Source organism: Anaeromyxobacter sp. SG17 (genome assembly GCF_022690695.1).
GTDB lineage: Bacteria > Myxococcota > Myxococcia > Myxococcales > Anaeromyxobacteraceae > Anaeromyxobacter > Anaeromyxobacter soli.
This window is the reverse complement of the sequence record NZ_JALCYX010000024.1, coordinates 1-57,671: the sequence shown is the minus strand read 5'-3', so window position 1 is coordinate 57,671 and position 57,671 is coordinate 1. Positions and strand designations below refer to the sequence as shown.

Here is a 57,671-nt window from a genome sequence, read left to right as displayed (position 1 = left end):
TACGCGGACTTCCGCGTGCAGTCGGCCGGCCCGGCGGTGCTGGACCTCGACCGCGGCCGGGTCGAGGTGCAGGGGCTCGTCCTGCGCGGGACGAACACCGAGCTCGCGCTCTCCGGCGCGCGCGCGGCCTCGGGTCAGCTCGACGTCTCCGCGCGCGGCAACCTCGATCTGCGCCTCCTCGGCGGGCTCACGCCCGCGCTGCGCCGTCCCGCGGGGCGGCTGACGCTCGAGGCGCACGTGGCCGGCACCGCCGAGGAGCCGGTCCTGGTCGGCGCCGGACGCGTCGAGGACGCCGGGTTCGAGCTGCGCGAGATGACGCTCGCCTTCTCGGGCCTGCGCGGCGATCTCGCCTTCTCGCAGAACCGCATCCTGTTCGACGGGCTCGAGGCCGCGGTGAACGGCGGCCGCGCCCGGCTCGAGGGCGAGGTGCAGCTCTCGTCCTTCCGCCCGTCACGCCTCCGGGTCGAGGCGAAGCTCGACGAGATCCCGCTCGCCGTCCCGGCGTACCTCCCGGTCACCCTCTCCGGCCGGCTGGAGGCGACGGGCTCCCCGGACGCGACCACGCTCACCGGGCGCGTCCACGTCCTGCGCGCGCGCTACACCGCCGACGTCGACCTCGAGCGAAGCCTGCTCGAGGTGCGCCGGCGCGCGGTCGCGCCGCCCCGCGCCTACGATCGCGCGGGCGAGTGGCTCCGGTTCGACGTGCAGGTCGCGGTCGACGGCGACGCGCGGATCGACAACGACCTCGTGCGTGGCGCCCTCTCCGGCGAGCTGACCCTCACCGGCTCCCTCGCGGCCCCCGGCCTCGTCGGCACGCTCTCGATGGCCGAGGGGAGCCGCGCGATGTTCCGCGGCAACGAGTTCCAGCTCACGCACGCCATCCTGGAGCTCACCGACCGGAACCGGGTCGCGCTCGCGCTCGACGTGCACGGTGAGTCGCAGGTGCGGGACTACCAGGTCTTCATGCACGTCTTCGGGCCGATGAGCGACCCGCAGATCACGCTCACGAGCGCGCCCGCGCTCGCGCAGCCGGACATCATCACGCTCCTCTCGCTCGGGTTCACCCGGCGCGACGCGGCGGCGGGCGCCGGCGTGGGCGGCGTCGCCACCGCGGCGGCGGCGCAGGCGCTCTTCTCGGCGTCCGGGCTGGACGAGCAGGTGAAGCGCTTCCTGCCGCGCACCGGCGTCATGCGCGATCTGTCGGTCCGGATCACGAGCGCGTACTCGGAGGGGAGCGGCCAGGTCGAGCCGCGCGCGGAGTTCGAGTCGTGGTTCCTGCGCGACAAGCTGCGGCTCCGCTACCAGGCGCCGCTCGCCGGCGCGCGGGGGCAGAAGGCGCAGGCGGAGCTCCGGCTCGGCGATCACACCGCGGTGCAGTACCAGTGGGACAACGACAACCCCGACGTGGCCACCGGCGATCACGGGGTGGACCTGAAGCTGCGCTGGGAATGGACGGATCAGAAGTGACGGTCCGCGTCGATCCCTGCTCGCTGCGCCGCCTCGCGTGCCTGCTCGCGGCCGTGCTCGCCTGCGCGGCGCTCCCCGCCGCGGCCGCGCCCCCTCCAGCGCCGGCGGACGTGTCCTCGCCGCCGCGCGTGGTCGGCGTCGAGCTGCGGGTGCCCGAGACGGAGGACCGCGTCGCGCTCGCCGCGTTCGTGGACGTGCGGCCGGGGGAGGCGCTCTCCACTCGCGCGCTGCGCCGCACCGTGCAGCGCCTCTACCAGACCGGCCGGTTCCGCGACGTGGTGATCCGCGCCACCCCGGCGGCGCCGCCACCGAACCAGCACGGCGAGTGGGTGTCGCTGGTCATCGAGGCCCTCCCGGTCCGGATGCTCGCGACACTCGAGGTGCGGATCGAGGGGCCCGCGGTGCTCGACGCCGCCGGCGTGCGCGCCGCGGCGCGGCTCCCCACCGGCGAGCCGTTCGACGCCTCCGACCTCGACGCGGCCGCCGCGCGGGTCCGAACCCTGCTCGCGCGCCGCGGGTACCCCGAGGCGGCGGTGGAGGCGAGCGCGCTCCGCGACGACGCGGCGCTGCTCCGCGTCGCGGCGGGGGAGCCCGTGCGGATCCGCTCGGTGCGGCTCTCTGGGTCCGGCGAGGCGCCGCGCCTCACCTCCGCGCTCCGCTCGCGCGCCGGGGCGGTGCTGGATCGGGACGTCCTCGAAGCGGACGTCCGCGCCGCGCGCGCCTCCCTGTACGAGGGCGGATACCGGCGCGCTCGCGTCGGCACCCCCGTCGTGCGGGTCGAGGGCCGGCTCGCGGACGTGGAGCTCCCGGTCGACGCCGGGCCCAGGCTCGCCTTCGTCTTCCGCGGCAACCAGGAGATCGCCTCGCAGGTGCTCGCGAGGCAGCTCGCGTTCGAGGACGGCCAGCCGGTGGACGCGCCGGCCATCGCCGCCGCGGCCGACCGCATCCGGGCGTTCTACCGCCAGCGTGGGTTTGCGGGCGCGCGGGTCGAGCCGGAGGAGACCCGCCATGGTCGCCTCGCCGCGGTGGTCTTCCACGTCGAGGAGGGGCGCCGCTACCGGCTCCGGGAGGTCCGGCTCGACGGGGTGGAGCAGCGCGACGCCGCCACGCTGCGCGCGCAGCTCGCCGCGATCCTCGACGAGGAGGGCGGCAAGCGAGACGAGACGGAGGCCGACCGCGGGCGCGCGCTGCTCGTGTCGATCCCGGGCGTGCGGCCGCCGCGCGCCCCGCCCGCCGCGCTCGCGCCGAGCGAGGTGTGGGACGAGGCGTCCTGGGCGCGCGCCGCCGAGCGGATCGTGGACGACTACCGCGCCGACGGGTGGCTCGAGGCGGTCTACCTCGGCGCCTCCGTGTCGCTCGACGCCCGCGAGCGCGTGGCGGACGTGACGGTCCGGCTGCGCGAGGGCCCGCGCACGCACGTCGAGGCGATCTCGTTCGAGGGGAACCGGATCGTGTCGCTCGCCGAGCTCGCGCGCGAATCGCGCCTCGCGCCCGGCGATCCGCTCGTCTTCGAGCGGATCGAGGAGACGCGCGCCGCGATCCTCCGCCGCTACCTCGCGCGCGGTCACCTCTACGCCCGGCTCGACGCGCGCGAGGAGCTCGACCCCGAGCGTCACACGGTGGCGATCCGCTTCGTGGTGGACGAGGGGCCGCAGGTGCGCATCGGGCGCGTGCTGCTCTCGGGGAACCGGCGCACCCGCGACGACGTGGTCCGCGGCGCGCTCGCGTTCGCGGAGGGCGACGTCTACGACCCGGAGCGGATCGCGAAGAGCCAGGCGGCGCTCCTGCGGCTCGGCGTGTTCCGCTCGGTGTCCATCCGCGTGCAGGAGCCGGAGGCGCCGCACGCGACGAAGGACCTCGCCGTCGAGCTCGCCGAGCGGCCGTGGGCGACGCTGTCGCAGGGCGTCGGGTTCTCCATCGCGGACGGGCCGCGCGCGTTCGTGGAGTACGGCGAGCCGAACATCCTCGGCCGCGCGCTCGAGCTGGGCGCGCGCGCGAAGGTGAACTACCCGCTCGAGACGCCCTGGGTCGAGCGGCCGGACCTCGCGGGCAAGGCGCCCTCGGATCGCGTGGAGGGGCGGGCGGAGGTCGGGCTGCGCACCCCGACCCTCGCCTTCCTGCCCATCCCCGCGAGCGTCCGCACGAACGTCATCGGCGAGATGCTGCACCGCAAGGCCTACGCGCTCCGCCGCGCCTCGGCGATCGCCGGCGTGGACGCGGGGCTCACCTCCCGGCTGTCGGCCTCGCTCCAGTACGAGATCGAGGTGGACCGCATCGACCGCACGAACGCGGTCGGCTACCTCACCCAGGCGGACCTCGAGCGGCTGCGGTTCGACGAGGGGATCACCACGCTCCACGCGCTCCGGCCGTCGATCTCGATCGACCACCGCGACAACTCCGCCCACCCGCACTCCGGCTGGGCGGCCTCCGGCGCGCTCGAGTACGCCCGCTCCCTCGGCGCCGAGCGCGAGGGCCCGGACGACCGCGCCCTCTTCGGCCTGCTCCCCGCGAGCGGGATCCACACGAACATGCTGAAGCTCTCTGCGTCCTCGTCCGGCTACCTGCCGGTGGGGCGCGGCAGCGTGGTCGCGCTCTCCCTGCGCGGCGGCCGCGTGTTCCCGCTCGACCGCCGCTCGCAGACCATCATCCCGCGCCGCTTCTTCCTCGGCGGCGCGTCGTCGATGCGCGGCTACGGCGAGGAGGAGATGATCCCCGAGGACGTCCGCAGCGACCTCTCCGCCGAGGCGCGCCACTGCGCGACGAGCCCGACGAAGGTGGGCTGCACGGACCGCGGCAGCCGCATCGCCGCCGGTGACCGGCCGGTGTCCGAGGGCGGCGAGGCCTTCCTGCTCGCCAAGACCGAGCTGCGCATCCCCCTGCGCCGGAGCCTCGAGGCGGGCCTCTTCTTCGACCTCGGCAACCTGTGGCTCGACCCGATGCGCTACCGGCTCGTGGACCTGCGCGCCAACGCCGGCGTGGGCCTGCGGTTCGTGACGCCCATCGGCCCCGCCGCGCTCGACCTCGGGTTCAACCTCGACCCCGACCGCGCCGTGAACGAGCGGATCTTCGCCCCGCACTTCACGATCGGGTTGTTCTGAGCTGCCCGGCCGCCTCGGCGCTGCGCGAGCTCGCCGAAGTCGAAGGACGGAGCGCCTTCGGGGTGAGGCTCCGCGCGAAGCGCGGGGAGAGGCCCCCGGCGACGGCGGTCAGCCGTCGACGGACGGGGGCGCAGCCCCCGCGTGATCTCAGTCAGCGCGGAAACCGCGCCATCACCTCGTCGAACGTCTCGAACACGTCGTGCCGGATCCCGCGCTCCGCGCAGTAGCGCACGAGGCTGGACCCGGCGCGGGCGAAGACGTGATCGGCGGCGTCGGCCGCGTGGCGGTCGCCGGTGCCGTCGCCGCAGAGGACGACCTTGTTGCCCGCGCGCTGCAGCTCGCGGACGACGTCGCCCTTGCAGAACCCGCAGAAGCCGCAGTCCGCGCCGTGGAACTGGACCGAGAGCCCCGCGGGCGAGAGCTCGGCGCGGTTGGCGCGGACCTCCACGTGCGCGCGCAGCGCGGGCGGGAGCCGCTCGAGCACCGGCTCGATGTAGGCGTCGAGGCCCGAGGAGACGACGAGGAAGGGCCGGCCGCTCGCCCGGCAGGCCTCGACGAGGGCCTCGAAGCCGGGCCGCAGCACCGCCCGCTCGCGCGCGAACGCGGCGATCTCGCCGCGGGAGGCCGTGATCGGCGCGAACACCTTCGCGAGCAGCACGCTGAAGGGGAACTCGCCGCGCTGGTAGTCCGCCGCGGCGGCGCGGTAGTTGGCCTCCCCCGCGAACCGGTAGGCGACGAGATCGCCGAGGTCCTCGGTCAGGGCGGTGCCGTCGAAGTCGCAGACGATGGCCCAGGGCGCTCGCATCGGGGCCGACGTTCTACTCCGGCCGCACGGCGATTGCCATCACCCCGAACCCGGAGAGCACCGGCCACGCGCGCGCCTCGGCGAACCCGGCGCGCGCGAGGAGCGCCGGGAGGCTCGCCTCGTCGTAGCGGCGGTGGAGCCGGGACATGCTGCGCCAGAGCGCCATCGCGAGGCCGTTGCGGGGGCTCGCCCGCAGCGCCTCGCGGAGCCGGGCGCGCCCGTCCCGCGGCTCGAGGAACGCGATGTGGCCGCCGGGCCGCACCGCGCGGCGCACCTCCCGGAGCGCCGCGGCCGGATCGTCGAGGAGGTAGAGGAAGCTGTGGCCGGTGGCGGCGTCGAAGGCGCCGTCGCGGACGGGGAGGGCGAGGGCGTCGCCGCGGACGAGCGGCAGCGCCACCCGCGCCGCGCGGGCGTGGCGCGCGGCGCGCCGCAGCATCGGCGCGGAGGTGTCGAGCCCCACGTGCCGGCGCGCGGGATCGGCGCGCGCCATCTCGAGCGCGCTGGTGCCGGGCCCGACGCCGAGGTCGAGGACGCGCGGCCCGCCGACGAGCTCGGCCATCGCGCGGCAGTCGCGGCGCCACGCCTCCTGGTCGGTGAGGAGCTCGTAGATCGCCGCGGCGCGCCCGAACGCGAACGCCGCGTAGACGCGGCCGGCGCGGGCGCGCAGGCGGCTCATGCCGGGCCGACGCGGTCGTGGAGGAGGCCCCAGCGGACCCCGCGGTCCGAGACCGTCAGCCGCTCGAACCCCGCCGCGCGCATCGCCTCGACCACGATGACCGCGCCGGCGAGGATCACGTCGGCCCGCTTCGGCTCCATCCCGGGCAGCGCCGCCCGCGCGCGCACCGTCAGCGCGGCGAGCCGGGCGAGGAGCGCGTCGGCCGCGGCGAGGGTGAGGGTGGCGCCGTGCACGCGCTCCGCGTCGTAGGCGGGCAGCGCCTGCTCGACGGCGGCGAGGGTCGTGACGGTGCCGGCCACGCCGACGAGGCGCGCCGGCCCGAGCCCCGCGATCATCTCCCGGAGGGGGCCGAGCGCCTCCCGCGCCGCGTCCCGCAGCACGGCGAGCTCCGCGCTCGACGGCGGGTCGCCCCGCACGTGCCGCTCCGTGAGCCGCACCGCGCCGACCTGCAGGCTCGTGCGCGCGCGCGGGGCGGGACCTTCGCCCACCGTGAATTCGGTCGACCCGCCGCCCACGTCGAGCACGGCGAGCGGGCCCGCGCCGCCGAAGTCGCGCCACGCGCTCGCGTAGACGAGCCGCGCCTCCTCGTCGCCCGAGATCACCTCCGGCACGAGCCCCGCCGCCGCGCGCGCCGCCGCGAAGAACTCCGCCCCGTTGGACGCGTCGCGCGCCGCGCTCGTCGCCACGCAGGCGACGATCTCGGCGCCGAGCGCGCGGGCCTCGGCGGCGTAGGCGGCGAGCGCCGCGACCGTCTCGCGGATGCCTGCCGCGTCGAGCCGCCCGCTCGCGTCCACGCCGCGCCCGAGCCGCGTGATCTCCGCGCGCTCGACGACCGGCGCGAGCGTCGCGCCGCGCCGCTCGGCCACGGTGAGGAGCACCGTGTTCGTCCCGACGTCGATCGCCGCGAACCGCTCGGTCAAGGCGTCCCCCCTGGACGACGGCTCGCGCCTCCGCGGTCGTCCCCGCGGGCTTGCGGGGCCGGGCTACTCGGCGAGCGGGCCCCAGGCCGGCGCGGAGAGCTCCCCGCCGCCGCCGGCGGAGATCACGGTCTGCTTCTCGCCGCGCGCGTCGGACACGACGAGCTGGAACCCGGCGCCGGCGCGATCGGTCTTGATCGCCAGCAGCCGCCCGTTGGGCGCCCAGGTCGGCTCCTCGTTCGTGCGCCCCTGGTCCTGCGTCACGCGCTGGATCTTGCCGTTGTCGGGCGAGACGACGAACACGTCGAACACCTTGCGCTCGTCGCGCGCGGTGAACGCGATGGCGTCACCGCGCGGGCTCCAGGCCGGCGTCTGGTTGTAGTTTCCCTGGAAGGTGAGCCGCTTCGGGCTCGAGCCGTCCGCGCCCATCAGGTAGATCTGCGGCGTGCCGCTCCGGTCGGAGACGAACGCGAGCCGCTTGCCGTCCGGGGACCAGGAGGGCGAGAGGTCGAGGGCGGCCTCGCGCGTGAGCCGCCGCGCGCCGGAGCCGTCCGCGTTCATCACCCACACGTCGCTGTTCGCGCGATCCGTGATGGTGAAGGCGATCTGCCTGCCGTCCGGCGAGTAGACCCCGCCGTAGGCGTTCGGGATGGCGGCGAGGCGCCGGAAGCCCTTGTCGGCGAGCGTGTAGAGCCACAGCTCGGGGCGGCCGTTGCGGTAGCTCGTGAGGAGCACCGCGCCGCCGTCCGGGCGCCACGCGGGCGCGAGGAGGATGGTGCGCTCGGAGAGGAGGACGCGCGGGTTCTTGCCGTCCGCGTCGAGCATCACGAGCTCGTAGGCCCCGCGGATCTTGCGGATCGCCACGAGCTTCGTCGAGAAGACCCCCGGCTCGCGCGTGTAGTAGCGGACGATCTCGTCGGAGATGCGGTGAGCGAGCCCGCGCGGATCGGACGCCTGCGCGCTGACGCGCTTCACCAGCACCTCGCGCCCGGCGCGCACCTCGTACAGGTGGAGCTCGCCCTCGAGCGTGCCCGCCACCTGACGCATGCGCGCCTTCACGAGCCCCTCCGCGCCGACGTCCGTCCAGCGCGCGAAGCGGATCGTCGGGGCGGCCCAGCCCTCCGAGGGATCGGCGAGGAAGCCGCGCGGGTCGAGCACGTCGAAGAGGCCGGAGAGGGTGAGGTCGCCCCGGACCACCTCCGTCACCTCGCCGGCGCGGGCGTCGCCGCCCTCGCCCTGGAACTGCGCCACGGCGATGGGGAGCGGCTGGAAGTTGGGCGAGCCGATGGTGAGGGTCGGGCGCTCCTGGGCGAGCGCGGGCAGCGCGGCCGCGAGGGCGGCGAGCGCGAGGGTGCGTGTGAGGGTCATGGGGGCAGTCATCACAAGGTGAACTTCACCGGCTGGCCGGAGCGGCGATAGGACTCACGCGATGCGGCGGGGGGCGGAGGGAAGCGCGTCTTGCGGAGCGTCCGCTCGAGGGCGGCGTCGAAGGCGGAGTTGCCGGACGGCGTCTGGACCTGCCATCGGCCGATTCGTCCGTCGGGCTCGATGAAGATGACGACGATCGCGAAGAGGTGCATCCGCTCGCGCTCGGAGATCGTCGACGGCACGTCGTAGTTCGCGTGCAGCTCGCGGACGATCGACGCGAGGTACAGGTCGCCCTCCTCTCCCTCCTCGGAGTCGCCGAGGGGATCCCCGTCGGGATCGCCGTACTGCGGCTCCGCCTTCGCCGCGGACGCGCGCACCTTCGAGAGCACCGACGCGAGCGAGTTGCTGGTCGCCTTGCCCGGGTTCGGGCTCTGCGCCTTCGGCGGCGCGGGCTTCGGCTCGGCCTTCGCGATGGCGACGGAGGGGGCGGCGGGCGCCGGCGGCGCGGGGGCGGCGACCGGCGTCGGGGCGGCCTCTGCGGGCGCGGGAGGCGGCGGGGCCTCCTTGCGCGGGAGGTACTCCTGCGGCTTCTTCGGGCCCATCCGGACGAGCTTCGCGACGATCGGCTTCTGCTGGAGGTCGATCGTGGGCGGCGGTACGCGCACGACCACCCAGACGATGAGCGCCGCGTGCACGGCCACGGAGAAGGTCGTCGCGGGCCAGAGCCGGTCCTTCCGGCGGAGCGCGGTCGTGACCGGGATCGCCGCCATCTACCGCCGGCCCTCCTGCCTCGCCTCGCGCACCTTGTCCGCGGCGGGGTTGGTGATCATGCCGACGTTGGTGATGCCCGCGCGCTGGACGGTGGCCATGACGTCGACGACGAAGCCGTAGGGCAGCGTCTTGTCGGCCATGAGGTAGAGCTCGCGGTCCTTCATGGCGCGGGCGTTCGCGCGCAGCTTGTCCTCGAGCGACTCGAACGGGATGCGCGCCGCGTCCTCGCTCGAGCCGAGGTACAGCGAGTGATCGGACTTGATCGAGAGGACGAGCTTCTGGTCCTCCGCCTCGACGGCCTTGGCGCGCGCCTCGGGGAGGCTCACCTCGACGCCCTGCTGGATGAGGGGCGCGGTGACCATGAAGATGATGAGGAGCACGAGCATCACGTCGACGAGCGGCGTGACGTTGATCTCGGTGAGGGTCTGGCGGCCGGAGCCGCCGCTCGACGCAGCCACGGGCGTTGGCTCCTAGCTGAAGAAGTGACGCCGGACGATGTTGAGGAAGTCGTTCGAGAAGTTCGTCATCTCGCTGTCGAGGACGCGGATCTTCGACACGAAGTAGTTGTACGCCACGACCGCGGGGATGGCCGCGAAGAGGCCCACCGCCGTGGCGATGAGCGCCTCGGAGATCGGCTTCGCGACGGTGGCGAGGTTTGCGTTCCCGGCCTGGTAGATGTCGTGGAAGGCGCGCATGATCCCCCACACCGTGCCGAACAGGCCGACGAACGGCGCCGCGCTCGCCGTGGTGCCGAGGAACGGGACCTGCGCCTCGAGGTGGGTCACCTCGGACGCGGCGGCGCGCTTCAGCGCGCGCTCGACGTTCTCGATCCCGCCGAGCTCGTCGCTCATGTTCACCTCGCCGCCGGCCTCCTTCTTCTGCGCCGTGACCTTCGAGAGCTCGACGTAGCCGGCGCGGAACACCTGGCTGATCGGGGAGGCGGAGAGGGACTCGGCCGCCTGGTAGATCGCGTCGAGGCGCTTCGACTGCCAGAAGGTCTCGAGGAACTTCACGGACTCGTCCTGCGCGCGCCGGATCTGGAGCCACTTCTTGACGATGATGGCCCAGGACACGGCGGACGCGCCGAGCAGCAGGAGGAGCACTCCGATCCCGATGGGGCCGGAGTTCTTGGCGATCTCGAAGTAGTCGAGACCGTCGCCGCCGGCGGCGGCGAGAGGGGCGGGCAGGGGCAGGATGAGGTTCGTCATGAGCACCGATAGAGTGGTCGCTTGTTTAGCACGGGCGAGCCCCGCAAGAAGGAAACGCCCCAGCGAGCGAATTCTGCCCCGTTCGTGCGCCTACATGTCGGGTCAGGGGAGTGTGAGGACCTGTCACGGCGTCGCCCCCTGGCAACCCGTCCGCGGGGGGCACGATTGCATGAAATCGCGCCCCCGCGCGTCCGCATCGCGTGGCACATCGGTTGCTCGGTCTCTCGCTCGACTGCCTCGCGCGACCTCGCCCGGAGAATGACATGAGACGCCTCGCCCTGATCCTCGCCACCGCCGTCGTCGCCTCCGGCTGCATCGTCGGCGACGACAACCACCGCACCCTCCCCCCCAGCGGAGTGGGGTCCGCGATCGTCTACTGGGACTTCCTGAGGAACACGCAGGGGGGCACCGTGCTGTACGACGACGCGACCCTCACGCACACCGGGACCGGCGCGTGCGCGCAGTCGGCGGTCGAGGTCGTCACCATCGACGCCGCCGGGCTCCCGCAGTTCGTCGTCGACTGCGTGTACCAGGGCGTGCAGGGTGCGACGCTGGACGGGCTGCCCGCCGGCTCGCCGTCCGCCCGCATCCGGGGCTGGCGCGGCAACTACGCCGTCTACGAGACCACGGTCGCGCTGCACGTGATCGCGGGCGCGGAGACGGATCAGGGCATCGTCGACCTGGACGCGGTGCGCGCGCCGATGGACCTCTTCGCGTACCTCGCGCTGGGTCCCGCGCAGGCGCCGACGGACTACCGCAGCTGCGCCGAGGCCGGGTGGCCGAACGTCTCGTACGAGGTGCGCGACTCGTACGGCACGCGCGTCGACGCGAACGTGGTGGGCTGCTCCGATCCGCTCCCGACCACGGTCTTCGCCGGTGATCTGGACCTCGACAACTACACCGTCCGGATGCAGGGCATCGCCACGCAGGGGCCGAGCAGCGGCCAGGTGGTGCTCGACTCCTGCACCGTCCCGTTCGATCACTTCGCCGCGCAGATCGGCGACGCGGGCTTCGCGCCGACGCTCGTGACGCCGCCGCCGAGCTGCCCGTAGCTCGCGCGCACGCCTTCCGCGAGGCGCGGGCCCCCGAGGCCCGCGCTTCGCATTTTTCGGGGAACGAGTAGACTCCGCGCCGTGTCACGCATCGGCATCTTCGACTCGGGGGTCGGCGGCCTCACCGTCCAGCGCGCCATCCTCGAGGCGCTCCCCTCGGTGGACACCGTGTACCTGGGCGACACCGCCCGCGTGCCCTACGGCACGAAGTCCGCCGACACGGTCACGCAGTACTCGCTCAGGAACGCCCGCGTGCTCGCCCGCCGCGGGATCGATCTGCTCGTGGTCGCCTGCAACACCGCCTCGGCCGTCGCGCTCCCCGCGCTGCGCGCGGAGCTCGCCGTCCCCGTGCTCGGGGTGGTGGAGCCCGGCGTCCGCGCCGCGATCCGCGCCTCGCGCGGCGGCCGCATCGGCGTGATCGGGACACAGGGCACCGTCTCGAGCGGCGCGTACCAGGCGGCGCTCCGCGCGGCGCGGCCCGACGCGGAGGTCGTCGCCCGGGCCTGCCCGCTCTTCGTGCCGCTCGCGGAGGAGGGCTGGACCGATCCCGACGATCCGGTCGTGCGCGGCGTCGTCGCCCGGTACCTCGCGCCGCTCCGCGACGAGCGCGTCGACACGCTCGTCCTCGGCTGCACGCACTACCCGCTGCTCCGCGCGGCGATCGCCCGCGAGCTCCCCGAGCTCGCGCTCGTCGACAGCGCCGACGCCATCGCAGCGGAGGTCCGGGCGCGCCTCGGAGACGAGAGCGGTCGCGAGGGCGCGCACGCGTTCCTCGTCACCGACGCGCCGGAGAAGTTCCTCGCGGTGGCGGGGCGGTTCCTGGGCCGGACCGTCACGTCGGCGGAGCACGTGGATGTCTAGCGGGGACCCCGCCCCAGCCGCGGAGCTGCCGGGGCCCACCCCTGCTCGCCGGGGCGAGTACCCCGCGCGTTCGCATTCGCGGGATCGCGCGTACCCTGAGTTTTGACGCGGGTTTCCGCCCGGCCGTCGGCTTGATGGCGCGTGCGCGCGGCGGTAGTCTCGGAGCCTCGAATGGCCGGCGACGCGAAGAAGATGGTGGTTGGCTTCAACCACAACATCAAGCACAAGGGGAAGCCGTACCACATCCAGACCGAGGACTCCGGCCTCGACAACCCGCACATCATCACGCACCTGTTCGTGGGCGGGAACATCCTCGCCTCGAAGAAGACCTCCTACGCGGACATCGTCGGGGCGGACAACCTCGCCCAGGTGGTGCGCGAGCTCATGGAGGAGCAGCACAAGGAGATGCTGCGGAACCTCGTGAACGGCGTGTACGACGACATCGACGCCGTCTACAGCGCGCAGGCGCAGGCGTTCCAGCCCGGCCAGATCCAGGCGGAGCGCGCGCCCGCGGTGAAGCTCCGCGACGGCGTCGCGCTGCCGCGCCCGCCCGCTGCGCGGTCGCTCCCTCCCGAGGTGGTCGCCGCCCGCGATGCGCCCGTCCCGGCGCTCCGTGGCGCCGGCGCCGAGACGCTCTTCGGCGAGGACCTCGTCAGCGAGAAGAGCCTCGACGAGGTCATCCTCTCGTACCTCGCCGACGACCTCGGCGATCGCAAGTGATCCGGCCCCCGCAAGCTCCCCCGTGATCCAGCTCTTTCACGTCACCAAGGAGTACCCGGGCGACGGCCCGGCGCTCCAGGACGTGTCGCTCGAGATCGACAAGGGGGAGTTCGTCTTCCTCACCGGCGCCTCGGGCGCCGGCAAGTCGACGCTCCTCAAGCTCATCTTCTGCGACGAGCCCGCCACCGCCGGGCAGCTCCTCCTCTTCGGCAAGAACGTGGCGAAGATCTCCGCCTCCGCGATCCCCTTCGTGCGGCGCAACATCGGGGTGGTCTTCCAGGACTTCAAGCTCCTCGCGAACCGCACCGTCGCCGAGAACGTGGCGCTGCCGCTCGAGGTGCGGGGGCTCGCGCAGAAGGAGATCCGCCGCAAGGTGCGCGGGCTCCTGCGCTCGGTCGGCCTCGAGCACCGCGCCGACAAGTTCCCGCCCTCGCTCTCCGGCGGCGAGCAGCAGCGGGTCGCGGTGGCGCGCGCGCTCGCGCCGGACCCGGCGCTCCTCCTCGCGGACGAGCCGACGGGCAACCTCGATCCGGAGCGCACGCTCGAGGTGATGGACCTGCTCTACGGCGCGAACGCGCGCGGCACCACCGTGGTGGTGGCCACCCACGACCGCTCGCTGCTCGAGCGCTACAAGAAGCGCGTCGTGGTGCTCCAGGCGGGCCGCCTCCTCTCCGACGGCGACTCCGTCCGCCGCGCCGTCTCCTGACATGGCCCTCCGCCCGCTCCGCGCCGCGCGCCGCGCGCTCGAGTCCATGGCCCGCGGGCCGTACGTCGCGCTGGTGGGGGCGGCCACCGTCTTCGTGGCGGTGTTCGCGACCGGGCTGTTCGCCGGCGCGCTCGGCGGCGCCGAGCGGCTCCTCGCCGCGTGGGCGGGCGAGGTGCGCGTCTCGGTGTACCTCGCGCCGGGCGCGGATCTCGAGCGCGCCCGGGCGGCCGCCGCCGCGCTCGCGCCGGGGCGGCGGGTCGAGGCGGTGCCCTCCGAGGTCGCGCTCTCGCGGCTCGCGGACTCGCTCGGCGAGCAGGCGCACGTGCTCGAGGGCGTCGGCCCTGGCGCGCTGCCGGACGCGGTGGAGATCGAGGCGCCCGGGCTGTCGCTCGACGGCGCCCGCGAGCTCGCGGCGCGGCTCCGCTCGGTGCCCGGCGCCGACGACGTGGACTACGGCACCGCCTGGCTCGAGGGCGTCGAGCGCTTCGTCGCGCGCGCGCGGACCGCGGCCGTCTTCCTGTTCGGCGCGCTGGCGCTCGCCACCGCGATCCTGGTCTCGAACACGCTCCGGCTCGCGGTGTTCGCCCGCCGCGAGGAGATCGAGATCATGAAGCTCGTCGGCGCCACGGACGCGTTCGTCGCCACGCCGTTCCTCCTCGAGGGCTTGCTGCAGGGGCTCCTCGGCGCGGGGGCGGCGGTGCTCGCGCTCGCGGGGGTCCACGGGCTGCTCGTGCCGCGCCTCGCCGCCGCCGTGTCGGCGGCGCGCGCGCTCACGCTCGCCGACACGCTGCCGCCGGCGCTCGTCGTCGCCCTCGTCGGCGGCGGGGCGGGGATCGGCCTCCTCGGGAGCGCCCTCTCCGTCGCCCGCGCCCTGCGGCGGACCTGACCCGTGCCCGCCGCGCTCGCCCTCGCGCTCGCGCTCGCGCTCGCCGCCGCGGATCCCCGGGCCCAGCTCTCCGCGCTCGAGGCCCGGCGGCGCGCGGAGGAGACCGCGGCGCGCCTCCTCGCGCAGCAGGAGCGCTCGGTCCTCGACACCCTGGGGGAGGCGGAGACGGCGCTCACCACCGCCCGCGCGGAGCTCCGCCGGGTCGAGGCGGAGCGCGCGGAGGCGTCGGCCGGGCTCGCCCACGCGCGCGAGGTGGAGGCGGGCGCGCGGGCGAGGCTCCGCGCCCGCCTGGCGGAGCTCCGGCCGCGGCTCGCCGCGCGCGCGCGCATGGGGCCGGCCGGCGAGCTGCGGCTGCTCCTCGCCAGCGCCTCGCTCGCCGACCTCGTGAAGCGCAGCTACCTCATGGACCGGATCCTCTCGCGGGACGCCGCGCTCCTCGCCGACGCGCAGGCGGCCGCGCGGGAGGGCGAGGCGGCCCGGGCCGAGCGCGCCCGAGAGGCGGCCCGGCTCGACGCGCTCGCCGGCGAGGCGGTGGAGCGGCGCACGCAGGCGGAGGCGCGCCGCGAGGAGCGCGAGACGCTGCTCACGGCGCTCCGCAGCGCGCGCGGGTTCCACGAGCGCGCGGCGCGGGAGGCGGCCACGCAGGCGAGGCGGCTCGCGGACTTCGTGGCCACCCTCCCGCCGCCGCGGGTGGGGAGCGCGCTGCCGGGCGGGTTCGCCGCGCGCAGGGGGCGGCTGCCGGCGCCCACCGTCGGGGCCATCGCGGTGGGCTTCGGCCGCATCGTGAACCCCAAGTTCAACACCGTCACGGTGCAGAACGGGCTCGACATCGCCGCCCGCGCCGGCGCCCCGGTCCGCTCGGTCGCGCCAGGCCGGGTGGTGCACGCCGGCTGGTTCAAGGGGTATGGCAACCTCGTCATCGTGGAGCACGGGGAGGGCTACCACACGCTCTTCGCGCACCTCGGCGCGATGCAGACCGCCATGGGCGAGGTCGTGGACGCGGGCGCGGTGCTCGGCACGGTCGGGGACTCGGGCTCGCTCAAGGGGCCCTACCTGTACTTCGAGCTGCGCGAGCGCGGGCGCCCAGTGGATCCGCGCCCCTGGCTCGCGCCGTGACCGGCCCCGGATCGCTCAAAGACGCCCGGCGGCGGCGCTCCAACCGGTCGCGCGCCTCGGGTATGATCGCCCCATGACGCGCCGGCCCTTCCTCCCCCGCATCGCGCTCGTCGGCGCGCTCGCGGTCGCCTTCCTCGCCGGGCTCGGCGTGGAGCACGTGGCCTCGGCCGCGCGGCGCGGGGCCGCCGCGCCGTACCGCCCGCTCGACGTGTTCGCCGAGGTGCTCGAGAAGGTCGAGAACGACTACGTCGAGGACGTGAAGGAGCAGGAGCTCGTCTACGGCGCGATCGACGGGATCGTCGGGCGGCTCGACCCGCACTCTTCGTTCATGCGGCCCGACGTGTACCGGCAGCTGCGGGAGGACACGACCGGCGAGTTCGACGGGCTCGGCGTGGAGGTCGCGATCTCGGGCGGCGCGCTCACCGTGGTCGCGCCCCTCGCGGACTCGCCCGGCGAGCGCGCGGGCCTGCGCCCCGGCGACCGGATCCTCGCCATCGACGGGACGCCCACGAAGGACCTGCCGCTCGCCGAGTCCATCCGGCGCATGAAGGGCCCGGCGGGGACGCGGGCGGTGCTCGAGGTGATGCGCGACGGGTTCTCCGCGCCGCAGGCGCTCACGCTCGTGCGCGACCACGTACGGGCCCAGAGCGTCGAGCTCAGGATCCTCGACCCGGAGCGGCGCTACGCGTACGTGCGCGTGAAGGCGTTCCAGGAGCGGACCGATCGCGGCGTGAAGAAGGCGCTCGACGACGCGCGGGCTCGGCTCGGCGGCGAGCTGCGCGGCCTCGTGCTCGACCTCCGCGGCAACCCCGGCGGCCTCCTCGATCAGGCCGTGCGGGTGGCGGACCTCTTCCTCGCCTCCGGGATCATCGTGACGACCGAGGGGCGTGGGCGCCGCGACGTCCAGGTCGAGAAGGCGCGCGAGAAGGACACCGAGCCGCCGTACCCGATCATCGTGCTCGTGAACAAGGGGACCGCGAGCGCGAGCGAGATCGTCGCGGGGGCGCTGCAGGACCACGGGCGCGCCGTGATCATGGGCACCCCCACCTTCGGGAAGGGCTCGGTCCAGACCATCGTGGAGCTCGAGGACGGCTCGGGGCTGAAGCTCACCGTGGCCCGCTACTTCACCCCGAAGCACCGCTCCATCCAGGAGCGGGGCATCACGCCGGACGTGGTCGTCGGCGAGGGTGTCCCCCCCGCGGTCGCGGACGCCTCCCCCGGCGAGAAGGACCTGAAGGGTCACCTCCGCAACGAGTCGATCTCATCGGACGCTACTTCCGGGGCGGGTGCAGGGACACCGGGGAGCGAAGACCACCCGCTGCACACCGCCCTCGACTACCTGCGCGCCGTCGACATTCTGAAGGCCTCCGCGCCGCCTTCTCCAGGCCTCGCGGTGAAGCGCGAATGACGTTTGAGGCGGACCGCGCGGGGGCCGTCTCCGAGGTCGCACCTGCCGCGCGGGAGGGCGCCCGGGTGCGAGGAGGTAACCTGCGCGGAACAATCCCGTTTTCGCCTGTCGGGGCGCAGGTTTTGGCTTGATTGACTTCGCGGACGGGGAGGCTATAGTCCGCCCGGTTTTGCAGGTCCCCGCCAGGGGAGCGGTCGCCCTGCCGCATCCCGAAAAAACGGACAGATGAGCGCCATCGAGCTATCGGTCGTCGTCGCGTACGCCCTCCTGCTGCTCCTCCTCTCGGTGTACGGCTCGCACCGGTACGCGATGGCGTACCTGTACTACCGGCACAAGTACCGGCTGCCGTCGCCGAAGGGCCGCTTCGAGCAGCTCCCGCGCGTCACCATCCAGCTGCCGATCTTCAACGAGATGTACGTGACGGAGCGGCTCATCGACGCCGTCGCGAAGATGGACTACCCGCGCGATCTCCTCGAGATCCAGGTGCTCGACGACTCGACCGACGAGACGCAGGGCATCGCGCGCGCGTGCGTCGACCGGCACCGGAAGACCGGGCTCGACATCGCCTACGTGCACCGCACGAACCGCAAGGGCTTCAAGGCGGGGGCGCTCGAGCACGGGCTCACGCTCGCGAAGGGCGAGTTCGTCGCGGTGTTCGACGCGGACTTCATCCCCGAGGCGGACTTCCTCCGCCGCACCCTCGACTTCTTCACCGACCCGCAGGTCGGGATGGTCCAGACGCGCTGGGGCCACCTGAACCGCTCGTACTCGCTCCTCACCGAGGCGCAGGCGATCCTGCTCGACGGCCACTTCGTCATCGAGCACACCGCGCGCAACCGGTCCGGCCTGTTCTTCAACTTCAACGGCACCGCCGGGATCTGGCGCCGCGACGCCATCGCGAGCGGCGGCGGCTGGCAGCACGACACGCTCACCGAGGACCTCGATCTCTCGTACCGCACGCAGATGAAGGGCTGGAAGTTCGTCTACCTCCCGCACGTCGTGACCTCGGCCGAGGTCCCGGTCGAGATGAACGCGTTCAAGAGCCAGCAGCACCGCTGGGCGAAGGGCTCCATCCAGACGGCCCTGAAGCTCCTCCCGCTCATCCGCCGCGCGGACGTGCCGAGGGCGGTCAAGCGGGAGGCGTTCATGCACCTCACCGCGAACCTCGGGTATCTCATGATGATCCCGCTCGCCATCCTCCTGCCGATCACGGTGGTGGTGCGGGTCTCGCACGGCGCGCTCGAGGTGCTCTTCCTCGACCTGCCGTTCTTCGCGGCCGCGACCTTCAGCGTCGTCTTCTTCTACATGGCGAGCCAGCGCGAGCAGGGGAAGACGCGCTGGGAGCGGGTGAAGTACCTGCCGTTCGTGATGGCGCTCGGCATCGGCCTCGCGGTGAACCAGGCGCGCGCCGTCGTCGAGGCGCTCATGGGCTACGAGACCGCCTTCACCCGCACGCCGAAGCACGGGGTGAAGTCGGCGGGCGACTCGGTCGTGAAGAAGCGCTACAAGGCGGCGGTGACCTTCCAGCCGATCGTCGAGCTCGCCCTTGCCGCGTACATGACGTACGGCGTGCTCTACCTCGTCGAGCGCGGCGTCTACTACTCGCTGCCGTTCCTCGTGCTGTTCCAGGTCGGCTTCGGCTACGTCGGTCTCGCGAGCCTCTACGAGGGCGTGCGCGGGTACCTCGCCCGGTCCGCCCGGCAGATGGCGCCGCAGCCCTCCGCGGAGTAGCCGTCGCCGAGCACCGTGCTGAACCGAGCGCGGCCTCCGGGCCGCGCTCGCCGTTTGGGGGCGCTGCCGCGCGAAGCGCGCCCGGGGGCGGGTCAGCTCACCTCGACGAACGGCCGCTCGTACACGGCGACGCCGCCGTCGAGGCGCCCGATCTCGCCGAACCCGATCCGCTCCCAGAACGCCTGCGCTCCGGGGTTCTCGTCGCCGACCGAGCAGCGGAGCGCGGTGAAGCCGGCGCGCTGCAGGGCGTGCTCCAGGGCCGCGACGGTCTCCTTCCCGTAGCCGATGCCCTGGCACGACTCGCGGAACAGCAGGAGCCCCACGTGCGCGACGCCGGGCTCGGGGTGGTGGAGGTACAGGTCGAGCACCCCGACCGCCGCGCCGCCGCTGTGCGGCACGAGGCAGTACACGCGCCTGGCGTCGTCCGCCTCCGCCTCCTCGACGAGCCGCAGCGCCGCGTCCGGCTCGGGCAGGCGGCCCTCGGTGCGCTGGAAGTAGTCGGTGGCGCCCTCCAGGCAGGCCTGCAGCTCCGCGACGTGCGAGCGATCGACGGGGACGGCGCGGAGGCGCGGACCGTCGATCGGCGGGAGGAGCTGTCGCGTGGGAGCGGCGGGGGACGTGCGCCTCGCCATTGGGGGTCCCTCTCTCGAACCGGCCATACCCCGGGCCGCGCGGGCCGGTCAAGGCGCGGCCCCGCCCGGCGCCGGCTCACCCGAGCAGCAGCCGGAGCGCGGCGGGATCCTCGAGCGTGGCCGACACGTGGTCCGCGCCGCACGCCGCGAGCTCCCCGGCGGCATAGCGCCCGGTCGCCACCGCGAGCACCGGGCAGCCGACGTGCCGCGCCGCCGCCACGTCGCGGGGCGTGTCACCGACGACGAGCGCCTCGCGCGCGTGCACGGCGCGACCGAGGCGTGCCGAGGCCCGGGCGAGCGCCGCAGCCACCACCCGCTCGCGCGCCTCGCCGTCATGGGCGAAGCCGCCGATCGCCCCGGGGCCCCACTCGAAGTGGTGGTCGAGCGCGCCGCGGGCGAGCTTCACGCGGGCGCCGTCCACGAGGTTCCCCGTGCAGAGGCCGAACGGGAGCGCCCGCGCGCGCAGCGCCTCGAGCAGCGACGCGACCCCGGGGAGCACCTCGTAGCGCGGGTCGGCGATCTCCTCGCGCAGGTGGGACAGGTAGCGTTCGAGGACGCCGTCGCACGCCGCGTCCGAGAACCCGTGGCCGAGGAGGCCGAGCGCCTCGCGCACGATGAGCCGGTCGGTCATCCCGTCGAGGCGGAGGCCCGCGAGGCGACCGGCGAGCGGACCGCAGCGCTCCTCGAGCGCGCGCTCCAGGGCGCGGCGTCCCGCCCCGCCCGCGGAGACGAGCGTGCCGTCGATGTCGAAGAGGATGACCGCGAAGGGCTGCATGAGCATCTCCGACGAGCTTGGCCTGGTCAGTGCTCAGCGAGCGAGCCGCCGCCCCGTTCTAATCAAACAGCGCCTCGACGAACTCGCCGGGCAGGAAGGGCCGCAGGTCCGCGACGCTCTCGCCGACGCCCACGTAGCGTACCGGGATCCCGAGCTCGTCGCAGATGCCGATGACGACGCCGCCCTTGGCGGTGCCGTCGAGCTTCGTGAGCACGATGCCGGTGACGCCGAGCGCCTCGTGGAACTGGCGCGCCTGCGCGATGGCGTTCTGGCCGTTCGTGGAGTCGAGCACGAGCAGCACCTCGTGCGGCGCGCCCTCGGCGGCCTTGCCGATGACGCGCTTCACCTTCTTCAGCTCCTCCATGAGCGGCGCCTTCGTGTGGAGGCGCCCGGCGGTGTCGCACAGCACGACGTCCATGCCGTCCTGCGCGCCGCGCTGCACCGCCTCGAAGCAGACGCTCGCCGGATCGGCGCCTTCCTTGCCGCGCACGATGGGCGCGCCCACGCGCTCCGCCCAGATCTCGAGCTGCTCGCCTGCCGCGGCGCGGAACGTGTCGCCCGCGCCGAGGAGGACCCGCTTCCCGTCCCCCTGGAGCTTCGAGGCGAGCTTGCCGATGGTGGTCGTCTTCCCCGAGCCGTTCACGCCCACGACCATCACCACCCACGGGCGCGCCGCCCCGAGCTCGAGCGGGCGCGCCGCGGAGGGATCGCCGCCCAGCGCCAGGATGCGCGCGATCTCCTCGCGCAGCGCGTCCTTCAGCCGCTCGGGATCCGAGAGCTCGCGCCGCCGGACCTTCTCGCGGGCGGACTCGAGGAGCTTCGTCGCGGTCTTCACGCCGATGTCGGCGGTGAACAGCACCTCCTCGAGATCGGCGAGGACGGAGTCGTCGACGAGCCGCCCGCCCGAGAACAGGGCGTTGAGCCGCGCCATGAAGCCGCCGCGCGTCTTCTCGAGCCCGGCGGCGAGCGTCTTGCCCGCCTCGGCCTCCGCGCGCCGCCGGCGCTCCTCCTCCTCGCGGCGCTTCGCCTCCTCGGCCTCGCGCGCGGCGCGCGCCGCCTCCTCTCGCGCCCTCGCCTCGGCCTCCTCGCGCTCGCGCTGCCTGCGCTCACGCTCGAGCCGCTCCGTCTCCTTCTTGCGGCGGTAGTCCTCCTTCTTGCGCGCCTCCTCCGCCTCGCGGGGCAGGCCGGGCTCGCCGCGCGGCGCGGGCACCTGCGGCGGCGGGGCGACGGGCGGCGGCAGCTTCGCCGACAGGGGCGGGAGCGCCTCCGGGCCGGTGAGCTCGCGCTCGATCTCGTCGGCCGGGACGGGCGGCCCCGGCGGCGGCCGGCGGCGGCGCGCGATCCGGATCGCGGCGACCACGACGAGGAGGGCGAGGAGGACGACGATCGCGATGGCGATCCAGTCGTTCGGGGTCAGCGTCTCGAGGAAGGACGGGGGACGCGGCGGCACGCGGGGCTCCGTTCGAGCTTTGGGGGCGGAAGCCTCCGGCCCCCGGACTCCGCGCGCCCCGGGGCGGCTCGTCCGCCGGACCCGGCGCGCGCCAGGAAAGTCGGCACTCTATAGAGGCCGGCGGAACGGCGTGTCAACGCGCAGCCCTCCGGCGGAGCTTTCCCGACGCCGCGAAATCGGTTCGCGCCTCCCCCGGTAAGGCAAGGCCGGAGGTCCCCGGGAGCGTGCGACCGCCCAGCGCAGACGGCGGCGCAGTCGTGACATGAAATCAACTCGGAGCGCGGTCGCTCGCCGCAGTGGCCGCGCGGCGGCGCGCGGGCGCGGCGGTCTGTCGCGAAATCACGAGCCAGACGCATCGTTTACGCAGGGCGTTAACCCTTCCCTCGAAGGTCAGCGCGATCTCCCCGGGCCGGCGCGGGGTTACGGATTCTTCAGCGAAATCATTGACTTAACGCCGGGGCCGTCCGGTACGGTCGCGAACGGCGTGTCGACTGATCCCGCCGCTGCCATCAAAGACCGCGCGAGGCGCGGCACGCCGGACTCAACTCGCAGTCATCGAAGGAGCTCATCGTGACCAAGGAACTCTCCCGTAGAAACCTGCTGGGTCGCGCCGGCCTCGCGCTCGGCGGCGCCGTGACGCTCGGCGTCCTTCAGGCCTGCGGCTCGGACTCGGACCCGGCCCCGCAGCAGACGCCGCAGGAGCCGGCGGGACCGCAGGTCGCCGACTTCCCGTACGAGCAGCACCTTCCTGCCGGGTACCGGCTCGATCCGACGCCGATCCGCGAGGCCGCGTACCAGGGGTACTACGCCGGAGGCTGCTGCCACGGCGCGTACAGCGCTCTCCTGGGCCACCTCGCCCAGACCGCCGGCGCGCCGTTCACGCTGCTCCCGCTCGACTTCGGCAAGTTCGGCGGAGGCGGGATCGCCAGCTACGGCAGCATCTGCGGCGCCCTCCTCGGCAGCGTGCTCGTGACGAACATGGTGGTCGCCGACGCGACCGCGCGCGCGGCGATCATGACCGACCTCATGCGCTGGTACGAGGGCGCGAGCTTCCCGCAGTACACCCCGCAGGCCGTGAACGCGGGCGAGACCGGGCTCGTGAAGGACTTCAGCGCGGGGAACCTCGTGAACCTGCAGCAGGTCCCCGGCGCGCACCTGTGCCACGCGTCGGTGTCCGGCTGGTGCGCCGCGAACGGCGTCTCCGCGACGGGCGCGGACAAGAAGGCGCGCTGCGCCCGCCTCACGGCGGACGTCGCCGGGAAGGTGGCCGAGCTGCTCAACACCTACCTCGAGACGAAGGCGTTCACGGCGGCGCCCATCGACGACGCGTCGAAGACGTGCCTCGTGTGCCACCCGGGCACCAGCACGACGGAGCCCGTGGCGAGCGGCATGACCTGCACGACCTGCCACTCCGACAAGGCGACGGGGCACCCGATGTAGACACGGGGGCTGCGCCCCCGCCCCGCCGACGGCTGGCCGCCGTCGTCGGGGTCCCCCCCCCTGCTCGGCGGGTCCCGTGAACGGTCGCGCCCGCGTTCGCGGGCTCGCGACCGTTCCCCGCCGGAGGGGCTTCGCCCCTCCCGCGCGTTGCGCGGGGCCCTCCCGCGAACGCCGGCCGCCGTCGTCGGGGTCCCCACCCCTGCTCGGCGGGTCCCGTGAACGGTCGCGCCCGCGTTCGCGGGCTCGCGACCGTTCCCCGCCTGAGGGGCTTCGCCCCTCCCGCGCGCTGCGCGGGGCCCTCCCGCGAACGCCGGCCGCCGTCGCCGGGGGCCCTGGCAGCTGCGCGGCTGCGCGACGGTGACGTTCAGGCCGCGGCGGCTTCCTTGGTGCGCTCGGAGAGCCGGACGGAGACGAGCTTCGAGACGCCCGGCTCCTGCATGGTGACCCCGTAGAGCGTGTCCACCATCTCCATCGTGCGCTTGTTGTGCGTGATGAGGATGAACTGCGAGGTCTTCGACATCTCCTTCACCATCTCGTTGTAGCGGCCGACGTTCGCGTCGTCGAGCGGCGCGTCGACCTCGTCGAGGAGGCAGAACGGCGTCGGCTTGATGAGGAAGATGGCGAAGATGAGCGACACGGCGGTGAGCGCCTTCTCGCCGCCGGAGAGCAGGTTCACGCTCTGCAGCTTCTTGCCCGGCGGCTGCGAGAAGATCTCGACGCCCGCCTCCCCGTCGCCGTCCGCCTGCGTGAGCACGAGCCCGGCGCGGCCGCCGTTGAACAGGCGCGGGAAGACCGCCTGGAACTTCTCGTTCACGAGGTCGAACGTCTCCTGGAAGCGCTCGCGCGAGGCGCGGTTGATCTTCACGATGGCGGCCTTGAGATCGGCGAGCGAGCGCTCGAGGTCCGCCTTCTGGGTGCTCATGAACTCGTGGCGGCGGGCGAGGTCGTCGTACTCCTCGATCGCGGTCAGGTTGATGGCGCCCATCCGCTCGGACTGCGCCTTCAGCTCGTCGAGCCGCTCGCGCTCTGCCTCGCCCGGCGGCCGCTCCAGGTGGAAGCGCGCCACCTCCCACTTGAGCTCCGCCTGGCACCGCTCGCGCGTCTGCTCCTCGAGGTGGGTGAGCTCGAGGGCGTGCTCGCGCGCCGTGAGCGCCGCCTCGCCCATCGCGCTCCGGGCCGTCTCGGCACGGGTGCGGAGCTCGCGGGCCTCGGCCTCGCGGGCGCGCGAGGCGGCGGCGCGCCCCTCGTGCTCGGCGCGGGCCCGGGAGAGCTCCTCCCGGACGCCGGCGAGGTCCTGCGACAGGCGGTCGAGATCGACGCGCGTGCCGTCCAGCCGGCTGCGCAGCTCGGCCGCGCGCGCGTTCGCCTCGGACAGCGCCGCGAAGAGGCGCGCCCGCCGCTCGTCCACCTCGCGGCGCGCGTCGTCGATGCGCTTCAGCGCGGCGCCGATCCCCTCGCGGCGCTCGGCGTCGGCGGCGACCTTCACCTTGAGGTTCATCAGCTCGGCGGTGAGGACGTCGCCGCGCTGGCGGGTCTGCTCGAGCCGGAGGACGGCGTCGCGGGCGCGCTCCTCGGCGCGCGAGACCTCCGCCTCGGCGGTCGCGGCGGCGACGCGGTGCTCCTCCTCCTCGCGCGAGAACGCCGCGAGCGTCTCCTCGAGCTGCGAGCGCTCGATCTCGAGGGCGCCCATCCGCTCGCCCACGCGCTCGAGCTCCTCGCCGACGCGGGCGAGATCCTTCTCCTGGTCGAGGAGCGCGAGCTCCTTCTCGCGGCCGTCCTTGTCGAGGCTCTTCAGCGCCGCCTCGAGCTGGAGGAGGCGCGCCTGCAGGGTGCGGTGCCGCTCCTGCGCCAGCGAGAAGTCCGCTTCGAAGCCGCGGACGACGTCCTCGAGCTCCTGCGCCTCGCGCCGCCGCTGCAGCGCGCCGTGCCCCTCGCCCTCCAGCGGGCCGCCGGTGACGACGCCGTAGGGGTCCAGCACCTCGCCGTCGAGCGTCACGAGCGTCCGCTTGTCGCCGCTCTGCTGCCAGAGCTCGAGCGCGGCGGGGAGGTCGCGCACGATGAGCGCGTCGCCGAGCAGGAAGCGGACGACCTTCTCGTACGAGGACTCGAAGCGGATGACGTCGAGGCAGCTCGCGACGACCCCGGGGTGGCCGCCGAGGTCCGGCGCGGGGCCGGCCGTGGCCGCGTCGCGCAGGCGCGCCATCGGGATGAGGGAGGCGCGCCCCTCGGCGGCGGACTTCAGGTAGTCGATCGCCTCGACGCCCTGGGAGTGACTCTCGACGATGACGTACTGGAGCCGCTCGCCCAGCACCGCCTCGATGGCGTTCTCGTACTCGGCCGGCGCGGACACGACGTCGGCGACGAGGCCGAAGACGCCGCGGTCGCGCGCCTCCGCCTGGCCGGCGCGGGTCATGAGGCTCCGCACCCCGCGGCCGTAGCCCTCGTAGTTGCGGACGATCTCGAGGAGGCTGTTGAGGCGCGAGCGCTTGTCGGCGAGCTCCTCGCGGATCGTGATGAGCCGCGCCTCGTTCTGGATGAACTCGGCCCGCGTCCGCTCGAGCATCTCCTCCTGCGCGCCGCGCTGCTCGTCGAGCCGGAGCTTGAGCTGGCGGGTCTGGCCGAGCTTCTCGACGAAGCGCGAGCGCGAGCCGTCGAGCTGGGAGGCGCGCTGGGCGAGGTCGTCGGCCTCGCCGCGGTTCTTCTGGATGCGGCCGCGGAGGTCGAGCCGCTGCCGCTCGAGCTGCGCGAGCTGGCTCTTGTGGCTGGTCGCCTCGGAGAGCGCGGCCCCGGCCGCGGCGCGCGCCCGATCCGCCTCGCCCTGCAGCGCGCCCTGCTCGCGGCCCGCGTCGCGGAGCGCGGCCTCGGCGTCCACGAGCCGGGTCTCGTCGGTGGTGACGAGCGACTGGAGATCGTCGCGCTGCTGGAGGAGCGCCTCGCGCTCCTGCGCGAGCGCCTCCGCCTGCGCCTTCAGCGCCTCGACCTCGGCGGCCTGCGCGCGCGTTCGCTCCGCGATCTGCTCGAGCTCGCGCGCGGCGGCCTCGACCGAGACCTCGGAGACCCGCGCCTGGCTCTCGAGCGCGTGCTCCTTGGCGCCGAGCTCGGCGAGGCGCCCCTCGCTCTCGGCGAGCAGCGCACGATCGCCGTCGATCCCGCCGTCGAGCTCGGCGAGGCGCGCCACGACCTCGGCCTCCTCGGCCTTGAGCGTCGCGTGGCGATCCTCGGCGGCGCGGCGGGTCGCGGTGAGCTCGAGGTAGCGCGCAGCCGCCGACCGGAGCTCGAGCTCCCGGATCTGCGCGCGCAGGGCCTTGTACTTCTCCGCCTTGCGCGCCTGGCGGTTCAGGCTCTCGAGCTGCTTGCCGAGCTCCTGCACGATGTCCGCGACGCGCAGCATGTTCTGCTGCGTCGCCTCCATCTTCCGCTCCGCCGCCTCGCGCCGCTTCTTGTACTTCGTGATGCCGGCGGCCTCCTCGATGATCGCCCGCCGGTCCTCGGGGCGGGCGGACACGATCTGGCCGATGCGGCCCTGCTCGATGATCGAGTACGCGGTCCGGCCGACGCCCGAGCCGAAGAAGATGTCGTTCACGTCGAGCAGCCGCGACTGCACGCCGTTCACGAGGTACTCGGACTCGCCGCTGCGGAACAGGCGGCGCCCGACGGTGATCTCGGAGTACCCCTGGTACTGGGTCGGCAGCTCGCTCGGGCGGTCGTTCTCGAAGGTGAGCAGTACCTCCGCCATGGAGAGGGGCGGCTTCGTCTCCGAGCCGTTGAAGATCACGTCCTCCATCGAGCGGCCGCGCAGGTGCCGGGCGGACTGCTCGCCGAGCACCCAGCGGATCGCGTCCGCGACGTTGGACTTCCCGCACCCATTTGGGCCGACAACGCCGGTGACGCCCTCGTCGAAGGCGACCACGGTCTTGTCCATGAACGACTTGAAGCCGACGATGTCGAGCCGCCGGATGCGCATGGCGAACCCGATATCACGACCCCATGGGCGGCTTCAAGGGAAGCCCTTGATCAGAGGGAGGTTTTCCCCCAGTCCGGCCCGGACCAGGTGGGGCCCGGGTCCGATTTCGCCCATGAGAACGCGGCGTTGCGTGACGAGGCATGTATCGCCACGCCGCCAGGCGCTCGAAGGCTGGCTACTGGCCCCCCTGGACGGGCCGGAGCTGCGGCCTCGAGACGCTCCCGGCGATCTGGAAGTTCCAGGCGCCGTCGCGACCGCGCGAGGAGGCGAGGGCCGCCTCGGCGACCCCCTTGAACGCCTGCGTCTCGCGGCGCGCCCAGAAGGCGTCCTTCACCTTGAGCTTCGCCTTGCCGGAGATGGGGGCGTACTCGATGCGCGGCTGCAGCACGGCGTAGAGCCCGTCGGCCGTGAAGTCCGCGTCGCCGCCTCTCGCCTCGAGCTTCTCGAAGGTGGCCTTCCCCTGGTCGAGCTTCACCGCCGCGACGAGCTCGCCGAGCCCGAGCTTCGGGAGGGCGAGGCCGCTCGTCATCCCGGGGACCGGGAGCTGCCCGCCGTTCACGCCGGCCTCCGTCACCGTCACGTCGATCCGGCCCTTCGGCTGTCCGTTCGGCGCGGCGGGCACCGTCAGCGCCACCTTGCCCGAGAGCTTCCCGGTGAGGTCGAGGCCCGAGGCCTTGCGGAGCGGCAGCGCGCGCGAGAGGTCCACGCCCCGGGCCGCGAGGGCGATCTCCCGCTCGTCGCCGGACAGGTCTGCCGTCCCCTCCACCTCGCCGTCGTAGAGCCGCGCGTCGAACGCGACGCTGCGCCTGCCCGTGAGGAGCGGCAGGAGCCTGAGCGACGCGGTGAGCTCGTCGAGCGGGACCTTGAGGCCGGAGGCGGCCTCGACGGTCACGCCCTCCGCGTGGATCCCGGCGATCCCGCCCGGCCCCACGTCGGCCATGTCGACCTGCCAGCCGCGCGCCGCGGCCTCGAGGACGATGCGCTGCTTCACCGCGTCGGCGGGGAAGGTGAGGCGGAGGGCGAGGAGGAAGGCGGCGAAGGTGAACGCGCCGTAGAGGAGGCGCGGGCGCCAGCGGTTCCAGTCGATCGTCATGGCGCTCAGGTCCGGAGCTGGTACGTGGAGACGACGAGGGTGGCGTCGACGAGGGCCGGATCGTCCGAGCGGGTGGAGACCCGGATCCGCCGGACCTTGACCACGCCGGCGCCGCGCTCGAGCGACTGGAGGAGGCGCGCGAGCCGGGGGAGATCGATGCGGGCGAGGTTCACCTCCACCGACTCCTCGCGGATCCCCTCGAGGTCGGCCGGCGCGCCCGTCGGCCGCAGGTCGTTCACCTCGATCCCGAGCGCCGCGCCCGCCTGGGAGATGTGGCTCATGAGCTGGATGGGCTGGCCCTTGAGGCGCGCCTCCAGGGCGCTGCGCTCCGCCTGGTTGCGGCGGTAGCCCTCGGCCAGCTTGCCGAACTGCGACATCACCTTGGTCTTCTGGTCGATGCGCTCCTCGCGGGCCGCCATGCCCGAGGAGATCTGGAACGAGACGAGCCAGACGACGAACGCGACCACCGCCACCGCCGCGGCGGTCACCATCACGCGCTCGCGCTGAGACAGCTTGGCGAGCCACGCCTCCGCGTCGGCGCGGAGCTTCCGGAGCCGCTCCAGCATCTATCCCCTCCCGCCCGGCGCCGCCGGGCCCGACTCGAGGCAGGTGATCCCCGCGTCGATGGAGAACTCGAACTTCCCGTCGGACCCGCGCCGGCGCGCGCCGCCGGAGCGCGCGTCGCCGAAGCACCGCGAGGCCTGCAGCGCCGAGACGATCTTGTCGACGTTCTCGGCGGCGTCGGTCGTGCCCTGGAGGTGGAGCTTGTCCTTCGTGACCTCCATGCGGTCGAGGCGGAGCGGCACGTCCGGCACGCGCTGCGCGAGCTCGGCGAACACCTCGACCGCGGAGACCCGCGGGATGGCCGCGCCGGGCGTCCCGCGGCCGCGCAGGATGGCCTGCGCCTCCTCGAAGCTCGCGTAGCACTTGCCGAGGATGCGCTGCTCCGACGCGCACAGCGCGTCGTCGAGCGCCTTCTCCTGCCGGGCGAGCGCGAAGAGCCGCACGCCCGAGCTCATCACGGCGAGCAGGACGAGCAGCGCCGCGAACACGCCGAGGCGCGTGACCTTCCCCTTCACGTGCTCGAAGTCGCGCGTGTAGGCGAGCGCGCCCCGGCGCAGGTTGAGGCGCGGCGCGCGCGCGCCCTGGTGGCCGCGCAGCGCGAGGGCCAGGGCGAGCGCGAGGCCGGGCGCGTCCTCGGGCGCGACCCGCTCGGCGGCGGGGCCGGCGAGCTCGAGCGGCCCGATCGCCCCCTCCGCCTCCGGCGCGACCGCCTCCGCGAGCGCGGGGAGGCGGGCGAGCTCGCCGCAGAGGACGAACCGCCGGACCGGGCGCGCGCCGGCGCGCGCGCGCCACGCCCGGAGCGTCGCGCGCAGCTCGCGCACGAGGGGGGCGAGCGCGCGGGGCAGCGCCTCGTCGACGCGGGGGTCGCGGGCGTCGCGGGAGACGACCGCCGCGAGGGCGTCGGCCTCGGAGAGCCCGAGGTCGCGGCTCACGACGCGGGCGAGGTGGGCCGCGCCGAACGGGAACGTGCGCGCCGCCTCGGCCAGGCCGCCCGCGACGACGCACACGCTCGTCCGCTCGTGCCCGACGTCGAGGATCAGGTCCGCGGGGACGAGCGCGCCGGGCTCGGCGGGCGGCGCCTCCTCGCCGGCCACCGCGCCCGTCGCGAAGAGCGCCGCGTACGCCGGGCCGGCCGGCACGACGGCGCGCGGGTCGACGCCTGCGTCCCCGAGCGCGGCCACGAGCGCGGCGAGCTCCTCCTTGCGGACGACTGCGACGTGGAGGTCGGTCTTGCCGTCGTGCGCGTGGAGCGGCTGCCAGTCCCACGCGACGTCCTCGAGATCGAACGGGATCTGCCCCTCCACCTCGAACCCCACGGTCTGCTCGATCCGGCGCGGGTCCGTGAAGGGGAGGGTGAGCACGTGCGAGGAGGCGGCCGCGCCCGGGAACGCGGTGATCACCGCGTCGGGCCGCCAGCCGCGCTCCGCGAGCAGCGCGCGCACGGCCTCCGCCTGCCGCGCCACGAGGGGCGGGCCGCCCTCCGTCGCCGCCTGCACCGGCACGCGCGCCGTGTCCACCACGGCGTAGCCGCGGTAGGTGCTGTCGAGCAGCACCCCCTTCACCGCGTGGGCCCCGAGATCGAGGCCGAGGTTCCTCTGCGCCATCCGTCACTCCTCGCGCCAGCGCAGGAACCGGCTCGGCTTCACGCCGGTGGCGGCCGTCTGGAGCTGTTGCGCCTGGGTCTGCAGCTGCGCCAGCGCCTGGGCCTGAGCGGGGTCCTGGCCCTGGAGCGGCGCCTGCGTCTGCGTCTGCGTATCGCGGTTCTGGCTCGGATCGAAGCTCACGACCGCGTCGACGCTCTTCGTCACCGCGCCGGCGGTGCCGGCCGAGCGGATGCGGAACACGTACGAACGGTCCGTGAGGAACTGCTTGCCGCTCGACGGGGAGAGGGCGGCGGTGTTGACGCTCACCTGGAGCCCCCTCACGATCTCGGCGAACTGGAGCGGCGTGATCGTCATGAGGCCGTTCTGGGTCAGGTCGGCGATGGCCTTCTGGAGCTTCGCGCCGAACTCCGGGTCGAGCAGGAACGGCTGGGAGGGCGGATCGGCGATGAGCCGCGCCAGCTCGACGAGGTCGCGCCGGTCGAGGGTGTTCACGTTCCGCGGGGCCTCCACGGGGAGGTACACCGTGAGACGGTCGCCGAACGCCGCCATGAACACGTCGGAGACGCCCGCGACGAGGTACAGCTCCTCGATGGAGTCGAGCCGCGCGTTCTTCGCCCGGTAGCGATCCTCGCCCTTGTCGTAGGGGAAGTTCTCGTCGCCGAAGCCCGGCTCGAACGGCGGGTCCCCGGCCTCCATGAGGCAGGCCGCGCCGGGGAAGCCCGCGACGAGCGACGACGAGACCTTGTCGTCGTCGATCCAGTCGCGCAGGTGGACGATGAGGTCCTGGCGGCTCGTGCGGACCCCGTTCGCGTCCTCGCGCTCGAAGATCCGATCGAAGCGCGGATCGCAGATGAGCTGGTAGAGCCCCTGCACCTGCATGCGCGCCGGGCCGCTGATCTCGCGCGCGTCGAGCTGGGCGTTCACCTTGCGCCCCTCGTCCTCGATCTTGGCCTCGAACGCTCCCTCGAACTCGCCGAACGCCGCCGGCGGCCGCACGCCGCCCGCCGCCCCGGCCGGCGAGGCTCCCGCCGCCGGAGCCTCCGGGCCGGCTCCGCCGAACAGCGACTGCACGAGCGTCGAGCTCACCGGCACCGCGCTCCAGATCTGCGGTCGCGGGCAGGCGGCGGCCGGCGGGTTCGCGCCGCCGGGCCGCTGCTGCTGGCCCGCCGGCGTGCGCGCGCCGGGCAGCCCCTGCCCGAGGAGCCCGCACGCGGCGCCCGCCGCGTCGTCGAGCTGCTGCTGGAAGCCGAGCACCATCCGCGACAGCGCGACGCCGCTCTTCGCGAGGTAGGTGGCGCGCAGCTCGTCGCGCGCGTTCGCGGCGATCTCGAGCGAGACGCGGCTCTCGTAGGCGAGGTTCGCCGCGAGCGCGGTGAGGATCGCGACCGAGACGATCACGACGAGGAGCGCCGCCCCTCGCTCCCCGCCGCCGGGCCGCCCGCGGCCCGCTGTCGTGCGCGCGCGCATCAGAAGTCGAGCGGCCGCGAGATCGCGATCCGCGCCTCCGTCGAGAGCTTCTCGGTCCGTCCGTCGGGCAGCTTCGTCTCGAGCTCGATCCGCACGCGCTCGGGCAGCTCGCTCTCGTGCTCCGTGGCGCGCGTCGACCACTCGCGCACCCACTCCTTGCGCTTCGGGTCCCAGTAGCCCAGCCGGAAGGCGGTGATCCGGTCCGCCACGACGTCCTTGCGGCCGCCGCGCTCCGGGTCGGCGTCGACGCGCGGCTTGGAGCGCCGGAACAGCGCCTCCTCGCCGGCGTGGTCCGGGTCCGCCTCCAGCACGTACTCGACCACCGCCTCGTCCGACTCCTTCACGTCGGGCGACACCCGCTCGTGCGCGAGCGTCGCGAAGAGCACCTGGTCCTCGCGGCCGCGGAACAGGGTGGGGCGCTCCCGGTACTCGTTCCGGTCGTAGTGATCGGACAGGTACGCCATGGTGAGCTCTCGCGAGAGCCGCGTCAGCGCGACGCGCACGGCGGCGTAGCGCTCGGCCTGGCCGCGGACGATCTCCGAGGCGCGGTCCACCTGGCGGAAGCTGCCCACCGTCATGGCGCCGATGATGGCGGTGATCGCGATGGCGATCATCACCTCGACGAGCGTGAAGCCCGCGTTCCTCACGCGCCGGGCTCCCGGGGCGCGAGCACCACCATGTGCGTCACCACCGTGAAGGACTCGTCGCGCTTGCCGTCCTTCCACGCCACCTTGAGCCGCACCTCGCGCACGCCCTTCTTGATCTGCTCGCCGAGCTGGGTGATCGGCGCCTGGAGCCCCTGCGCCAGGGCGCCCGCGCCCGGGCCGACGGTCTTCGGCCCGCCCTTGCCGGCCTGCGGCGCGGCGGCGGCGAGGAGGTCCTCGAGCGCGCCCTCGCCGCCGGTGAGCATCTGCAGGATCCGCTCGGCGGAGAGCTCCACCTGCGGCTTCACCACCTCGGTCGACCAGCGCACCTCGGGGTGGCCGGCGTCCTCGAACGTCCCCTCCGCGCTCTCGTCGAAGTCGCGGAAGCCCTTCCGCTCGTACTCCGACTCGAGCTCCACCATCTTGCCGCGCGCGAGCAGCGTCGCGACCTCGAGCTGGCGCGCGCGCACGTGGTTGCGCAGCGAGCCGCCGACGATCTCGGAGACGGTGAGCAGCGCCGCGGCGAGGATCGCGAGCGCGATCATCACCTCGAGCAGCGTGAAGCCGCGCCTCGCGGCCCGGCGGGTCACTCCTTCACCTCCACGTCGCCGGGCACGACACGCGCGCGGCCGGTGAACGGCTCGAGCACGATCGTGTAGCGGTTCGAGCCGTCGACGATCGGCACGTAGGCGCGCTGCGCCTGCCCGCCCGCGAAGAACTTGACGTAGGCCTTCCCCTCCTCGATCGCGCCGCGCCGCCCCTCGACCCTCACCGGGCCGAACCGGGCGCTCCCGGGCAGCGCGTGCTTCTTCACGACCCGGTCCGGGAGCCCGCCGAGCTCGGTCCGCGCGAGGAGGCGCCGCATCTCCTCGTCGCGCTCGTCCGGGAAGCGCTCCTCGAGCGACTCGGCCCCCTCGCCCTCTCCGGCGGCCGCCGCCGCGCGCGCGCTCCCGGCCCGCCCCGTGCCGCAGTCCGCCCACCACGCCGCGCCGTCGAGGTCGAGCGTGAGGGCGCACCGCGCGTGCCGCAGCGCGGCCATGTCGAAGAGCGCGCGCATCGACCCGGCGAGCTCGCCCGCGGCCTTCCGGGCGTTCGCGCCGGAGACGGACTGGAGGGCGGGCACCACGAAGGTGGTCGCGAGCGCGATCACCCCGAGGACGATGAGCAGCTCGACGAGCGTGAACCCCCGCTGCGCTCGCGCGCGCGCCGCCATGCCGCGAGCGCAGGCGCAGCCGGACGAGGCTGCGCCGGAGCGAGCCGGCGGTCCGAGGGGCGCGTCGCGTGCGCCCACCAGCCAGAAGACCGGCTTCGCCGCCATCGCATCGGCGCCCCGGAGGGCGCGCTTCGCGCGTGAGGTGCTCACGAGGTCGGGGAGACGTCCTCAGTAGTTGACGATGTCGTCCTCGGTGCCGGGCTGGCCGTCCGGCCCGTTCGACTTCACGTCGAAGCCGTCCGGGTTCTTCTGGCCGGGGTAGAGGTAGACGTAGTCGTGCTTCCACGGATCCTTGATGGAGCCGTCCGGCTGGTTCGCCTTGAGGAACCCCTCCTGGATGAGGATGCGCAGGCCCTCCTCCGTGGTGGGGTAGCGGCCGCGCATCACGCGGAACGCGTCGACCCCCTGGTTGGCGATGTTCTGCACGTCGGTCGTGGCCTTCTTGATCTCGGCCTCCTTCTGCCGGCCGATGACGTTCACGGCGACGGCGGAGGCGATGAGGCCGATGATCACGAGGACCACCATGATCTCGATGAGGGTCATGCCACGCGCGGCGGCGCGGGCGAGCTTCGCGGACTTCACGGTCAGCCTCCTACGAGGTTGTTGATCTGGAGGATCGGCATGAGGACGGAGAAGACGATGAAGGCGACGACGCCGCCCATCGCGACGATCATCACCGGCTCGAGCAGCGACGTGAGCGCGGCGATGGTCGTCTCGACCTGGTCTTCGTAGGCGTCGGCGACGTTCGCGAGCATCTCCTCCAGCGCGCCGGAGCGCTCGCCGATCGCGACCATGTGGTGCACGAGCGGCGGGAACTCGCCGGAGCGCTTGAGGGGCGCGGCGATGGACTCACCCTCGCGGATGGCGTCGCGGGCCTGCTCGATGACCTCCGCGAGGCGCGTGTTCCCGAGGATGTTCTTCACGATGTCCATGGCGGTGAGGAGCGGGACGCCGCTCTTGAGCAGCGTCGAGAGCGTCCGCGCGAACCGGCCGATGGCGATCTGCCGGATGATGGGGCCGAAGATGGGCGCCCGGAGCGCGGCGCGATCCCAGGCGGCGCGCCCGGCCGGCGTCCGCCGCCAGCGCGCCAGGCCGTAGACCGCCGCCACGCCGGCGAGCAGGATCGCCCACCACCAGCGCGACGCGAACGACGAGATGCCGATGGTCACCTGGGTGTACCAGGGGAGGGTCGCGCTGGTGTTCTCGAAGATCGAGGTGATCTTCGGGATCACGACGGTGAAGAGGATGCCCATGATCCCGGTCCCGATGACCATCATCGCGATCGGGTAGGCCATCGTGCCCGCGATCTTGGAGCGGAGCCGCGCCTGGCTCTCGGTGAACTCGGCGAGCCGCACGAGGACGATCTCGAGCGCGCCCGAGCTCTCCCCGGCGCGGATCATGTTCACGTAGAGCGTGGAGAAGACGCGCGGGTGGACGGCCAGCGCGTCGGCGAGGGAGCTGCCCTCGTTGACCCGCTGCTTCACGTCGCCGAGCACCCGCTTCAGCCGCTCGTGCTCGACCTGGTCGACGAGGGCGGTGAGGGCCTCGACGAGCGGGATGCCGGCGTGCGCGAGCACGGCGAGCTGCCGGGTCGCGACGGCGAGGTCGCGCGCGCCGACGCGCCCGAGCACCCAGCGGCGGACGTTCACCTCGCGCTTCGCCTGCTCCTTCGCCTGCGCCTCGCCGAGCACCTCGGTGAGGAACACGCCCTCGCGGCGGAGGTTCGCGCGGAGCGTCTTCGGCGAGTCCGCCTCCTTGAGCCCCTGCACCGCCTTGCCGGCGGCGTTGAGCGCCTTGTACTGGAAGACCGGCATGGCCTAGTGGAGGTCCTCGGCGGTCACGGAGAGCACCTCGGCCGCCGTGGTGATGCCGCGGGCGACCTTGTAGGCGCCGTGCTCGAGCAGGGTGACCATGCCGTGGTGGACGGCGGCCTTCTTGATGGTGGTGGAGTCGACGTTCTTGAGGACGAGCTGGCGGACGTCGTCGTCCACGAGCATGAGCTCGTAGATCCCGGTGCGGCCCTGGTAGCCGGTGTTCTGGCAGGCCGGGCAGCCCCGCGCCTTGAACACGGCCTGCGGGCTCCCCGCCTTGCGCCAGATGGCGTCGGTGAGGCCCACCTGCGCGCGCTCCTCCTGCGTGGGGACGTACGGGACGCGGCACTCCGGGCAGAGCACGCGCACGAGCCGCTGCGCGAGGACGCCCACGAGCGACGACGCCACGAGGAACGGCTGCACGCCCATGTCGACGAGGCGGGTGATCGCGCCGGCGGCGTCGTTCGTGTGGACGGTCGAGAGGACGAGGTGGCCGGTGAGCGACGCCTGGATCGCGATCTCCGCGGTCTCCAGGTCGCGGATCTCGCCGACCATGATGACGTCGGGATCCTGGCGGAGGAACGAGCGGAGCCCGCCGGCGAAGGTGAGCTCGATCTTCGGGTTCACCTGCACCTGACCGACGCCCTTGAGCGGGATCTCGACGGGGTCCTCGATGGTGAGGATGTTCAGGTCGGGCGAGTTGATCTGGGCGAGCGCGGCGTAGAGCGTCGTGGTCTTGCCGCTGCCCGTGGGGCCCGTCACGAGCACGATCCCGTGCGACCGCGTGATGAGCCCGTCCATGATCTTGCGCTGCCAGTCCTCGAACCCGAGCTGGCCGAGGTCGAGCACCACGTTCGACTTGTCGAGGAGGCGCATCACGATCCGCTCGCCGTTCGCGGTGGGCACGGTCGAGAGGCGGATGTCGACGTCCTTGCCCGCGATCTTGATGCGGATGCGGCCGTCCTGCGGGAGGCGCTTCTCGGCGATGTTGAGCCCGCCCATGATCTTGATGCGGCTCGAGATGGACGCCTGGAAGCGCTTCGGGGGGCGGATCACCTCGCGCAGCACGCCGTCGATGCGGTAGCGGACGGAGATGTCCTTCTCCTCCGGGTTGATGTGGATGTCGCTCGCGCGCTCCTTCACCGCGCGGAAGAGGAGCGAGTTGACGAGGCGGATGATGGGCGCCTCGTCGTCCGCGTCGAGGAGGTCGGTCGGCTCCTCCAGCTCGTGCGCGACCGACTCGAGGTCCTCGGTCTCGAGGTCCTCCATGAGCCGCTCGTGCTCGTCGGCGGCGCGGTCGTAGACCGCGTTGATGGCGTCGACGACCACCGCGCCCGGCACGACCTCCGGCGCGATCGCCGCGCCGAGGAGCATCGCGAGCGAGTCCTGCGCGGCCGTGTCGAGCGGGTCCGCCACCGCGACGCGCACCGCGTCGCCGTCGTGGCCCACCGGCAGCACCCGCGCCTGCTTCGCGAAGTTGATGGGCACCTTCTTCAGCAGCTCGGGCGGGATCCGCTCCGGGTCGATCCGCTCCAGGAACGGGAGGTCGAGCTGCGCCGCGAGCGCGCGGAGCACCGCCTCCTCGCTCACCGCGTGGGCGCGGACGAGGATCTCGCCGAGGCGCATCCCCGCGTGCTCGCCGCGCTGCGCGAGGAGCGCCTCCTCGAGCCGCTCCGGCGCGATCACGCCGGTGACGACCAGGATCTCCCCGAGCGGCCTCCCGCAGAGCCGAGCGGGCGCGGCGCCGGGGAGCGGCGGCGGGACGGGGAGGCGGACTGCGTCGATGCGGGCTTCGTCGGACATGGCAGATCTCGTGCAACGGGCGCGGCGCGTCCGATCATTCCTCCGGCGGCTGCGGCTGCGGTTGCGGCTGCTGGGGCTGACCCGCCGGCGGCCCACCGCCGTACGGCGGTGCGGGGGGCGCGGCCTCGCCCGGCGCGGGCGCCTCGGGCTGGACCTCGAGCCGCTCCCCGGCGCTGGGCTCCCCGCCGCCGGGCGCGACGCCGGACTCGGGCTCGGTCGGCGCGCCGTCCTGCTCACCGGGCGTCGCGGGTGCCCGCTCGGGACGGGGCGCTCCGGTCGGCGGCGCGATGAGCCGCTCGCCCGGCGCGCCCGTGCCACCGTTCTCGAGCTTCAGGGACTCCTCCGAGACGCCCGCCCGGATCTTCGAGTACGGCCCGGCCTTGCGCGTGAAGTCCACCGCGACCTGGTAGCTCGGCTGCCGTCCGTAGAACTGCTCGATGAAGTCCTGCTGCTCCTTGCGCTTCCGCTCGTAGATGCGCCGGTAGTCCGTCTCGTCCCGGATGATGTACGGCGTGAGGAAGAGGAGCAGGTTCGTCTTCTGCTTCGTGGTGGTCGTGTCGCGGAAGAGCCAGCCGAAGATCGGCAGGCTGCCGAGGACCGGGATCTTCTTGACGCTGCGGACGTTCCGCTCCTGGATGAGGCCGCCGATGACGATGGTGCTCTGGTCCTTCGCCACGATGAGCGTCTTCGCGCTGCGCTTCGCGGTCGTGGGGCCGAGCTGCGTGTCCCGGTCGACGATCTCCTCGGTCTGCTCCTCGATCGCCAGCCGGACGTTGCCGCCCTCGTTGATCTGCGGCTTGATCTTGAGCCGGAGCTCCACGTTCTGCCGCTGGATCGGCGCGTAGAGCGAGGAGAGCCCGCCGATGCCGAGCGTCGAGCCGAGCGCCGACGTCCCGCCGGTGGTCCCGGACAGCAGGTTGGAGAGCCCCTGCGGCGCGAAGCCCGCCTGGAACGGCACGTTCTGTCCGACCGTGATCTCCGACTCCTCGTTGTCCGAGGCGAGGATGTGAGGGGTCGACAGCACGTTCACGTCCGAGCTCGACTGCAGCGCCTGGACGAGGATCCCGAGCGACGGGAGCTTCACGCCGAGGAGATCCTCGACGACCCCGGAGGAGGGGCCGTTGAAGCCGGTCAGGAACCCGCCGAGCGAGATGACGTTGTTGAGGTTGAAGGAGGAGACGCGCCCCGGCTCCGACGCGAGCGGGATGAAGCCCTTCTCGCCCTTGTAGTCCACCGGGACGACGCCGTGCGCCCCCACGCCGAACTGGGTCGAGTCGTTGAGGTTCACCTCCATGATCACGGCCTCGACGAACACCTGCCGGCGCGGCCGGTCGAGCTTCTCCACGAGCCGCTGGATGGCCTGGAAGTCGGCGCCGCTCGCCTGCACGAGGAGGGCGTTCTGCGCCTTGTCCGCGGTGACCTTCACGTCGCCGCTGAAGAGCGACGCGGTCACGTCCGAGGCGCCGCCCGGGCGCGCGGACGGCGGCGCCCCGGGCTGCGTGCCCATGGCGGTGGGGACGGGCGTCGGCGAGAGCCCGCCGGGCGCGCCGGGAGCGCCGGGCGCGGTGGTGCCGGTGCGCTTCCCGGCCGCCGTGCCCTGGGCGAGGTTCGACAGCGTCTGCGCGAGCTCCTCCGCGTTCGCGTTCTTGAGGAACACGACGTGGATGCCGCCCTCCGCGCTCGTCGGCACGTCGAGCTGCTCGATGAGCTCCATGAGCCGCTGGAAGCTCTTCTCGTCCGCGATCACGATGAGCTTGTTCGTCCGCTCGTCGGGGAGGACCTTGGAGACCGACACCTCCACGGAGCCGGACACGTCCGGGGCCGCCTGCGGCGGGCGCGGCGGGATCGCGCCCGGCCGGGCCGGCGAGGTCGGCGAGGAGAGCACGGTGCGGCTCCGCCCCGCGCCGCGCGCGCCGCCCTGCTGCGCCTGGAAGATCTGGTTCACCTTGTCGGCGATGTCCTTCGCCGACGCGAAGCGGATCTGCACGATGCGCACGAGCTCGCCCGCGCCGGCGCGGTCGATCGCCTCGATGAGCCGCTCGATGCGCCGGATGTTGAGGCCGATGTCCGTGACGATCAGCATGTTGGGCGGGATCGCCTGGATGTCCGCGCCCTGGGGCGAGATGAAGTTCCCCATGATCCCGCGGAGCTGATCGGCGTCCGCGAAGTTCAGGCGGATCACCTTCGTGATCGGCTGCTCGCTGTACGGCGTCGCCTGATCGCCCACGTAGGTGGGGATCGGGTTCTTCTTCGCGTCGGCGGTCCGGACGAGCTTGAAGTACTTGCCCGTCGGGTACACGCTGATGTTGTTCGAGTTGAGCGCCGCGATGAACGCCGCGTACGCCTCCTCCGCGGTCACCGGCGTCTTCGAGAGGAGCGTGATCTTCCCGCGCGCCACGTCCTCCGTGAACATGAAGTTCCGGCAGGTCCAGCGGCTCGCCTGCTCGAGCACGTCGGCGATGTCGGCCTTGTTGAACTGCAGCATGAAGCGCCCCTGCATCGGGACGCAGCGCTCCGCGGGGCGGAACGTCTGCGGCTGCTGGGGCTGCTGCGCCGCCGGGCGGGCCGGGCGCCCGTTCTGGCCCTGCGCCGCGGGGGGCGTCACGGGGGGCGTCACGGGGCGTGGCGCGCCGGGCGTGGCCGTCGCGGGCGGGCGGGGGGGCGCGGGGCGCGGGCCGGCGGTGTCGCCGCCGGGGGGAGGACGGATCGGCACCTGCGCGGAGACGAGGGCCGGGACGAGGACGAGCAGCGTGGCGAGGCGGTTGCGCATGGAAGGCTTTCGACCCTGCGTCACGGGCCGCTGATGGAGTACTCCTTGCGGATGACCTGTCCCCCGCGCTCCAGCTCGATCGTCACGCGCTGTGACTCGCGCAGCTTCTGATAGAGCTCGAGCGCCTTCTCGGGGGAGTTGATCTCGTATCCGTTCACCCGCTGGATGACGTCGCCGTTCTCGATGCCGATCGAGGCGTAGAGCGAGTTGGGCTGGATGGAGAAGAGCTTGAACCCGTTCGCGGCGCCGTTCTTGAAGGACGGCACGATGCGCGCCTGGGTCGCGATGGTGTTGAGGTTGCCGAGCGTCGAGTCGATGACGCCGCGCTCGATCTCGTACTTGTTCTGGCCGACCTCGCGCACGCCCTCCATGGGCGCGCGGCCGCCCGGCGCGGGCCCCCCGCGCGTCGGCGGCGGCACCGGCGCGAAGCCGAGGTTGCCGGAGGCCTCGCCGCCCGAGGCGAACGCCGAGCCGCCCTCGAAGTCGAGGTACTCCTTCGTCCCCTTGTTGCAGACGATGGCGACGAGGCGGAACCCGTTCCCGGTGGCGTCCGCGTCGTCCCGCACGCGCTCGAGCCCGAGGAGCCTCGCTCCGCCGACCTCGTCGCCCACGCCGACGACCTTCGCCTCGCGCGTGTTGAGGTCGAGGATCGTCGCGAGGGACTGGCGCGCCCGCTCGGCGATGACGCCGACCACGAGCTGCAGGCGGAGGTCGCTCTTCGTCGGCGCGGCGTGCGGATCGTCGCAGTTCTGGGGGGCGAGCGGCGCCTGCGCGACGTCGGCCTCCACCTCGCGCGGCGGCTCCTGTCCGATGAGCTTGAAGAGCTTGTCGACGTCGAGCGTGGCGGGGAGGGTGGGGCGCGGCGGCGCGGTGGGGAGGCTCGCGACGTCCGCCCGGGGCTCCGGACGGATCGCGGCGCCCGCGAGCGTGTTCACCGTCTTGGCTGCGAGCCACGCCGCCACGAACAGCAGCGCGAGGTTCGCCGTCCAGGCGTACTTGCGGAAGAAGAGGTCGAGCATGGGAGCGCCGCGCGGGGAGGGAGCAACGGCCATGCCACGCCCTCGTGCCGGATACCCTGGTCAACCCCTGGATGCCACAGGGAAATCCCGGCTGCTCGCCCACCGCACCGGCGGCGTGGCGGCGCTGGATGCCAATTTGGCAAACGCGACCCGCGGGAGCTGGAGTCGCTGCCAGTTTGTCAGCGCTCGGCGTCCGGCTCGTCGCCCCCCGGAACGGGCTCGACGAGGCGCCCCTCCTCGTCCCGATCGAGCTTCCGGTAGATCGTCCGGGCGGCGATGCCGAGGAGCTGGGCGGCGAGGTTCTTGTCGCCGCGGGTGTGCTCGAGCGTGCGGCGGATCACCAGCCGCTCGATCTCGTCGAGCGTCGTCCCGAGGGGCACGGCGAGCGTGGCCGGGGCGGCCGCCGGCGCGCCGGCCGGGCCCGCCGCGGCCCGCACCGCCTCGGGCAGATCGCCGAGCTCCACCGCCTCGCCGCGCGTGAGGATCACCCCGCGCTCGACGGCGTGCAGGAGCTCGCGGACGTTGCCCGGCCAGGCGTACCGCTCGATCGCCGCGACCGCCGCGGGCGAGAACCCCGAGATGGGCTTCGCGTTCGCCTCGGCGAAGCGACGCAGGAACGCGCCCGCGAGCAGCATCACGTCCTCCCGCCGCTCGCGGAGCGAGGGCAGGCGCACCGACACCACGTCGAGCCGGTAGAACAGGTCCTCGCGGAAGCGCCCCGCCTTCACCTCCGCCGCGAGGTCCTTGTTCGTCGCGGCGACGACGCGCACGTCCACCCGGAGGGGCTCGGTGCCGCCGACGCGCTCGAGCACCCCGTCCTGCAGGAAGCGGAGGAGCTTCACCTGCACCGACGGCGACATCTCTCCGACCTCGTCGAGGAACAGGGTCCCGCCGTGGGCGCGCTCGAAGCGCCCCTCCTTGCGGGCCGCGGCGCCGGTGAACGCGCCCTTCTCGTGCCCGAAGAGCTCGGACTCGAGCAGGCTCTCCGGGATCGCCGCGCAGTTGATGGGGACGAACGGGCCCGCGGCGCGCGGGGAGAGGTCGTGCACGAGCCGCGCGGCGAGCTCCTTGCCCGTGCCGCTCTCGCCCGCGAGGAGCACGGTCGCGGAGGTCGGGGCCGCCTGGCGGAGCGTGTCGAGCACGGCGCGGAACGCGGGCGCGTTGCCGAGGAGCCCGCCCACCGCGCCCGAGGAGAGCTCGGCGAGCTGCGCGCGCAGCGCGCGGTTCTCCGCGACGAGCGAGGCGCGCTCGATCGCCTGCCGGACCGACTTCACGATCGCGTGCCGCTTCACGGGCTTCGTGATGAAGTCGTAGGCGCCCTCCTTCATCGCGGCGACCGCGGTCTCGACCGTCCCGTAGGCGGTCATGAGCACGACCTCGGTCTCGGGCGAGAGCGCCTTCACCGCCCGGAGCAGCTCCTCGCCGCTCATGCCGGGCATCATGAGATCGGTCACCACCGCGGAGACGCGCTCGCGCCGCAGCACCTCGAGCGCGGCGGCCCCGCTCTCCGCGAGCGCGACGCGCCAGCCCTCGCGCTGGAAGATCCGCGCGAGAGAGTCGAGGTTGGGCTTCTCGTCGTCGACGATGAGGACGAGCGGGGTCACCGGGCGAGGATAGCAGCGCGGAGGGCCTGGGGCCCACGTGCGCGCGGCGCTTCGGTCGTCAGGGCGCGGGCGGCGCCGCGGCGGGGGGCTGGGCGGGGCGGGCCGTGGCGGGCTGCGGACGCACGCCGAGCGTCACGCGCAGCTCGTCGCCGTAGAGCGCGATCGCCCCGGCGGCGAGCGCGACGAGCGCCCCGGTGATGACCGCGTACTCGACGAGTCCCTGCCGCACGACGGCGACCTGTAGACCGTCCCCCCGTGCGCGTTCAAGGTGCGGGGTGTGCCCACCCCTGAAATGCGAGAGGCGGCGCCCGGGGGGACGCCGCCTCGTCGCTGCACCGGAGCTCTCGAGGGCTACTCGCCCTTCGCCTCGGCGGCCGGCTCGGCGGGCGCCGCCTCGGCCTTGGGCTTCGCCGACTTGCCCGCCTTGGCGCGCTTCGCCGCGCGGTTCTCCTTCGGCGCCTCGGCCTTCTTGGCCGGCTCCGCCTTGACGGGCTCGGCCTTCTTCGCCGCCTCGGCCTTCGCGGGCGTCGCCGCGTAGCGGGTCTTGAACTTCTCGATGCGGCCCGCCGTGTCCATGATCTTCTGCTTGCCCGTGAAGAACGGGTGGCACTGGGCGCAGATCTCGATGTGGAAGTCGCCGCGCGTCGAGCGGGTCTCGATGACGTTCCCGCACGCGCAGGTGACCTTCGCGGGCTTGTAGTCGGGGTGGAGCGCTTCCTTCATGGTGACCTCGGGGCCGCTTGCATCGGGCAGGTCTGCCGATGGTCCGGGCCCGGTGATGATGATGTGGAACTGGGCGATCTAGTCGGATCGGGGGGTTGCGTCAACCCCGGCGTGCGCGCGCCGCCTCGGGCGCCTACTTGCCCCCGCCCACCATCATCTTGAAGAACTCCTCGTGGTTCTTCACCTGGCGGAACTTGTCGAGGATGAACTTCATCGCCTCGACGTTGTCGAGGCCGTTCAGGATGGTCTGGCGCAGGATGTAGATCTTCGAGAGCCAGTCGGCCGGCAGGAGCAGCTCCTCCTTGCGCGTGCCGCTCTTCCCGATGTCCATGGTGGGGAAGATCCGCTTCTCCATCATCTTGCGGTCGAGCACGATCTCGGAGTTCCCGGTGCCCTTGAACTCCTCGAAGATCACCTCGTCCATGCGGCTGCCGGTGTCGACGAGCGCGGTGCCGATGATCGTGAGCGAGCCGCCCTCCTCGATGTTGCGGGCCGCGCCGAAGAAGCGCTTGGGCTTGTGGAGCGCGTTCGAGTCGACGCCGCCGGAGAGGATCTTGCCGGAGGGGGGGACGACCGAGTTGTAGGCGCGGGCGAGGCGGGTGATCGAGTCGAGCAGGATCACCACGTCCTTCTTGTGCTCGACCAGCCGCCGCGCCTTCTCGATCACCATCTCGGCGACCTGCACGTGCCGCGTGGCGGGCTCGTCGAAGGTCGAGGCGACGACCTCGCCCTTCACGGTCCGCTCCATGTCGGTCACCTCCTCGGGCCGCTCGTCGATGAGCAGCACGATGAGGGTGCACTCGGGGTGGTTCGTGGTGACCGCGTGCGCGATGTTCTGGAGGAGGACCGTCTTGCCGGCGCGCGGCGGCGAGACGATGAGGCAGCGCTGGCCCTTGCCGATCGGCGAGAACAGGTCGACGACCCGGGTCGTCATCTCGTTCGGATCGTGCTCGAGCGCGAGGCGCTCGGTCGGGTAGAGCGGCGTCAGGTTGTCGAAGAGGACCTTCGACTGGTTCTCCTCGGGCTGCTCGCCGTTGATCGAGTCCACCCGGAGGAGCGCGAAATACCGCTCCCCGTCCTTCGGCTGGCGCACCGTCCCGCGCACGGTGTCGCCGGTGCGCAGGTTGAAGCGGCGGATCTGGGAGGGCGAGACGTAGATGTCGTCCGGACCGGGCAGGTAGCTGAAGTCGGGGCTGCGCAGGAAGCCGAAGCCGTCGGGGAGCACCTCGAGCGTGCCCTCGCCGCCGACCTCCATGTCCTCCTTCTTCTCCTCGGCGACCTTCGACTGGGCCTGGAGGATCGCGAAGATGAGGTCCTGCTTCTTCATCGCCCCCGCCGCCTCGATCTCCAGGCTGCGGGCGAGCTTCGCGAGCTCCGCAACCTTCATGTGCTTGAGATCGGTGAGGCTCGACGGGGGAGACGCGGCGGGCTGAACGGCGGCGGGCATGTCTGTCTCGGGGAGGCGGGGCGCCCGGTCGGGAGGCGCGCGGCGCGACTGCGTGCGGTCTCGTGAGGAAACCGGAGGAGAGGCAGGAAACCTATGCGGCCCGTCCCGAGGTGTCAACGGCGCGGCCGGCCGCCGCCCGCTCCGGTCGAGGGCGCCCCGCGCGGCGCCCCGGGGCGCCCCGGCAGGCTCGGGAGTCCCGCGGGCGTCGCGGTTCACCTCGAGCGCGCCTTCGCGAGGCGCGCGCGCCAAGAAGCGATTGAAAGAGGGGCCCGTCGGTCGTAATCCTGGCGCCATGCCGGCCGATGCCGACAGGGACGCCGCCGCCGTCCGCGCCGCGGAGCTCCGCGCGCGGATCCTCTCCGCCGATCACGCCTACTACGTCCTCGATCGACCGGTCCTCTCCGACGCCGAGTACGACAGGCTCGTGCGCGAGCTCGCCGAGCTCGAGGCGGCTCACCCCGAGCTCGCCACCTCCGACTCGCCGACCCAGCGGGTGTCGGGCACGCCGAGCGAGCGGTTCGAGCGGGTCGTCCACCGCGAGCCCATGCTCTCGCTCGGGAACATCCAGGCCGACGAGGAGCTCGACGAGTTCGACGCGCGCGTGCGCCGCCTGCTCGGGCTCGGCGAGGAGGTCCGGGTGGGCTACGTCGCCGAGCCGAAGCTCGACGGGCTCGCGGTCGAGCTCGTGTACGAGCGCGGCCGCCTCGTCCAGGGCTCGACCCGCGGCGACGGCGTGAACGGCGAGGACGTCACGGCGAACCTGCGCACGGTCGGCCGCACGGGCGCGAACCGGGGGATCCCGGAGCGGCTCCTCGGCGAGGTCCCGCCGCGCGTCGAGGTGCGCGGCGAGGTGCTCCTCTTCAAGGAGCACTTCGAGGCGATGAACCGGCAGATCCTCCGCGCGGGCGGCGAGCCGTTCGCGAACCCCCGCAACGCGGCGGCGGGGTCGCTCCGCCAGCTCGACTGGCGCGTGACCTCGCGCCGTCCGCTCTCCTTCATCGCCTACGAGGCGCTCGTGCCCGGCGCGGAGCCCGGCGGCGCGCGCGCCGCGCCCGGCGCGTGGCGCACGCACATGGAGAAGATCGAGGCGCTCGGGCGCTTTGGCTTCGAGACGAACCCGGCGAACGCGCGCTGCGACGGCATCGCGGAGGTGAAGGCCTACCGCGATCGCATGGCGCAGGGGCGCTTCGCGCTCCCGTACGACACGGACGGCGTCGTGGTGAAGGTGGACGACCTCGACTGGCGGCGCCGGCTCGGCGCGGCGTCCAAGTTCCCGCGCTGGGCGGTGGCCTACAAGTACCCGCCGCAGGAGGAGGCGACGCGCATCCGGCGCATCTGGGCCTCGGTGGGGCGCACCGGGATCCTCACGCCGGTCGTGGACTTCGAGCCCGTCCGGCTCTCCGGCGCGATGGTGTCCCGCGCGACGCTGCACAACGAGGACGAGATGCGGCGCAAGGACGTCCTCGAGGGAGACTGGATCCTCGTGCGCCGCGCGGGCGAGGTCATCCCCGAGGTCGTCATGCCGCTCAAGGAGCGGCGCACCGGGGAGGAGCGCCCGTTCACGTTCCCGACCGCGTGCCCGGTCTGCGGCGCGAAGGTGGTCCGCGAGGAGGGGGAGAAGGTCTACCGCTGCACCGGCGCGGCCTGCCCCGCCCAGCTCGTCGGGCGGCTCACCCACTTCGCCCAGCGCCGCGCCATGGACGTGGACGGGCTCGGGGACAAGCTCGCCGCCGGGCTCGTCGAGCGCGGCCTCGTCCGCGACTTCGCGGATCTGTACGGCGTCCCCTTCCGCGCCTTCCAGGAGCTGTTCAGCCGGCCGCGCAAGGAGGAGCGGGACGCGAAGGCCGAGCTCCCGGAGAAGAGCGCCCAGAACATGCTCGACGCCCTCGAGCGCTCGAAGGACACGACGCTCCGCCGCCTGCTCTTCGCGCTCGGGATCCCGCAGGTGGGCGAGGCGACGGCGGCCACGCTCGCGCGCCACTTCGGCGACCTCGCGCGCTTCATGGACGCGAGCGAGGAGGAGCTCCTCGCGGTGCGCGACGTCGGCCCGGAGACCGCGCGCGAGATCCGCGCCTGGACCGCCGAGCCGCAGAACCGGCGCGTGGTGGAGCGGCTCCTCGAGGCGGGCGTGAGGCCCGCGCAGGAGGCGATCGAGGCCCGCGGCCCGTTCGCGGGGAGATCGGTGGTCCTCACCGGCGGGCTCGCCGCCATGAGCCGCGACGACGCGAAGGCCGAGATCGAGCGGCGCGGCGGCAAGGTGTCGGGCAGCGTCTCGCGCAAGACCGATCTCGTCGTCGCCGGCGAGGACGCCGGCTCGAAGCTCGAGAAGGCGCAGTCGCTCGGGGTCAAGGTGGTGGGCGAGGCGGAGTTCCTGCGGATGCTGGAGGAGTGATGGCCGAGCTCGTTCGCGCGCACATCCTCGTGAGCGGGGACGTGCAGGGGGTCTCGTTCCGGCAGGCGACCGTGGACGAGGCGCGCCGGCTGGGGATCCACGGCTGGGTGAGGAACGTGGCGGACGGGCGCGTCGAGGCGGAGGCGGAGGGCGAGCGCGCGAAGGTGGAGGCGCTCGTCCGCTGGTGCGGGCGGGGGCCGCCGGCGGCGCGGGTCGAAGGGGTCCAGGTCTCCTTTAGGCCGCACGCGGGCGACCTCGGGCCGTTCGCCGTCCGCCGCTGAGAGCGTCGAGGCGCCGGGAGGGGATCGGTTCACGGCCTCTCGAGGCGCCGTCGGGGCGGGCGCGTCCCCGGTCGGACCTTCGCCTCGAGCGTTGCCGCCGGCGGCGCGGGTGTGCTACGAACGCCAGCCCTGCCGGATTCGTCAGTCGGATCCGGGAGTTCCACACGACGTTGGGCGAGGCGCGGTTCGAACCCGCGGCCCGGCGAACCATGACGACCCCCTACGCGAACCTCCCGTCCGCGCTCGACGAGCTCGTGCTCGCCGCGCAGAAGCCGTCCCGCTACGTCGGCGGCGAGTTCGGCAGCGTCACCAAGGACCTGTCCGCCGCGCGCGTGCGCTTCGCGCTCGCGTTCCCGGACACCTACGAGGTCGGCATGTCCAACCTCGGGTTCCGGCTCCTCTACCACCTGTTGAACGACCGGCCCGAGATCGCCTGCGAGCGGGTGTTCCTGCCCTGGCCCGACATGGAGGGCATGCTCCGCGCCCGCGGCGTGCCGCTCTTCACGCTCGAGTCGCGCGCGCCCGTCCGCGCGTTCGACCTGCTCGGCGTCACGCTGCAGTTCGAGCTCGCCTACACGAGCGTGCTCGCGATGCTGGACCTCGCCGGCATCCCGCTCCACGCCCGCGAGCGCGGCGACGGGGATCCCATCGTGGTGGGCGGCGGCCCCTGCGCCTTCAACCCGGAGCCCGTGGCCGACTTCTTCGACTGCTTCGCCGTGGGCGAGGGCGAGGAGGTCGCGCTCGAGATCGCCGACGCGGTCGCGGACAGCGGGTTCCGGCGCGGCGGCGCCTCGCGCGCGGAGCTGCTCCGCAGGCTCGCGCGCATCCCCGGCGTGTACGTCCCGTCGCTGTTCCGCCCCCGCTACGACCCCGCGACGCGCACGCTCGTCGAGCTCGAGCCCCTCGTGCCGGGCTACGAGAAGATCGAGCGGCGGGTGATGCCGGACCTGAACGCGCTCCCGACGACCGCGTACACGCGGCCGCTCGTGCCGTTCATGCAGACGATCCACGACCGGCTCCCCATCGAGCTGCAGCGGGGCTGCACCCGCGGCTGTCGCTTCTGCCAGGTCGGCATGATCACGCGCCCGACCCGGCAGCGCGACCCGAAGCAGGTCCTGCGGCTCGCCGAGACGGGGCTCGACGCCTCCGGCTACGAGGAGGTGGGGCTCCTGTCGCTCTCGTCGGGCGACTACGCGCCGCTCAACGGGATGCTCGACGACTTCCTCGCCCGCTGGGAGGGCGAGAAGATCGCGATGAGCCTGCCGTCCCTGCGCACCGAGACGATGAACGACTCGCTCGCGAAGAAGATCGCGCGGATCCGGAAGACCGGCTTCACGCTCGCGCCCGAGGCCGCGACGGAGCGGATGCGCGCCGTCATCAACAAGGGCAACCGCGAGGAGGACCTGCTCCGCGCCGTCGAGTCGGTGTTCCAGAACGGCTGGTCGCTCCTCAAGCTCTACTTCATGATCGGGCTCCCCGAGGAGCGGGACGAGGACGTCGTCGCGATCGCGGAGCTCGCGAGGAGGTGCCTCGCCACGGCGCGCCGGGCGCTGCCGAAGGGGCAGGGCTCGGCGGCGATCCACCTCGGCGCCTCCACCTTCGTGCCGAAGCCCTTCACGCCGTTCCAGTGGGAGCCGATGATCCCGCCCGAGGAGACCCGGCGGCGCCAGGCCCTCATCACCGCCGCGCTCGGCGGCCGGAACGGCGCGATCCAGTTCAAGCCGCACGACTCGCGCCAGTCGTCCATCGAGGGGGCCCTCGCCCTGGGCGACCGGCGCGTGGCGACGGCGGTGCTCGCCGCCTACCGCAGCGGCCAGCGGCTCGACGGGTGGTCGGAATGGTTCGACGAGGGACGCTGGCTCGCCGCGTTCGAGGCGTGCGAGCGCGAGCACGGCGTCGGCCTCGACTGGTTCGCGCACCGCCGCCGCCGGCTCGACGAGGTCCTGCCGTGGGACCGGATCGACTGCGGCGTGACGAAGCCCTACCTCGCGAAGCAGCTCGCCGCGGCGCGGAACCTCGCCGAGGTGGAGGACTGCGTGCTCGCCCCGTGCAGCGTGTGCGGCGCGTGCGACTACGAGGTCGTGAAGAACCGGACCTACGAGGCGAGCGAGTACGTCCCCGAGCCGCCCCGGCCGCCGCGCCCGCCCGAGCCGGCGCTCCGCACGCGGGTGCGCGTCCGCTGGGCGAAGCTCGGCCGGCTCGTGGCGCTCTCGCACCTCGAGACGATGCACACCCTCCTGCGCGCCATCCGCCGCGCGGGGCTCCCGGTCGTCTACTCGCAGGGCTTCCACCCGAAGCCGCGCGTCTCGTTCGGCCCGGCGCTCGCCGTGGGCGTCGAGAGCCAGGCGGAGTTCATGGATCTCGAGCTGGCCGGCGAGCTCGACCCCGCCGAGGTCGCCGCCCGGCTCGCTCCGGAGCTGCCGAAGGGGCTCGAGGTGCTCGACGCCCAGCGGGTGGAGGCGAGCGCGCCGTCGATTTCCGAATCACTCCGCGCCGTCCATTATCGCGTGGAGTTCGAGGGGGATGGCTGGGATGAGGTGACCCTTTCGGATCGCGTGGCGGGGTTCGGGGAGGCCGACCAGGCGGTCGTCACCCGGGCGCCCCCCCCCAAGAGCCGGGGGCGTCGGCGACAGAAGGTCGCGGAGACGAAGGGAAGAGAGATAGACTTGAAAGAAATTGTGACCCACCTGGCCGTCGAAGGCCCGGGGACGGTCGCGTTCAGTTTGCGGGCGGATCCCTCCGGGAGCGCGAAGCCAGCCGAGGTGCTGGCGGCGATCTTCGGCGACGGGGAGCCGCCCAGGGGAGTGAAGGTTTTGAAGGAAGGCGTCAGCTTCGCGAGGGCGGGCGAGGGTCAGGATTCTGGCCGTCAGCCGCGCGCGCCTCGCTACCTGGACGCCTGAACTACAGCGCGCCCCGCAGCGCCGCGACGAACCGCGGCCGCCGGGCGCGAGGAGCGCGACGCTTTGAGCGGAAGCTCGACAGCCGATCCGAGACGCCCGGCACCGCCCGGACGCTCGCGGTCGCGGCCCATCGTGATGACGGGCCTCGCTCTCCCCGCGCCTTCCCGGGGCGAGAGAGGACCATCGCCATGGCGGGCAACAGCATCCTCGTGATCAACGCGGCCGGCGCGGAGACTCGCGTCGCCCTCGTCGAGAACAACACCATCCACGAGTACTACCTCGAGCGAAAGCGCGAGAAGGGGATCGTCGGCAACATCTACAAGGGCAGGGTGGTTCGCGTGCTCCCGGGCATGCAGGCCGCCTTCGTCGACATCGGGCTCGACAAGGCCGCGTTCCTGTACGTCGGGGACGTCTACGGCGACCCCGAGTTCTCGGAGGAGTTCGAGCTCACCGAGGGCGAGCACCGCGTCGAGGTGCCGGAGGTGCCCACCGAGCAGGAGGCGGAGGCGGAGGAGGCGCGCGCGCGCGCCGTGTCCTCCGAGCCGCCGGCCGCCACGCCGGTGCCCATCGCCGAGGAGGCGCCGCTCGCCATCGGCGAGCCGGCCGCCGGGACCGACGAGGCGGCGCGCGCCTCCGCGGAGGCGGTCGCCGCTCCGCTCACGCCGGAGCCCACCGAGGCGGCCCCGGCGGCCGCGGAGGTCCCCGACGTCGCGAGCAGCGCCATCGACGCGCCGCCGGCGCCGCTCACGCCCATCCCGCTCACGCAGGAGATCGGCATGGCGGCGGTGCCGCAGCCGCCGCCCCTGCCCGTGCCGCCCCTCGCGGACGTGCCCGCCGAGACCCCGGCGGCCGAGCTCGCGGCGCCCACCCCGCCGCCCGTCGTGGCCGCGCCCGAGGGCGCCGCCCCGCTCGCCGACCGGATCCAGGCGCCGCGCGAGAAGGCCGACGCGCGCGAGGCCAAGTCCGACCGCGAGCCGCGGGAAGGCAGGGGCGACCGCGACCGGGAGCGCCGCCGCGATCGCGACGATCGCGGGCGCCGCGAGGGCCGCGAGGGTCGGGATCGGGAGAACCGCGAGGGCCGCGAGGGCCGCGAAGGCCGCGGCCGCAACGGCCACGACCGCGAGAAGCGCTCCAAGGAGCCGAAGAACATCCAGGACCTCCTGAAGGAGGGCCAGGAGGTGATCGTCCAGGTCGCGAAGGATCCGATCGGGACGAAGGGCGCGCGCATCACGAGCCACATCTCGCTGCCCGGGCGTCACCTCGTGTTCATGCCCACGGTCGATCACATCGGCATCTCGCGCCGCATCGAGAAGGACTCCGAGCGGCGCCGGCTGCGCGACATCGTCGATCGCATGCGGCCGGACGGGACCGGCTTCATCGTCCGCACCGTGGCGGAGAACGTGGAGGCGGCGAAGCTCGAGGCCGACATCCGCTTCCTCATCCAGGTCTGGAACGAGATCATCCGCACGAAGGACAAGGTCTCCGCGCCGGCGCTCCTCCACGGCGACCTCGACCTCATCCTCCGCGCGACGCGCGACCTCTTCACCGCCGACGTCGGCAAGCTCGTCATCGACGATCGCGACGAGTACGAGCGGATCCTCCGCTTCGTGCACGAGCAGGCGCCGCACCTCGAGAGCCAGATCGAGTACTACCGCGGCGAGGAGCCGATCTTCGACGCGTACGGCATCGAGCAGGAGCTGAAGCGCGCGAGCCAGCGCAAGGTCTGGCTGAAGAGCGGCGGCTACATCATCATGGACCAGGCGGAGGCGCTCACCGCCATCGACGTCAACTCGGGCCGCTACGTCGGCAAGAAGAACCTCGAGGAGACGATCACCAAGATCAACGTCGAGGCCGCGAAGGAGATCGTCTACCAGCTCCGCCTGCGGAACATCGGCGGCATCATCATCATCGACTTCATCGACATGGACAAACCCCAGAACCGCGACAAGGTCTTCAAGGCCTTGCAGGACGCGCTGGGGCGGGACAAGGCGAAGACCAACGTCCTCAAGATCTCCGAGCTCGGGCTCGTCGAGATGACGCGCAAGCGCGTGCGCGAGTCGGTCACGCGCGTGATGAACGAGCCCTGCAGCTACTGCGAGGGCAAGGGGCACATCAAGTCGAAGATCACGATCGCGTACGAGATCTTCCGGGAGATCCGCCGCGAGGCGGTTCACTTCCCCGAGCCCGTGCTCGTGGTGAACGCCCACCCCGAGGTCGCGCGCATCCTGCAGGGCGCGGAGCGCGAGGAGCTCCGCTACCTCATGGATCGCTTCAACAAGACCATCGAGGTGAAGGCGCAGTCCGGGTATCACCAGGAGCAGTTCGACATCTACGGCCGCCAGCAGCGCGGGGATCAGCCCCGCGAGCGGGAGCGCGAGCGCGGGCGCGGCCGGGACCGCGGCGGGGATCGCGGCGGTGATCGCGACCGCGGCGGCGATCGCGGCGGGCGCGGCCGGGCGCCGGAGGAGCCGCAGGCCTCGGCGCCGTCGGACGCCGCGGGCAGCGCCGGCGGCTCTGGCGGCGAGGAGCGCTGACGAGGATGACCGGCCCGGCGGAGACGCGGGAGCGCGTGGTCCGCCTCCTCCGGGCCGGCTGGAGCGCCGTCGGGACCGCCCTGCGGGTCCTCGACAGCGACGCCGTGCGCCTGCGGGCCATGGCGCTCACGTACATCACGCTGTTCGCGCTCGTCCCGGCCCTCGTCGTCGCCTTCTCGGTGGTCCAGGCCTTCACCGGGATGGAGAAGATCTCCGAGCTCGTCCACGAGTTCCTGATCTCCAACCTGGCCGTCGGCGCGCGAGACACGCTCGAGCCGTACCTCCAGCGCTTCGTGACCAACGCGCACGCGACGAGCGCCGGGATCGTGGGCGGCGCGCTCCTCGTCTGGTCGGCGATCTCCCTCTTCACGAACGTCGACGCCGCGCTGAACGACATCTGGGGCGTGCAGCGCCGGCGCCCGATCGCGCAGCAGGCGGTGATCTACTGGATGGGGATCACCCTCGGGCCGCTCCTGCTCGCGGGCTCGCTCACGCTCGCCGCCACCGGCCGCGCGTTCCTCGCGAGCAGCGGCTTCCGCGCGCTCGCGGTCGCGGGCGGTGCCCTCCTCACCTGCACGTTCTTCTCGCTCATCTACCTCCTCGTCCCCTACACGAAGGTCCGCATCAAGTCGGCCGTGATCGCCGGCCTGGCCGCGGGCGTCGCCTGGGAGCTCGCCAAGTGGGGTTACGCGCTCGGGATCGGCGGCATCGTCCGGTACCACGCGATCTACGGCTCCGTGGCGGCGATCCCGATCTTCATCTTCTGGCTGTTCGTCTCCTGGACGATCCTCCTCTTCGGCGCGCGCCTCGCGTTCGTGATCCAGTACGCGACCGCGCTCATCCACGGGGCTCCGCAGCCGTCGTCGCCGACCGGCAAGGAGATCCTCGCGGGGCAGGCCATGCTCCAGATCGCGAGGGCGTTCGACCGGGGAGAGCCCGCGCCCGACGCGGGCGACGTGGCGAGCAGGCTCGGCTCGGGCGCCGAGGAGGCCGGGGAGGTCCTCGCGGCGCTCAGGAACGCGGGGCTCGTCGTCTCCCTCACGGATGGGGGGCTCGTCCCGTCGAGGCCGCTCGAGCGGCTGACGTTGCTCGACGTGCGCCGGGCCATCGTGGGGCGCTCGTCCGACCTCCCCCACTCCCGGGGGCCGGTGGCGGGGATCGTCCGCGAGATCGAGGAGCGGGCGGAGGAGCGCCTGGCCGCAGTGGATTTCCGCGCGCTGTGCGAACAAAAGCCCGCCGCGCAGGCCTTGCCGGCGCCGGCTGCTCCCCCCGGGGAAGCGGGCGAGCTGCCGGCGCGGCGCGCGTAGTCAGGGGCGCGATTCGCGCCGCTCCAGTGCGCAGAACTGCGCATGCCGTTGGAACCCTTGCTGATTTCGGAGGCTTCGGCTAGGCTCCCCTCAACCTCGAGGGGCTTGCCGAGCCTTGCGGGCCCTCAGCTTTCGTCCGGAGTGCCGATGCTGAAGTCGGATCTCATCAACATCCTCGTGGTCAAGCGCGGCGTCACGCAGAAGCAAGCGGAGTCCACGATCGAGACGATCTTCGACTCGATGAAGGACGCGCTCTGTCGCGGAGAGAACATCGAGATCCGCGGCCTCGGCGCCTTCCACGTGAAGCACTACGACGGGTACCAGGGCCGTAACCCCAAGACCGGAGAGGTGATTCCGGTGAAGCCGAAGCGCGGGATCCTGTTCCGCACCGGCAAGGAGCTCCGGGATCGCGTGAACCGCCCGGAGGCGCTCGCGAAGCCGCTCGAGCCCGACGACGAGGACGAGGGCAACGACGACGGCACCCCGCCGGTTGCCGCCGGCGCCTGAAGCTCGGCGCTCTCCCGGTGGCAAGCTCGCGGGCCGCGGCCAACCTGCCGCGGCCCGGCGCGTTTTTGGGATCGCTCCGCTCAGGCCGCGAGGGCGAGCCGCCCCACCGGACGGACCTCTTGCTCGGGCGGGAGCTCGTCGAAGGTGAGCACCGCGACCTGCGGAAAGCGCGGCGCAACGAGTCCGCGCAAAGCCCGCCGGACGTCCGCACTCGCAAGGATCACGGGCGCTTCGGCGCCGCCGCGTGTCTCCGCGTCCAGCGCGTCGAGCAGCGCGCGCGCGTCGGAGGGGTCGAGGGCGAGCGCCTCACCGGCGAGGGCCTCGCGGATCGCGCGCTCGGCGGCGGGATCGACGAGCAGCGCGGCGAGCGGGCCACCCCGGCCGAAGCGATGCGCGATGTGGCGCCGGAGCGATCGGCGGCACGCCTCGGCGAGCGCTGCCGCGCCGCGCGCGGGCCCGCCGGCCTCGAGCATCGCCTCCAGGATCGTCCGCAGCGGCCGGATGGACACGCCCTCCTCGACGAGCCGGCGCAGGACCTCGGCGAGGAGCGCGGGCGGGAGCTGGCGGCCCGCCTCGCGGACGAGCGCGGGCGCGGTGGGCTCGAGCGCGTCGAGGAGCGCCTGCGCCTCCTGCACGCCGACGAGGTGATGCGCCGCGCCGCGCAGCGCTCCGCCCGCCTCGGCGACGATCCGCTCGAGGTGGCCGAGCACCGGCCCGAGCGCGGACGCGCGGGCGGCGTCCGCGGCGGCGACGAGCGCCGCGGGGCGGCCGCTCGCGGGGTCCGTCGCCGCCGTCGCCCCGACGCCGACGAGCGCGAGCTCCTCGGGCGCCACGAGCGCGAGGAGCTCGCCCTCGGGAGCGGAGCCCGACGCGACCGGAACGTCGTCGACGAGGAGCGACCAGCCCGCGCGCGGGAGCGGGGCGGGACGCAGGACCACGCCGGGGACCTGCACCCCGAGCTCGCGCCAGAGCTGGTCGCGGAGCGCCGCGAGCGCCTCGCGCATCGTCCGCCCATCTTCCGCGCGCGCGGCCGCCACGAGGTCGTCGGCGAGCTCGAGGACGACCGGCGCGGGCGCGGCGAAGGGATCGGCGGGGCCCGCGGCCGCCTCGGCGGGGACGGCGGCGGAGCGCCGCGCGCGCCGGCGGGCGAGCTGGAACGCACCGCCCGCCGCGGCGGCGGAGAGCGCCGCGAAAGGCGCCGCCGGGAGGCCGGGGGCGAGCGCGAGGGCCGCGAGGAGGGCAGACACCGTCCCGAGCGCCGCCGGCTCGGCCGCGAGCTGCCGGCCGATCTCGCCGCCGAGCGAGCCGCCCTCGTCCTCGGCGGCCACCCGCGTGACGGCGACCCCGGCCGAGACCGCCACGAGGAGCGCGGGGAGCTGCGAGACGAGGCCGTCGCCGATGGCGAGGAGGGCGTACCGGCGCGCCGCCGCACCGACGTCCATCCCGCGGAGCGCGCCCGCCACGAGCCCGCCGGTCACGTTCACGAGGACGATCGCGACGCCCGCGATGGCGTCGCCCTTCACGAACTTGAGCGCGCCGTCCATCGCGCCGTACAGCTGGCTCTCCCGCTCGAGCGCCCGGCGCCGCCGGCGCGCCTCGCCCGCGTCGATCGCGCCGGCGCGCACGTCCGCGTCGATCGCCATCTGCTTGCCGGGGAGCGCGTCGAGCGTGAAGCGCGCCGCGACCTCCGCCACGCGCTCCGCGCCCTTGGCGACGACGAGGAGCTGCACGAGCGTGAGGATGGCGAAGACGACGGCGCCCACGACGTAGTTGCCCTGCACGACCACCCGCCCGAACGCCTCGATGACGCGCCCGGCGTCCCCGCGCGAGAGGACGAGGCGCGTCGACGAGACGTTGAGCGCCAGGCGGAACAGGGTCGTGAGGAGCAGGAGGGTCGGGAAGCTCGCGAACCCGAGCGCGTCCCGCGCGAAGAGCGTCACGACGAGGATCGTCGCCGCCACCGCGAGGTTCAGGGCGAGGAGCGCGTCGAGCGCCGCGGGCGGGACGGGCGCGACGAGCAGGACCACGACGGCGAGGACCGCGACGGCGAAGGCGGCGTCGCCGGCGCCGCGGACGCGGGTGAGGATCGAGTGCAGGCGGGTCATGGCGTCTCCGTGTGGCCGTACAGGTGGGCGAGGACCGCGGCGGCGGCCTCGTAGAGCTCCTCCGGGATCTCGTCGCCGACCTCGGCGAGGCGGTGGAGCGCGCGCGCGAGCGGCACGTCGCGAACGATCGGCACGCCCGCGCGCCGCGCCGCGGACCGGATGCGGGCGGCGGCGAGCCCGGTGCCCTTCGCGACGAGCCGGGGCGCGGCCTCGCCGTCGCGATCGTGGCGCAGCGCCACCGCGACGTGGGTCGGGTTCACGACGACGACCGTCGCCCGCGAGACCGCGCCGGCCTCGAGCAGCGCGCGGTGCAGGCGGCGGCGCTCCGACAGGTGCGCGGGGTCGCCCTCGTCCTCCTTGTGCTCGCGGCGGACCTCGTCCCGCGTCATGCGGAGCGCGCGCCGGTGGCGGAAGCGCGCGAGCGCGAGATCGGCGAGCCCGAGGAGCGCGTAGGCGACCCCGAGCCGCACGGCGAGCCCGAGGAGGAGCGGCGTCGCGCCCCAGAGCGCGCGCGCGTCGAGGCGGGAGAGGCCCGCGAGCGCCGGCGCGGCCGCGCGGAGCCACGCCAGGGCGATGGCGAGCAGGACCGCCCCCTTGGCGAGCCCGAGCGGGACGGCGAGCAGGCTCGCCGGCGAGAGCAGGCGGCGCAGCCCCGCCATCGGGCTCACGCGCTCGGCCCGGGGCGCGAGCGCGCCCGGCGCGAAGGTGAAGCCCGCCTGCAGCGCGCCGGCGATGGCGGCCGCCGCGAAGGCGCCGACGGCCGGAAGGAGCGAGAGGCGCGCGACGGCGGCGAGCCCGGCGTGGAGCGCCGCGGCCGGGACGGCGGCGGGGT

Annotated in this window: 46 protein-coding genes (1 of these 46 running past the window's edge); 17 read left to right on the top strand and 29 right to left on the bottom strand. The window is 73.5% G+C overall.

What is annotated here, in order from left to right:
- On the top strand, positions 1-1,467 hold the 3' portion of the coding sequence (locus tag MNY60_RS11425; RefSeq protein WP_242340536.1) for a translocation/assembly module TamB. 2,469 nt of this gene lie to the left of the window's left edge; only the last 1,467 of its 3,936 coding nucleotides appear in the window; the start codon falls outside the window, past its left edge; its stop codon occupies positions 1,465-1,467.
- Entirely contained in the window at positions 1,449-4,565 is a 3,117-nt protein-coding gene (locus tag MNY60_RS11420) for a POTRA domain-containing protein (RefSeq protein ID WP_242360646.1), read from the top strand. Before MNY60_RS11425 ends, MNY60_RS11420 begins: the two co-directional genes overlap by 19 nt.
- A gap of 151 nt (positions 4,566-4,716) precedes the next feature.
- Here MNY60_RS11420 and MNY60_RS11415 read toward each other — a convergent pair whose 3' ends face one another.
- The 7 genes from MNY60_RS11415 to tolQ all read right to left on the bottom strand — a co-directional run bounded on the left by MNY60_RS11415 (position 4,717) and on the right by tolQ (position 10,310).
- On the bottom strand, positions 4,717-5,370 hold the full coding sequence (locus MNY60_RS11415) for an MtnX-like HAD-IB family phosphatase (RefSeq protein WP_242340538.1): 654 nt from the start codon (positions 5,368-5,370) through the stop codon (positions 4,717-4,719).
- Between the two features lie 13 nt (positions 5,371-5,383).
- Positions 5,384-6,046 (bottom strand): class I SAM-dependent methyltransferase, encoded by a 663-nt coding sequence (locus MNY60_RS11410; protein ID WP_242360645.1) that lies wholly within the window; start codon positions 6,044-6,046, stop codon positions 5,384-5,386.
- Positions 6,043-6,966: a Ppx/GppA phosphatase family protein gene (locus MNY60_RS11405; protein ID WP_242360644.1), complete on the bottom strand. Its 924-nt coding sequence runs from the start codon at positions 6,964-6,966 to the stop codon at positions 6,043-6,045. Before MNY60_RS11405 ends, MNY60_RS11410 begins: the two co-directional genes overlap by 4 nt.
- Positions 6,967-7,029: 63 nt before the next feature.
- Entirely contained in the window at positions 7,030-8,331 is a 1,302-nt protein-coding gene (locus MNY60_RS11400; RefSeq protein ID WP_242360643.1) for a DPP IV N-terminal domain-containing protein, read from the bottom strand.
- Positions 8,332-8,342: 11 nt separating this feature from the next.
- On the bottom strand, positions 8,343-9,101 hold the full coding sequence (locus tag MNY60_RS11395; RefSeq protein ID WP_242340542.1) for an energy transducer TonB: 759 nt from the start codon (positions 9,099-9,101) through the stop codon (positions 8,343-8,345).
- Positions 9,102-9,560, bottom strand: a complete 459-nt coding sequence (gene tolR / locus MNY60_RS11390; protein ID WP_242340543.1) for a protein TolR — start codon at positions 9,558-9,560, stop codon at positions 9,102-9,104. It abuts the gene before it with no gap.
- Positions 9,561-9,572: 12 nt separating this feature from the next.
- Complete coding sequence (gene tolQ / locus MNY60_RS11385) at positions 9,573-10,310, bottom strand: protein TolQ (RefSeq protein WP_242340544.1); 738 nt, start codon at positions 10,308-10,310, stop codon at positions 9,573-9,575.
- Positions 10,311-10,573: 263 nt separating this feature from the next.
- On the opposite strand from tolQ, the gene MNY60_RS11380 reads away from it, so the two are divergent.
- From MNY60_RS11380 to MNY60_RS11345, 8 genes are all read left to right on the top strand, one after another.
- On the top strand, positions 10,574-11,362 hold the full coding sequence (locus tag MNY60_RS11380; RefSeq protein WP_242340545.1) for a hypothetical protein: 789 nt from the start codon (positions 10,574-10,576) through the stop codon (positions 11,360-11,362).
- Between the two features lie 81 nt (positions 11,363-11,443).
- A complete protein-coding gene (murI, locus tag MNY60_RS11375; RefSeq protein WP_242360642.1) occupies positions 11,444-12,223 on the top strand; it encodes a glutamate racemase in 780 nt (259 codons plus the stop codon).
- A 171-nt stretch (positions 12,224-12,394) separates the two neighbouring features.
- Positions 12,395-12,943: a hypothetical protein gene (locus MNY60_RS11370; protein ID WP_242360641.1), complete on the top strand. Its 549-nt coding sequence runs from the start codon at positions 12,395-12,397 to the stop codon at positions 12,941-12,943.
- A 22-nt stretch (positions 12,944-12,965) separates the two neighbouring features.
- Positions 12,966-13,649 (top strand): cell division ATP-binding protein FtsE, encoded by a 684-nt coding sequence (gene ftsE, locus MNY60_RS11365; protein ID WP_242340548.1) that lies wholly within the window; start codon positions 12,966-12,968, stop codon positions 13,647-13,649.
- Position 13,650: 1 nt separating this feature from the next.
- Complete coding sequence (locus tag MNY60_RS11360; RefSeq protein WP_242360640.1) at positions 13,651-14,535, top strand: ABC transporter permease; 885 nt, start codon at positions 13,651-13,653, stop codon at positions 14,533-14,535.
- Positions 14,536-14,538: 3 nt separating this feature from the next.
- Positions 14,539-15,651, top strand: coding sequence for a peptidoglycan DD-metalloendopeptidase family protein (locus MNY60_RS24255; RefSeq protein WP_242360639.1), 1,113 nt, complete (start codon positions 14,539-14,541; stop codon positions 15,649-15,651).
- A gap of 73 nt (positions 15,652-15,724) precedes the next feature.
- Positions 15,725-17,059 carry a S41 family peptidase gene (locus MNY60_RS11350; protein ID WP_242360638.1) on the top strand — a complete coding sequence of 445 codons (1,335 nt, stop codon included), beginning with the start codon at positions 15,725-15,727 and terminating at the stop codon, positions 17,057-17,059.
- Positions 17,060-17,284: 225 nt separating this feature from the next.
- Entirely contained in the window at positions 17,285-18,790 is a 1,506-nt protein-coding gene (locus MNY60_RS11345; protein ID WP_242360637.1) for a cellulose synthase family protein, read from the top strand.
- A gap of 92 nt (positions 18,791-18,882) precedes the next feature.
- Here MNY60_RS11345 and MNY60_RS11340 read toward each other — a convergent pair whose 3' ends face one another.
- The 3 genes from MNY60_RS11340 to ftsY all read right to left on the bottom strand — a co-directional run bounded on the left by MNY60_RS11340 (position 18,883) and on the right by ftsY (position 21,647).
- Entirely contained in the window at positions 18,883-19,422 is a 540-nt protein-coding gene (locus MNY60_RS11340) for a GNAT family N-acetyltransferase (RefSeq protein ID WP_242360636.1), read from the bottom strand.
- A gap of 76 nt (positions 19,423-19,498) precedes the next feature.
- The gene (locus MNY60_RS11335) at positions 19,499-20,197 is read right to left on the bottom strand and encodes an HAD family hydrolase (RefSeq protein WP_242339601.1); all 699 of its coding nucleotides are present in this window, start codon (positions 20,195-20,197) and stop codon (positions 19,499-19,501) included.
- Positions 20,198-20,255: 58 nt separating this feature from the next.
- Positions 20,256-21,647, bottom strand: coding sequence for a signal recognition particle-docking protein FtsY (ftsY, locus tag MNY60_RS11330; protein ID WP_242360635.1), 1,392 nt, complete (start codon positions 21,645-21,647; stop codon positions 20,256-20,258).
- A gap of 570 nt (positions 21,648-22,217) precedes the next feature.
- On the opposite strand from ftsY, the gene MNY60_RS11325 reads away from it, so the two are divergent.
- On the top strand, positions 22,218-23,087 hold the full coding sequence (locus MNY60_RS11325) for a C-GCAxxG-C-C family protein (RefSeq protein ID WP_242360634.1): 870 nt from the start codon (positions 22,218-22,220) through the stop codon (positions 23,085-23,087).
- A gap of 364 nt (positions 23,088-23,451) precedes the next feature.
- On the opposite strand, the gene smc is transcribed toward MNY60_RS11325, so the two are convergent.
- From smc to rho, 17 genes are all read right to left on the bottom strand, one after another.
- Complete coding sequence (gene smc / locus MNY60_RS11320) at positions 23,452-27,051, bottom strand: chromosome segregation protein SMC (RefSeq protein ID WP_242360633.1); 3,600 nt, start codon at positions 27,049-27,051, stop codon at positions 23,452-23,454.
- 175 nt (positions 27,052-27,226) lie between these two features.
- Positions 27,227-28,144, bottom strand: coding sequence for a type II secretion system protein GspN (gene gspN, locus MNY60_RS11315; protein WP_242360632.1), 918 nt, complete (start codon positions 28,142-28,144; stop codon positions 27,227-27,229).
- Between the two features lie 5 nt (positions 28,145-28,149).
- Positions 28,150-28,710, bottom strand: coding sequence for a type II secretion system protein GspM (gspM, locus tag MNY60_RS11310; RefSeq protein ID WP_242339611.1), 561 nt, complete (start codon positions 28,708-28,710; stop codon positions 28,150-28,152).
- Entirely contained in the window at positions 28,711-30,312 is a 1,602-nt protein-coding gene (gene pilM / locus MNY60_RS11305) for a pilus assembly protein PilM (RefSeq protein WP_242360631.1), read from the bottom strand.
- Between the two features lie 3 nt (positions 30,313-30,315).
- On the bottom strand, positions 30,316-31,779 hold the full coding sequence (locus MNY60_RS11300) for a type II secretion system protein GspK (RefSeq protein WP_242360630.1): 1,464 nt from the start codon (positions 31,777-31,779) through the stop codon (positions 30,316-30,318).
- Positions 31,779-32,426, bottom strand: coding sequence for a type II secretion system protein GspJ (locus MNY60_RS11295; protein ID WP_242360629.1), 648 nt, complete (start codon positions 32,424-32,426; stop codon positions 31,779-31,781). Before MNY60_RS11295 ends, MNY60_RS11300 begins: the two co-directional genes overlap by 1 nt.
- A complete protein-coding gene (locus tag MNY60_RS24250; RefSeq protein WP_242339620.1) occupies positions 32,423-33,013 on the bottom strand; it encodes a prepilin-type N-terminal cleavage/methylation domain-containing protein in 591 nt (196 codons plus the stop codon). The genes MNY60_RS11295 and MNY60_RS24250 overlap by 4 nt, the downstream gene beginning before the upstream one ends.
- A complete protein-coding gene (locus tag MNY60_RS11285; protein ID WP_242355901.1) occupies positions 33,010-33,786 on the bottom strand; it encodes a Tfp pilus assembly protein FimT/FimU in 777 nt (258 codons plus the stop codon). Before MNY60_RS11285 ends, MNY60_RS24250 begins: the two co-directional genes overlap by 4 nt.
- Positions 33,787-33,804: 18 nt before the next feature.
- Positions 33,805-34,218, bottom strand: coding sequence for a type II secretion system major pseudopilin GspG (gspG, locus tag MNY60_RS11280; RefSeq protein WP_242355899.1), 414 nt, complete (start codon positions 34,216-34,218; stop codon positions 33,805-33,807).
- Positions 34,219-34,220: 2 nt separating this feature from the next.
- Entirely contained in the window at positions 34,221-35,450 is a 1,230-nt protein-coding gene (gspF, locus tag MNY60_RS11275) for a type II secretion system inner membrane protein GspF (protein ID WP_242355897.1), read from the bottom strand.
- Positions 35,451-35,453: 3 nt separating this feature from the next.
- Positions 35,454-37,250: a type II secretion system ATPase GspE gene (gspE, locus tag MNY60_RS11270; RefSeq protein WP_242360628.1), complete on the bottom strand. Its 1,797-nt coding sequence runs from the start codon at positions 37,248-37,250 to the stop codon at positions 35,454-35,456.
- Between the two features lie 34 nt (positions 37,251-37,284).
- The gene (gene gspD, locus MNY60_RS11265; protein ID WP_242360627.1) at positions 37,285-40,020 is read right to left on the bottom strand and encodes a type II secretion system secretin GspD; all 2,736 of its coding nucleotides are present in this window, start codon (positions 40,018-40,020) and stop codon (positions 37,285-37,287) included.
- A gap of 20 nt (positions 40,021-40,040) precedes the next feature.
- Positions 40,041-41,072, bottom strand: a complete 1,032-nt coding sequence (gene gspC / locus MNY60_RS11260; protein WP_242339631.1) for a type II secretion system protein GspC — start codon at positions 41,070-41,072, stop codon at positions 40,041-40,043.
- 146 nt (positions 41,073-41,218) lie between these two features.
- Positions 41,219-42,643, bottom strand: a complete 1,425-nt coding sequence (locus MNY60_RS11255; protein ID WP_242339633.1) for a sigma-54 dependent transcriptional regulator — start codon at positions 42,641-42,643, stop codon at positions 41,219-41,221.
- Between the two features lie 58 nt (positions 42,644-42,701).
- Positions 42,702-42,872 (bottom strand): hypothetical protein, encoded by a 171-nt coding sequence (locus MNY60_RS11250; RefSeq protein ID WP_242339635.1) that lies wholly within the window; start codon positions 42,870-42,872, stop codon positions 42,702-42,704.
- A 122-nt stretch (positions 42,873-42,994) separates the two neighbouring features.
- Positions 42,995-43,366, bottom strand: a complete 372-nt coding sequence (gene rpmE, locus MNY60_RS11245) for a 50S ribosomal protein L31 (protein WP_242339637.1) — start codon at positions 43,364-43,366, stop codon at positions 42,995-42,997.
- Positions 43,367-43,499: 133 nt separating this feature from the next.
- Positions 43,500-44,813 (bottom strand): transcription termination factor Rho, encoded by a 1,314-nt coding sequence (gene rho / locus MNY60_RS11240; RefSeq protein ID WP_242339639.1) that lies wholly within the window; start codon positions 44,811-44,813, stop codon positions 43,500-43,502.
- 292 nt (positions 44,814-45,105) lie between these two features.
- Here rho and ligA point away from each other — a divergent pair, with 292 nt between their 5' ends.
- From ligA to MNY60_RS11210, 6 genes are all read left to right on the top strand, one after another.
- Entirely contained in the window at positions 45,106-47,205 is a 2,100-nt protein-coding gene (gene ligA / locus MNY60_RS11235) for an NAD-dependent DNA ligase LigA (protein WP_242355893.1), read from the top strand.
- Positions 47,205-47,486 carry an acylphosphatase gene (locus MNY60_RS11230; RefSeq protein WP_242360626.1) on the top strand — a complete coding sequence of 94 codons (282 nt, stop codon included), beginning with the start codon at positions 47,205-47,207 and terminating at the stop codon, positions 47,484-47,486. Before ligA ends, MNY60_RS11230 begins: the two co-directional genes overlap by 1 nt.
- Positions 47,487-47,695: 209 nt before the next feature.
- Positions 47,696-50,386, top strand: coding sequence for a TIGR03960 family B12-binding radical SAM protein (locus MNY60_RS11225; RefSeq protein WP_242355891.1), 2,691 nt, complete (start codon positions 47,696-47,698; stop codon positions 50,384-50,386).
- 188 nt (positions 50,387-50,574) lie between these two features.
- Positions 50,575-52,920, top strand: a complete 2,346-nt coding sequence (locus tag MNY60_RS11220) for an Rne/Rng family ribonuclease (RefSeq protein ID WP_242355890.1) — start codon at positions 50,575-50,577, stop codon at positions 52,918-52,920.
- A gap of 5 nt (positions 52,921-52,925) precedes the next feature.
- Positions 52,926-54,227 (top strand): YhjD/YihY/BrkB family envelope integrity protein, encoded by a 1,302-nt coding sequence (locus tag MNY60_RS11215; RefSeq protein ID WP_242355889.1) that lies wholly within the window; start codon positions 52,926-52,928, stop codon positions 54,225-54,227.
- A gap of 147 nt (positions 54,228-54,374) precedes the next feature.
- Positions 54,375-54,734, top strand: a complete 360-nt coding sequence (locus MNY60_RS11210; protein ID WP_242341495.1) for an HU family DNA-binding protein — start codon at positions 54,375-54,377, stop codon at positions 54,732-54,734.
- Positions 54,735-54,814: 80 nt separating this feature from the next.
- Here the strand turns inward: MNY60_RS11210 and MNY60_RS11205 are convergent, their stop codons facing one another.
- Both MNY60_RS11205 and MNY60_RS11200 read right to left on the bottom strand, forming a co-directional pair.
- Positions 54,815-56,839, bottom strand: a complete 2,025-nt coding sequence (locus tag MNY60_RS11205; RefSeq protein ID WP_242360625.1) for a flagellar biosynthesis protein FlhA — start codon at positions 56,837-56,839, stop codon at positions 54,815-54,817.
- The coding region (locus MNY60_RS11200; protein WP_242360624.1) for an EscU/YscU/HrcU family type III secretion system export apparatus switch protein at positions 56,836-57,671 on the bottom strand (836 nt) is incomplete at its 5' end. The genes MNY60_RS11200 and MNY60_RS11205, both read right to left, overlap by 4 nt.

What these genes read in the sequence shown, in the direction of transcription:
- MNY60_RS11420 (WP_242360646.1), top strand. Translation starts at nt 1,449, where the DNA reads ATGGACGGATCAGAAGTGACGGTCCGCGTCGATCCCTGCTCGCTGCGC.
- MNY60_RS11415 (WP_242340538.1), bottom strand. Translation starts at nt 5,370, where the DNA reads ATGCGAGCGCCCTGGGCCATCGTCTGCGACTTCGACGGCACCGCCCTG.
- MNY60_RS11410 (WP_242360645.1), bottom strand. Translation starts at nt 6,046, where the DNA reads ATGAGCCGCCTGCGCGCCCGCGCCGGCCGCGTCTACGCGGCGTTCGCG.
- MNY60_RS11400 (WP_242360643.1), bottom strand. Translation starts at nt 8,331, where the DNA reads ATGACCCTCACACGCACCCTCGCGCTCGCCGCCCTCGCGGCCGCGCTG.
- MNY60_RS11395 (WP_242340542.1), bottom strand. Translation starts at nt 9,101, where the DNA reads ATGGCGGCGATCCCGGTCACGACCGCGCTCCGCCGGAAGGACCGGCTC.
- tolQ (WP_242340544.1), bottom strand. Translation starts at nt 10,310, where the DNA reads ATGACGAACCTCATCCTGCCCCTGCCCGCCCCTCTCGCCGCCGCCGGC.
- MNY60_RS11380 (WP_242340545.1), top strand. Translation starts at nt 10,574, where the DNA reads ATGAGACGCCTCGCCCTGATCCTCGCCACCGCCGTCGTCGCCTCCGGC.
- MNY60_RS11370 (WP_242360641.1), top strand. Translation starts at nt 12,395, where the DNA reads ATGGCCGGCGACGCGAAGAAGATGGTGGTTGGCTTCAACCACAACATC.
- MNY60_RS11360 (WP_242360640.1), top strand. Translation starts at nt 13,651, where the DNA reads ATGGCCCTCCGCCCGCTCCGCGCCGCGCGCCGCGCGCTCGAGTCCATG.
- MNY60_RS11350 (WP_242360638.1), top strand. Translation starts at nt 15,725, where the DNA reads ATGACGCGCCGGCCCTTCCTCCCCCGCATCGCGCTCGTCGGCGCGCTC.
- MNY60_RS11345 (WP_242360637.1), top strand. Translation starts at nt 17,285, where the DNA reads ATGAGCGCCATCGAGCTATCGGTCGTCGTCGCGTACGCCCTCCTGCTG.
- MNY60_RS11340 (WP_242360636.1), bottom strand. Translation starts at nt 19,422, where the DNA reads ATGGCGAGGCGCACGTCCCCCGCCGCTCCCACGCGACAGCTCCTCCCG.
- MNY60_RS11335 (WP_242339601.1), bottom strand. Translation starts at nt 20,197, where the DNA reads ATGCAGCCCTTCGCGGTCATCCTCTTCGACATCGACGGCACGCTCGTC.
- smc (WP_242360633.1), bottom strand. Translation starts at nt 27,051, where the DNA reads ATGCGCATCCGGCGGCTCGACATCGTCGGCTTCAAGTCGTTCATGGAC.
- gspN (WP_242360632.1), bottom strand. Translation starts at nt 28,144, where the DNA reads ATGACGATCGACTGGAACCGCTGGCGCCCGCGCCTCCTCTACGGCGCG.
- gspM (WP_242339611.1), bottom strand. Translation starts at nt 28,710, where the DNA reads ATGCTGGAGCGGCTCCGGAAGCTCCGCGCCGACGCGGAGGCGTGGCTC.
- pilM (WP_242360631.1), bottom strand. Translation starts at nt 30,312, where the DNA reads ATGGCGCAGAGGAACCTCGGCCTCGATCTCGGGGCCCACGCGGTGAAG.
- MNY60_RS11300 (WP_242360630.1), bottom strand. Translation starts at nt 31,779, where the DNA reads ATGCGCGCGCGCACGACAGCGGGCCGCGGGCGGCCCGGCGGCGGGGAG.
- gspF (WP_242355897.1), bottom strand. Translation starts at nt 35,450, where the DNA reads ATGCCGGTCTTCCAGTACAAGGCGCTCAACGCCGCCGGCAAGGCGGTG.
- gspE (WP_242360628.1), bottom strand. Translation starts at nt 37,250, where the DNA reads ATGTCCGACGAAGCCCGCATCGACGCAGTCCGCCTCCCCGTCCCGCCG.
- gspD (WP_242360627.1), bottom strand. Translation starts at nt 40,020, where the DNA reads ATGCGCAACCGCCTCGCCACGCTGCTCGTCCTCGTCCCGGCCCTCGTC.
- gspC (WP_242339631.1), bottom strand. Translation starts at nt 41,072, where the DNA reads ATGGCCGTTGCTCCCTCCCCGCGCGGCGCTCCCATGCTCGACCTCTTC.
- rpmE (WP_242339637.1), bottom strand. Translation starts at nt 43,366, where the DNA reads ATGAAGGAAGCGCTCCACCCCGACTACAAGCCCGCGAAGGTCACCTGC.
- rho (WP_242339639.1), bottom strand. Translation starts at nt 44,813, where the DNA reads ATGCCCGCCGCCGTTCAGCCCGCCGCGTCTCCCCCGTCGAGCCTCACC.
- ligA (WP_242355893.1), top strand. Translation starts at nt 45,106, where the DNA reads ATGCCGGCCGATGCCGACAGGGACGCCGCCGCCGTCCGCGCCGCGGAG.
- MNY60_RS11230 (WP_242360626.1), top strand. Translation starts at nt 47,205, where the DNA reads ATGGCCGAGCTCGTTCGCGCGCACATCCTCGTGAGCGGGGACGTGCAG.
- MNY60_RS11225 (WP_242355891.1), top strand. Translation starts at nt 47,696, where the DNA reads ATGACGACCCCCTACGCGAACCTCCCGTCCGCGCTCGACGAGCTCGTG.
- MNY60_RS11220 (WP_242355890.1), top strand. Translation starts at nt 50,575, where the DNA reads ATGGCGGGCAACAGCATCCTCGTGATCAACGCGGCCGGCGCGGAGACT.
- MNY60_RS11215 (WP_242355889.1), top strand. Translation starts at nt 52,926, where the DNA reads ATGACCGGCCCGGCGGAGACGCGGGAGCGCGTGGTCCGCCTCCTCCGG.
- MNY60_RS11210 (WP_242341495.1), top strand. Translation starts at nt 54,375, where the DNA reads ATGCTGAAGTCGGATCTCATCAACATCCTCGTGGTCAAGCGCGGCGTC.
- MNY60_RS11205 (WP_242360625.1), bottom strand. Translation starts at nt 56,839, where the DNA reads ATGACCCGCCTGCACTCGATCCTCACCCGCGTCCGCGGCGCCGGCGAC.